The following is a 56920-nucleotide window of genomic DNA, read 5'->3' on the forward strand; positions in this document are numbered from 1 at the left end:
GGGACTAAAGTTGTTTGTTGTGTTTGTGTTTGTTGTGGTTTTATTTGTTGTTTTTGTTGTTGTTTAGGGGGGGAGAGGACTGGCCCCAGGGGAGCGGTGAGTCAGGCAGAAAGAGCTGGGGCTGCTTCGCAGCCCAGCGGGAGCAAGCTCCCTCGCCACAAGGTTTTCCAGTGTCTCAGAAGGCGTCAAATCGGCCAAAACAGGACATAAGGTACACTCCACGCCTGAAAACCCCTCCGCACTGTGCGGTTTAAAGGTTTTGACGGGAGGAAATGTGAGTAACCGAGGTGAGCAGGCACTGCTCAAACAATCGACGATTCTGATGTTCGCGGTCGCGATCGCCGGGATTGTCACGGGTGTGATATCTGGCGCCCAGTCCATTCTATTCGACGGCTTTTTCTCGCTGATCGCCACCGCCATCAAGGTGCTGATGCTGATCACGGCCAAGCTGATCGCCAAGAAAAGCAACGAGCGTTTCCAGTTCGGCTACTGGCACCTGGAACCGATGGTGCTGCTGATCGAAGGCAGCTTCCTGTTGTTGATCGCGATCTACGCGTTTCTCAACGGTGTGTTCGGCATCATCAATGGCGGGCGTGAGATTGAGTTGGGACTGGTGATCGTCTACGCGGCAGTGTTTGCCGTGGTCGAGTTTGCCTACTTCTTCTACGTGCGCTATCGCAATCGCACGCTCAAATCTTCACTGATCCAGTTCGACAACATCAGTTGGCTGGTGGACGCGATGCTGTCGGTGGGCTTGCTGATCAGCTTCCTCGCTGCGCTGTTGCTCAAGTCCCAGGGCTATGGCGAGTGGGCGGTGTATGTCGACCCATTGATCCTGATTCTGCTGGCCCTGAGCATGCTGGCGCCGGCGTTCAAGATCCTGCGCCCGGCGTTGCGTGAGGTGCTGGGAATTGCCCCGGACCACTTGGATGACAAAGTGCGCGAAGTGATGGATGCCGCCCAGGCCAAGCACGGTTTCGATGATTACGTGTCGTACGTGCAAAAGCACGGGCGGGCGCGGTTTATCGAGATTCATGTGGTGTTGCCGGCCAATTACCCGGTGGATAACGTGGCGACGCTTGATGGGCTGCGCGAGGAGATATCCACAGGGTTGGGTACGCCGGATGCGGCGCGCTGGTTGACGATCAGTTTTACCGGGGATCGCAAGTGGATTGCATGACAGTCAGGTAGACCGCTATCGCAGGCAAGCCAGCTCCCACATTTGACTGTGTTCACACATCAAAATGTGGGAGCTGGCTTGCCTGCGATGAGGCACTAAAGGTCAACCCAGATGCTGGATCAGCCCCTGGTAGCAAGTGGCCAAGTGATACGGCGTAGTCGACGGCATATCCCGCCGGCTCACTGCGCCCTTGGCATCCAGGCATTCATGCCAGCCTTTCTCATGCAAAAAGTTCTGTTGCAGCGCCAGCAATTGGCGTTGCAACACCGCCTCACTGCCCGGCCGCAAGGTCAGCGCCCGCAGGTATTCAGCCTGTGCCCAGATCCGTTGCGTGCCGTCGCGCACGCTGCCATCCAGCGCGAGCATGCCGCTGACCGCGCCACTTAACTTATCCACACCCTTAAGCTCTGCATAGGCAAATGCCCGCGTCAGCGAGGCATGCAAGGGTGTGCCGCGCAGTACCTCTGAAGAGTCGAGCAAAAAGAACCACTCGAACTGGTGTCCCGGCTCAAACCAGTTATCCACAGCGCCCAGCGGTTTTTCCAACATCACGCCGTGCTGGCGGTCGATGAAGCGCTTCTGCAGGGCGGTGGCGAGGTCCAGCAACGCATCCTGGGTGATCGCGTCTTCACGCACGGCCAGGGTGGCGAGGAAACCTTCGGCCAGGTGCATCAGTGGGTTTTGCAGTGGGCCGGACTTGAGCGATGACCAGTTGCGCTCCAATACGGCTTCGTACAGGCCGTCGCCGGTGGCGAAACGTTCGGCGACCACGGCCAGGGCCGCATCGAGTACCGACTCCACCAACGGCTCGCGTACTTTGGCCCAATAGTGGGCGCAGGCGAAGATGATGAAGGCGTGGGTGTAGAGGTCTTTGCGCTTGTCCAGCGGTTTGCCGTGGGCGTCGATGCTGTAGAACCAACCGCCGTGTTCGGCATCATGAAAATGCCGTTGCAGCGAACGAAACAGCGCCGCTGCACGCTCTTCGGCAAACGCTGCACCCGGCTCGCCGATCAGGCTGGCGAACAGGTACAACTGCCGGGCGCAGGCCATGGCGCGGTAGCGTTGCGGGGGCAATGGCTGGTGATTGGCGTCCACGGCCTCGTAGGGCAACGCCAAGTCGGCGTTCCAGCCCGGGCCTTGCCACAGCGGCACGATCAGGGTGTGGAAGTGCGTGAGCACGGCATTCAAGGAAGGTTGGGAAGCGATGGGCATCGGCTGGCGTCGTCACGGCAGAGGTGTAGGCGCGCATGGTAGCAGGCTTGAGTTCTGTGGTGTTTGTGCCACCGCCATCGCAGGCAAGCCAGCTCCCACCTTTGGATCTGTGAACACAGTCAAAGGTGGGAGCTGGCTTGCCTGCGATGGTGCCCTCAGCAGCGCCGCCAATCAGCCCGCCAGCAACCAAACCCCGGTTGCCGCCGAAGCTGCCCCGGCAACCCGTACCAGCGGCGCCGCAGCAGCCGGCAGGAAACGCACCACCGCATACCCGGCAGCATGCAGCGCCGCCGTCGCGGCCACAAAGCCGGCCGCATACGCCCACGGGCTGGACATGTCAGGCAGCTCCAGGCCGTGCGCCACACCGTGGAACAACGCAAACAACGCCGTCGCCGCCACCGCCACAAACAACGGCGGCCGCACTGCCAGCGCTACCGCCAAGCCCAGCGCCAGTACCGAGGCAGCAATCCCGCTTTCCAGCGCCGGCAGTTCCAGGCCTTCAAAGCCGAGCAGGCCGCCCACCAGCATGGTGCCGACAAACGCGCAAGGCAGTGCCCAGCGCGCCTTGCCTTGTTGCTGCGCGGCCCACAACCCGACTGCGACCATGGCCAGTAAATGATCAATACCGCCCAATGGGTGGCTGATACCGGCCACCAGGCCATTATCGCCATGCCCAGGGTGAGCGAAGGCAAGGGCCGGTGCCAGCAGCAGGGCGGCGGTTGCAAGAATTTTGTTGAGTCCCATACAGGCTCCTTTTGGGGGTGTGATCAGGCTGCAGTCAGCAAACCCTGACGTTCGATAAAGGCGACGATTTCATCCAGGCCGATGCCGGTTTTCTGGTTGCTGAACACAAAGGGCTTACCGTTGCGCATGCGTGTGGTGTCGCTGTTCATCAGTTCCAGCGAGGCGCCGACCAGGGGCGCCAGGTCGATCTTGTTGATGACCAGCAAGTCGGATTTGCAAATACCGGGCCCGCCCTTGCGCGGCAGCTTGTCACCGGCAGACACGTCGATCACGTAGATGGTCAGGTCTGACAGTTCCGGGCTGAACGTGGCCGACAAGTTGTCGCCGCCAGACTCCACCAGGATCAGGTCCAGGCCGGGGAAGCGGCGGTTGAGTTGGTCCACCGCTTCGAGGTTGATCGAGGCATCTTCACGAATCGCCGTGTGCGGGCAGCCGCCGGTTTCCACGCCGATGATGCGCTCGGGCGCCAGTGCCTGGTTGCGCACCAGAAAATCCGCGTCTTCGCGGGTGTAGATATCGTTGGTGACCACCGCCAGGTTGTAGCGGTCGCGCAGCGCCAGGCACAGCGCCAGGGTCAGGGCGGTCTTGCCGGAGCCCACTGGGCCGCCGATGCCGACACGCAAAGGTTGTGTGTTCATGTAGGTCTCCTAGGAACGGAACAGGCGGCTGTATTGGCGCTCATGGGCCATACACGCCAGGGACAGGCCGAACGCGGCGCTGCCGAAATGGGGAGGGTCGATGCGTGCCGCGTCCTGCTGGGCTTGTTGCAACAGGGGCAGCAATTGGCTGGTCAGGCGTTGGGCGGCTTGCTGGCCCAGCGGCAGGGTTTTCATCAGCACCGCCAATTGGTTTTCCAGCCAGCTCCACAGCCACGCGGCCAGGGCGTCATCGGGGTTGATGTGCCAGGCGCGGGCGGCCAAAGCCCAGCCCAGGGCCAGGTGGGGTTCATCACGTTGGGCCAGAAAGTGGCGCGCGGCGTCGTCCAGCTCCGGTAAACCGTTGAGCAGCTGTTGCAGGGAATAGCCCATCTGGCGACTTTCCTGATACAGCTCGCGGGTCTCGCGGCTGGCGCGGTGCTCTTCGCACAGCTGCGCCAAATGCGGCCAATCCTGTTCGGCGGCGGCGTGGCAATGGGCGAGCAACAGCGGCGCTTCAAAACGGGCGAGGTTGAGCAGCAACTGGTCGCTGATCCAGCGCCGGGCACTGGCTGCATCATTGACGCGGCCGTTCTCCACCGCCATCTCCAGGCCTTGGGAATAGCTGTAGCCACCAATCGGCAATTGCGGACTGGCCAGACGCAACAGCGCCCAGGCTGGGTTCATAGACGCACGCCGAACTGGTGCAGTTTGGGCGGGTAATTGAAGTCTTCATCGCCATGACGCGAATGATGATGGCCACCGCCATAGGCACCGTGTTCCGGCTGGAACGGAGCCTCGAGGGTTTGCGTGGTGGCGCCGAGCTGTTCGAGCATGGCTTTGAGTACGTAGTCATCGAGCAGGCGCAGCCAGCCGTCGCCGACTTGCAAGGCCACATGGCGGTTGCCGAGGTGATACGCCGCGCGGGTCAGTTCAAAGGCGTTGCTGCAGGTCACGTGCAGCAGCTGTTCAGGGCGGGCGACCACGCGTACCACGCGCCCGTCTTCCGCTTGCAGGCATTCGCCATCGTGCAGCGGCGGCTGGCCACGCTCCAGAAACAGGCCGACGTCTTCGCCGTCGGCACTGAAACAGCGCAGGCGGCTTTTGCTGCGGGCTTCGAAGTTCAGCAGCAGTTCGGCGGCCCAGAGGGCTTGGGGGGCGATTCGGCGGTGGATCACCAGCATCAGGAGGCTTCCAGCTATGAGCGATAAATGAGCTAGAGCAAGGGGCTTGCCAACCGTGTGTATGGGCGGGAAATCCCTGTAGGCAAGCACGGACATGCCACCGAATAGGGCGTCAGCCAATGGCTGTCGCGCTTCAAATTGGTGCGCTATTGGATTTATAGCACTGGATGGGGGCGCTTTTCGTTGAGAACCGTTGCGTGAAGGATGAAATTTCCTTCATCTGTTTCGCACTGGATTTTTCTAGGATTTGTCCTACGTGATTGAAGGATTTGCCGTTCAAAAAGTTACGCGCTGTTTCATTACGATGTGCGCCGTGTTTAATCCACTGCGACGCCGATCATGTTCAAAGTATTTTTGGTTTCACTTATTCTCAGCTTGTCCTGCTCCGTCATACCGGCCTCGGCCAATTTAAAAGCGCCTGTGGCCTTCGAACCCTCCGCCACCATCGACAACGTGATCGATCGTGCCCATGAGCTGCTCGGCACGCCGTATAAAAGCGGCGGTACCAAGGTTAACCAGGGGTTTGATTGCAGCAGCTTCCTGGTCTACCTGTTCAAGACCGAAGCCAATATCCGCCTGCCGCGCACCACCACAGAAATGCATCGATCAAGCGCTGCGACCGTTAAGCGCGAGGCCCTCAAGCCCGGCGACGCGGTATTTTTCAAAGGCAATGGGCGCGGCCAGGTCAGCCATGTCGGCCTTTATATCGGCAAGGGCAAATTCATCCACTCGCCCAGTACCGGCAAACGCGTGCGTATCGATTCATTGAGCAACAGCTACTGGAAAAAGCACTACACCACCGCCAAGCGCTTCCACACGGCGGGCTGACCGGGCTTATTCGGTGCTGCCCAGCCCTTGCCAATGCTTGAGGCCGATAAAGATAAAGCGCAGTTGCTGGGTGATTTTCGCCTGGGGCGTAAGGTGGGCAGGCAGGGCCTGGGCCGGTGGGTCGATGATGTCGGGCAGGGTGGCGAACACACTCTTGACGATCAGGTCGGCCATCACATGTAAGCCGTCGGCATCCAGGTGCTGGAGCTTGGGCATCAACGTAAGGTCGGCAGCCAAGTCGCTGGTGATGTCTTCACGCAGCGCACCGATGGCTTGGCGCACGGCCAGGCAGCCACCGTATTGCTCGCGGGCCAGGAACAGGAATTGTGAACGGTTGGCTGAAACCACGTCCAGAAAGATCCGCACGGAGGCATCAATGATGCCGCCCATCACGAACTCGTTGTGACGGACCAGGCGAATGGTGGCGCGAAAGGTCTGACCGACTTCACTGACCAGCACGAGCCCCAGCTGGTCCATATCCTCAAAGTGACGATAGAACCCGGTCGGCACAATCCCGGCGGTCTTGGCCACTTCGCGCAGGCTCAGGCTGCCGAACCCACGGCCACACTCCATCAGATGGCGGGCTGCGTCCATCAAGGCGAGGCGGGTCTGTTGCTTCTGTTCGGCGCGGGGCAGCATCGGCGGGCGGGCTTTGTCGGCAAGTACAGCGACGCACTCTAGCAAAACAGCTTCAGCTACGTCGAACTTGGCGGGATGTTGGGGTGTGATGCAGTTCAGATAAGCGTCAGATAAAAGCAAAAGCCCGATCTTCAGATCGGGCTTTTTTCTCGGCCACCACGGGGTTAGCTCTGTGCTTGATGCAGTTCTTGCAGACGGTCAGCACCGCCTTCAACAACGCCTTCGGTGTAAGCGCGTTTGTGGGCTTGCTCAGCACCGCCTTCTACCAGGCCTTTTTGTTCCAGGCGATCACGGCCACCTTCAGCAACGCCTTCGGTGTAAGCACGTTTGTTGGCTTGTTCAGCGCCACCTTCTACCAGGCCTTTCTCTTCCAGGCGGTTGCGACCGTTTTCAGCAACGGCGCCTTTGGCGTAGTCACGGTTTTCGTCTTCTTGCGAACCGCTGCGGGCCAGGGTCTGGCTCGACTGAACGGCTTGAGCTTTGTTCTGTGGGGTAGCTTGTTCAGCGGCTGGCAGGGCAAATGCGCTGGAAGCCAGGACCGACAGCAGAACAGTAGCGAGTATTTGGCGTTTCATGATGGGTTGCTCCTTGGGAGGGCGATAAAGTGGGTACAGGGCTAATGTTACTCTCGAGAAGTCGATATAAAAGTTCATAAACACAATGGTAATAATCAACAGAATTGATTGTTCCCCGCAGAGGCTCTAGAACGCGCCTCTCAAGCCCGCGCTTTTGCACCGTGATGGGTATTTTCGACACGAACCTGGGTAACAATGGTGCGCTGTCGATGATGAAAACTGTCTGGTCGATCAGGAATGTGGCTTTTTGCGACTAAATCGCTGATCGGGTTAAACCCCCCGGCGGTTTGCCAGTCGTAGCCTTATAAGCTTTAGTTTTGCTATCTGTGTTGAGGAGTCCTGTGCAATGACGCGCACTCGTAAAATCGTGGTTTGGAGCTGCGCCAGCTTCGCTGTGTTAATCGCTATCGTGGTCTTGGTGCTGGTGTTCTTTGATTGGAACCGCATCAAGCCGCCGCTCAATGCCAAGGTCTCCGAAGAATTGCATCGCCCGTTTGCCATTAATGGCAACCTCGCCGTGGTGTGGGCGCGCGAGGCCGATGAAGGCGGTTGGCGTGCCTGGGTGCCGTGGCCGCACGTGATTGCCGAAGACCTGACCCTGGGCAACCCGGACTGGTCAAAAAAACCGCAGATGGTCACGCTCAAACGCGTTGAGCTGCGCATCTCGCCCCTGGCGCTGTTGGCTCAGCGCGTGGTGATCCCGCGTATCGACCTCACCGAGCCAAGCGCCGACTTGCAGCGCCTTGCCGACGGTCGCGCCAACTGGACCTTCAAGTTCGACCCCAAAGACCCCAACGCCGAGCCTTCCAGCTGGGTGGTGGACATCGGCTCCATCGGCTTCGACAAGGGCCACGTGACCCTCGACGACCAAACCCTCAAGACCCAGTTGGATGTGATCATCGACCTGCTTGGCAAGCCGATTCCCTTCGGTGAAATCGTCGGCGACGCGGATGCCAAGAAGGCCCTGGAAAAAGGCTCGGCGCCGCAGGACTACGCATTCGGCCTCAAGGTCAAAGGCCAGTACCACGGCCAGAAACTCGATGGCACCGGCAAGATAGGCGGGCTGTTGGCCTTGCAGGACGCGGCCAAGCCGTTCCCGCTGCAAGCGCAAGTGAAAATCGCCGACACCAGCATCGCACTGGCCGGCACCCTGACCGATCCGCTGAACCTTGGCGCCCTGGACCTGCGGTTGAAACTGTCCGGTAGTAGCCTGGGCAACCTTTACCCGCTGACCGGCGTGACGCTGCCCGATTCTCCGGCCTATTCCACCGACGGCCATCTGATCGCCAAGCTGCATGAGGCCAGCGGCGCGTCATTCACCTATGAAAACTTCAACGGCAAGATCGGCAACAGTGATATCCACGGCAACCTCAGCTACGTCGCCAGCCAGCCACGCCCCAAGCTCAGCGGTACGCTGGTGTCCAACCAACTGCTGATGACCGACCTTGCACCGTTGATCGGTGCCGACTCCAACGCTAAACAGAAGGCCCGTGGTGGCGAGAGCAAGCAACCGGCGACCAAAGTGCTGCCGGTGGAAGAGTTCCGCACCGAGCGCTGGCGCGACATGGACGCCGACGTGGAATTCACCGGCAAACGTATCGTGCACAGCGCCGACTTGCCGTTCACCGACCTCTACACCCACTTGGTTCTCAACGATGGCGAGCTGAGCCTGCAACCCCTGCGCTTTGGCGTGGCGGGTGGCAAGCTGGATGCGCAGATTCGCTTGAACGGGCGCATCACGCCAATGGAAGGCCGTGCCAGGTTGACTGCACGCAACTTCAAGCTCAAACAGTTGTTCCCGACGTTCGAACCGATGAAGACCAGCTTTGGTGAGCTCAACGGCGACGCTGATATTTCCGGGCGCGGCAACTCCGTGGCGGCCTTGTTGGGCACCTCCAACGGTGACCTGAAAATGCTGATCAATGACGGCGCCATCAGCCGCGGCCTGATGGAAATTGCCGGGCTCAACGTGGGCAACTACGTGGTGGGCCGCTTGTTTGGCGACAAGGAAGTGAAGATCAACTGCGCGGCGGCAGACTTTGGCATCAAGACGGGTTTGGCGACGACGCGGCTGTTTGTGTTCGATACCGAGAACGCGATTATCTATATCGATGGCACGGCGAACATGGCGACCGAGCAGTTGGACTTGACCATCACGCCAGAGTCCAAGGGCTTTCGCTTGTTCTCCCTGCGTTCACCGTTGTACGTCAATGGCCCGTTTATCAAGCCTAATGCGGGTGTAAAGGCCGTGCCGCTGATGTTGCGGGGTGCCGGCATGGTCGCGCTGGGCGTAATCGCCGGCCCGGCGGCCGGGTTGCTGGCGTTGGTCGCTCCGAGCGGTGACGAGCCCAACCAGTGCGCACCGTTGCTGCAACAGATGAAGGAAGGCAAGGCGCCGAAAACCGTTAAGTAAGGCGTCCGCTCCTAGAGGGGATGTGACGCAGAGCGTCACTGGATGCATTCCCACGCGGAGCGTGGGAACGATCAGGACCCGGCGCAAAAAAATGTGGGAGCTGGCTTGCCTGCGATAGCGCTGTAACAGTCGATACAGGCACTGACTGTTAGATTGCTATCGCGGGCAAGCCCGCTCCCACATGGGGTTCAGCGGTGAAGCGCGTTACAGGTCCTGCAGAATATCCGCCATGTCATCGGCGTGTTCTTCTTCCTGGGCCAGGATATCTTCGAAGATTCGACGTGTAGTCGGGTCTTTATCACCGATGTACTGGATGATTTCGCGATAGCTGTCCACCGCGATCCGTTCGGCCACCAGGTCTTCGTAGACCATTTCCTTCAGGGTGTTGCCGGCCACGTATTGAGCGTGGGAGTTCTTCGACAGCAGGTCGGGGTTGAACTCCGGCTCACCGCCCAACTGCACGATGCGTTCGGCCAGTTTGTCGGCGTGTTCGGCTTCCTGGGTGGCGTGCTCCAGGAACTCATCGGCCGCGACACTGGCTTTCAGGCCGCTGGCCATGAAGTAGTGACGCTTGTAGCGCAACACGCAGACCAGTTCAGTGGCCAGCGACTCGTTGAGCAGGCGAATAATTTCCTCACGGTCGGCGTCGTAGCCTTCGGTCACGGCACCGTTCTCGACGTGCTGGCGGGCGCGGCTGCGCAGGGTTGCAACGTCGGTCAAGTTTGCTTGGGTCATCTCAATCTCCTGGTGCTAATCCGGTTTTGCGCCACGCTCTGTCGGCGTGATCACTCCAAGTTGTGAGTCCCGGGCAGCGCAAAAAGTTTTATCGGATTTCACACCGCCTGACCGGACACTTCTAAACGGCACAGTCATGGGGCAGTCATGTCGGGTGGTCTAGGATGGCGTTATCGCTTCCCCTACCAGGATGTCCGCCCTATGCCCGATTCCCTCGCCACGCGTTACCCCCTGGTGCTGGTACCCGGCATGCTGGGCTTTGTGCGCGTAGGCTTTTTCCCTTACTGGTACGGGATTGTCCCGGCGCTGCGGGCGGGTGGGGCGCAGGTATTTGCCGTTCAGGTGGCGCCGCTGGATTCCAGCGAGGTGCGTGGCGAGCAGTTGCTGGTACACATTGCGCAGATTCGTCGCGAGACCGGCGCCGACAAGGTCAACCTGATCGGCCATAGCCAGGGCGCGCTCACCGCGCGTTATGCCGCCGCCAGGCGCCCGGAGTGGGTGGCGTCAGTGACGTCGGTGGCTGGCCCCAACCATGGCTCGGAGCTGGCGGACCATATCCACGCCCATTACCCGGCTGACAGCGTGAAAGGCAGGCTGATGAGCGCGGTGTTTCACCTGGTCGCCTGGTGGATGGGCCTGCTGGAAACCGGCTATCGCGGCCCGCGCTTCAAGGCCGATCTAGAGGCTTCGCACCATTCGCTGACCAGTGCCGGTGTGGCGTTGTTTAACCGCCAGTATCCTCAAGGGCTGCCCGCTACCTGGGGCGGGCAGGGCGCCGAAGTGGTCAATGGCGTGCGTTATTACTCGTGGTCCGGCACCTTGCAGTCGGGCAAGACCGATCGTGGGCGCAACCTGCTGGACGGCACGAATCGCAGTTGCCGGTTGTTCGCCCGCAGCTTTGTGCGCGAGAAGGGCCAGTGTGACGGCATGGTCGGGCGCTACAGCTCGCACCTGGGCACGGTCATCGGCGATGACTACGCCCTGGATCACTTCGATATCGTCAACCAATCCTTGGGGTTGGTGGGCAAGGGCGCCGAGCCGATTCGGTTGTTTGTCGAGCATGCGCGGCGGCTGAAGGCGGCGGGGGTTTAACCGGGAGACCGGGTTATCGTTCATCGCAGGCAAGCCAGCTCCCACAGTTGGCCCCATTCCAAAGTTGGAACCTGGTCGAATGTGGGAGCTGGCTTGCCTGCGATAGCGATCTGTCAGGCGACGCCAACCTCACGGCGTACCGGCGTAATCCAACGCTCCGACAAAATCACCCCACCCAAGGTGAGCAAGCCGCCGACCAAGTGATACATCGCCAGTTTTTCCTTCAGCACCACCGCCGCAATCAATGCGGTAATCAACGGCAGCAAGTTGAAAAACAGTGTGGTGCGGCTTGGCCCCAGGTGTTTCACCGAGTGCATCCACGCCAGTGGCGCCAGCATCGACGCCAGCAGGCACGCGTACAGCACCAGTGGGATATTCGCCCAGCCCAAGCCGGCCTTGGCCGAGAACAGGAACAGCGGAAACAGCACCACCACCGCCACCAGTATCTGCAAATACAGCAACACCAGCGGCGGCAGGCGCAAATGCCATTTTTTCAGCAGGGTGCTGTAGACCGCGTAGGCCAGGGTGGCGAACAGCATCATGGCGTCACCCAGGTTGAGCCCGTGTTGCAGTAACGCGCCGAGGCTGCCGGCTGATACCACTACGACAACGCCTGCGAACGACAGCACTGCGCCGGTCAGCGCGCCGAAGGTGAGGCGTTGGCCGAGGCTGATGATGGCAGCGGTCAGCGACATCAACGGCATCAGCGACAGGATGATGCCCATGTTGGTGGCACTGGTCAGCGTCGCGGCGTAATAGGCCAGGCTTTGATACACCGCCATGCCCAGCACGCCGAGGATGAAGATCTTGCCCAGGTTCGGGCGGATCAGCGCCCAGTTGGCCAGCACCGGCTTGAGCATGAATGGGGTAAACAGCAATGCCGCCAGCAACCAGCGGTAAAAGCCGATTTCTGCGGGGAAGATCGAGCCCACGGCCAGTTTGTTGACCACGGTGTTGCCGGCCCAGATAAAGATGGCCAGCAGGGGGTACGCGTATTGCATCGAAAGAAACCAGGTGTGTTGATGAGCCGCGATTATCCCCCTGTCTGGATAGAAGCCTATACTGCGATCCAGACAACCGACCTTTGTATCCAGACAATATGGCCAGACACACCGTACGCCTCGCGGATTTTCGCAGCCTGCCGAGTCCGGTCTACTTCCGCTACTCCGAATTTGCGCCCGACACCGAGTGTACGCCGCACCGGCATGGCTGGGGCTCGCTGGACTATTCGGCCAATGGCGTGATGCGCATGGAGGTGGCCGGCAGCCGCTTTATGTCGCCTCCGCAGTACGCGGTGTGGATCCCACCCAATACCGAGCACAGCTCCTACAACGCCCAGGCGATTGTGTATCGCTCCGTGGGCCTGGCCCCGGCATTGTGCGCGCAACTCCCGCAGGCGCCGTGCACCTTGGCGATCAGTGACATTCTCAAGGCGATCCTCAGCGATTTTGCCCAGCGTGACGTCAATGTTCCTCAAAGTGAGGCCGATATACGCCTGGCCCAGGTGCTGGTGGACCAGCTCAAACAGGCACCGATGCATGATTGCTTTCTGCCTTACGCGCGCCACCCCGGGCTGCTCGGCGTGCTCGAAGGCATGCAGGCCGACCCTGGCGACAATCGCCCGCTGGCGCAGTGGGCGGAGCAGGTGCATGTGAGTGAGCGCACCTTGGCACGCCAATTTGTGCGCGAGCTGGGCATCAGCTTCGGCGAATGGCGCCAGCGCCTGCGCTATCTTGCCGCCATCGAAGCCCTGGACAGCGACCGCAGCGTGCAACATGTAGCCTTTGACTTGGGTTACAGCACGGCCTCGGCGTTTATCGCCATGTTCCAGCGTCACGCCGGCTGCACCCCGGAGCAGTACCGACGGTCGAATATTCGCGGACGCTGAAGATGTAACAGGTTTTGACTACACTGCTGCGTAGGCCGTGCCCCTTTGGTGCGGTAACAGGGAGAAAACTCCATGAAGATGCTGCGTATTCCGTTGTTGATGATGGGCCTGCTGCTGTGTTCCCAAGGCTTCGCTGCCACAGCCCAGCAAAATAAAATGACCACCTGCAATGCACAAGCGACCACCAAGACGCTCAAAGGTGATGACCGCAAGGCCTTTATGAAGACCTGCCTGTCGGCGCCAGCTGCCAACGATGCCAAGACCCTGACCCCACAGCAGCAGAAAATGAAAGATTGCAATGCCTCGGCGAAAACCAAGGCGTTGGCTGGCGATGCGCGTAAAACCTTTATGAGCACCTGCCTCAAAGGCAGCTAACAACATAGATCCCATGTGGGAGTCGGGCTTGCTGTGGCGAGCAAGCTTGCTTGCGCTGGGGTGCGAAGCGCCCCCAAAAAAGCGGGCTCCAGCTGCGCTGTCGAACGGGAGCCAGCTCCCTCGCCACTGCAAGCCAGCTCCCACACTGACGGTGTTCACAATTCAGACCTCTCGCTTGATTCCCTCAAGGCTGGCAGACTGCCCATCCTTTAACGCCGTTCGTTTTGAGGCTGTATGCCAACGTTTTCTCAGCGTCACGTGTTGTTGCTGGTCAGTTGCGTCATCATTTTCGGCGGGCTATTGCTGGTCCTGCCGCTCAAGCTGTTGCCGAGCTTGCTGGCCGGCCTGCTGGTTTATGAACTGGTCAACATGCTTACCCCGCAGTTGCAGCGACTGATTGAAGGCCGGCGTGCGCGTTGGCTGGCAGTAGCGTTGCTGGGCACCTTGATCGTCAGCGTGTTGACCCTGATCTTTGCCGGCGCCATCAGCTTTCTGCTCCACGAAGCGGAAAACCCCGGGGCTTCCCTGGACAAATTCATGGGCGTGGTCGACCGCGCGCGCGGGCAACTGCCGCCGTTCGTCGACGCCTACCTGCCCGCCAGTGCCGCCGAATTCCGCGTGGCCATCGGCGATTGGCTGAGCAAACACCTGAGCGAGCTGCAACTGGTCGGCAAAGACGCCGCCCACATGTTCGTCACCCTGCTGATCGGCATGGTGCTCGGCGCCATTATCGCCCTGCAGCGAGTGCCCGACCTGACCAAGCGCAAACCCCTGGCGGCCGCGCTGTTCGACCGCCTGCACCTGTTGGTCCAGGCCTTTCGCAATATCGTCTTCGCTCAAATCAAGATTGCTGCACTCAACACCGCGTTTACGGCCGTGTTCCTCGCCGTAGTACTGCCGCTCTGCGGCATTCACCTGCCTTTGACCAAAACCCTGATCGTGCTGACCTTCCTGGTCGGCCTGCTGCCGGTGATCGGCAACCTGATCTCCAACACCCTGATCACCATCGTCGCGCTGTCGCTGTCGATCTGGGTGGCGGTGGCGGCGTTGGGATATCTGATCGTGATCCACAAGGTCGAGTACTTCCTCAACGCGCGCATTGTCGGCGGGCAGATCAGTGCCAAATCGTGGGAATTGCTGTTGGCGATGCTGGTGTTTGAAGCCGCATTCGGCCTGCCGGGCGTGGTGGCGGGGCCGATTTATTATGCGTATCTGAAGAGTGAGTTGAAGCTGGCGGGGATGGTTTAACTGGCCCGTTAGCTCGTTCCCACGCTCTGCGTGGGAATGCAGCCCTGGACGCTCTGCGTCCGCTGTTGAAGTCGTGACGCGGAGCGTCACAGGATGCATTCCCACGCGGAGCGTGGGAACGATCTACTCCATTGCGCCGTAACGCTTGCTCGCCTCAATCGCCAGACCGCTGCCGATACTGCCGAAGATATTGCCTTCCACATGCCGTGCATTCGGCAGCATCGCCGAGATGCTGTGGCGCAGTGCCGGAATGCCGCTGGAGCCGCCGGTGAAGAACACCGTGTCCACCTGGGCCACGCTCACCGAGGCATCGTTAAGCAGTTGCGTGACGCTGTTGCGCACACGCTCCAGCAACGCGTCGATGGACGACTCGAACAATGCCCGGCTCAGGTCGACGCTCAGGCCTTTTTCGATGCGGTCCAGGGCCACGTGGCGGTTGTCTTCGTGGGTCAGCTGGATCTTGGTTTCTTCCACTTCCATGGCCAGCCAGTGCCCGGCACGCTGTTCGATCAGCTTGAACAAGCGGTCGATGCCGCCGGTGTCTTCGATGTCGTAGCGCATGCTGCCCAAGGCCAGCTGGGATTTTTGCGAGTACACCGAGTTGATGGTGTGCCAGGTGGCCAGGTTCATGTGGTGGCTGGTGGGCATGTAGGCGCCGCTTTTCATGCGGCTGCCATAGCCGAACAGCGGCATCATGCCTTGCAGGCTCAGCTGTTTGTCGAAGTCGGTACCGCCGATGTGCACGCCGCCGGTGGCGAGGATGTCGCTTTGGCGGTTGTCGTTGTGACGACGGTCCGGCGACAGGCGCACCAGCGAGAAGTCAGACGTACCGCCGCCGATGTCGACGATCAGCACCAGCTCTTCTTTCTCGATGGTGGACTCATAGTCAAACGCGGCCGCAATCGGCTCGTACTGGAACGAGATGTCCTTGAAGCCGATCTTGCGCGCCACATCCACCAGCGTGTTTTCGGCTTCCTGGTCGGCCATCGGGTCGTCATCGACGAAGAACACCGGGCGGCCCAGCACCACTTCTTCGAACTCGCGACCGGCGTTGGCTTCGGCGCGGCTCTTGAGCTGGCCGATGAACAGGGCCAGCAGGTCGGTGAACGGCATGGCCGTGCCGAGCACGCTGGTGTCGTGCTTGATCAGCTTGGAACCCAGCAGGCTCTTGAGCGAGCGCATCAGCCGGCCTTCGTAGTTTTCCAGGTATTCGTGCAGCGCCAGGCGACCGTACACCGGGCGGCGCTCCTCGAAGTTGAAGAACACCACCGACGGCAGGGTGATCTTGTCGTCCTCCAGCGCGATAAGCGTCTCCTCGCCGGGGCGGATCCAGCCGACGGTGGAGTTGGACGTGCCGAAGTCGATGCCGCAGGCACGGGCTGGGGATGTGTTGTTCATGTCTTCCAGGTTCCGGTTAAAAAACGGCCGCGCAGTGTATGTCACTCGCGCGCAGATGCGTAGGCCGACTATCCGCTAAATCGTGCTTGAAAGTTGGGTATTTGCCCCCACATCTGTTGCATACGGCTAGCGCCGATAACACTTTGACGCACCCCCAGGCCACACCACTCAACAGGTGCAAAGCAGCGCACGTTGTGCCCCGGGCTGTGCGATCTCGATTAAGGATGGTGAACCGCCGATGGATTTCAAAGACTATTACAAGATTCTGGGTGTCGAGCCGAGCGCCGATGACAAGGAAATCAAGGCCGCCTATCGCAAGCTCGCACGCAAGTATCACCCGGACGTGAGCAAGGAAAAGGACGCCGAAGAGAAATTCAAGGACGCGTCCGAAGCCTATGAGGCGCTCAAAAGCGCCGACAAACGCGCCGAGTACGATGAGCTGCGTAAATACGGCCAGCATGGCCAGCCGTTCCAGGGGCCACCGGGCTGGCAGAGCCGTGGTGGTTATGGCGGTGGCCAGGACACGGGCGACTTCTCGGACTTCTTCAGCTCGATCTTCGGCGCGCGCGGCGACGCCTTTGGCGGCGGCCAGCGCCGTCCTACCGGGCGCAAGGGCCAGGATGTGGAGATGCAACTGAGCGTTTCCCTTGAGGAAACGCTGTCCACCGAGTCCAAGCAGATCAGCTTCAAGGTGCCGCAATACGATGCGTCTGGCCGGCATGTCAGCAATACCGTCAAGAGCCTGAATGTGAAGATTCCGGCCGGTGTGGCCGATGGCGAGCGCATCCGCCTCAAGGGCCAGGGCGCACCGGGTGTGGGCGGTGGTGCCAATGGCGACCTGTACCTGATCATCAAGTTTGCGCCGCACGCCAAGTTCGAGGTGGATGGCGAAAACCTGATCATCAACCTGCCGCTGGCCCCGTGGGAGCTGGCGTTGGGCGCGGAAGTCGCAGTGCCGACCCTTACCGGCAAGATTAACCTCAAGGTGCCGGCCGGCAGCCAGAACGGCCAACGCATGCGCGCAAAGGGCCATGGCTTGTTGAACAAGGCCGGGCAACGCGGTTATCTGTTTATCCAGCTCAAGGCTGTGATGCCTAAGGCTGCAGACGATGAGGTCAAGGCATTGTGGCAGGCGCTGGCTGAAAAGGCCGCTTTCGACCCCCGTGAGCACTTCTGAACGAGCTGACCCGATGAGTTTTCGAGCTTGCTAAATAGTTAGCTCCAGCAAAAAAACGCACTGCATAGGATGACAATCTTTCTCACCACAAGGTTGTCATCCCATGCTCGAACTTCAGGTTATTGCTCCCTCCACGCTCCCGCCCGGTGAACAGGGACAACACTACGAATTAATCAAACAGGCGATCCCGTCCTGCCTGGTCAGCAGTTCACCTGAGCGGCGCCAGGCCCTCAAACAGACCCCCGCGAATATCCCCTCTTGGTACGGCGCCACGTCTCAATCGCAGAAGGATCAGCTCAAGACGCTGTTGGAGAGCCGTTGCCACTCCCTGAATGAGCTGGAGAAATCCCTAAGCAAAGTCCAGGCGCTGGAAGCATTCGCCCAGCCGTTATTGGAAGCGGCATTAAAGGCTGCCGGTTATGCGCTGGACGTCAATCAAACCTGGTTGCGCCTGTATGTTCCGGTTGAAGACGCCTTTGGCAAAAAAACCGGCGGTTCCAGGGTCAAGACGTTCTCCTTGCTCAAGGCTGCCCTGGGCAACTTTGAGGCGCGGGAGGCCGAGGACGGTTTTTACGATAGCGTTTCGGGATTTATCACCGAGCCGGATACTCGCGAGCACTTTGAACGCCACACCACGACCCTGAAAATTCATGAGTTCGCCCAGTTATGCCGTGATCTCGATTTGGGGAGTCAATACCAGGCTCACCTCAGGGCGCAGTTGATACCTGATGATGTACGGTCCCGTGCCGAGTTTCGGGATCGCTTCATCCGCCATCAGAAAGATGCCTTCAAGGCGGCGGCGTATCTGGCCTTGCTCAAGGGTGATATCGGTGCCACCGATTACACCTTGCTGATGCGTGTGACGGCTGGCGAAAAGCACATCGTGATCGGCAACCAGCCGGTCGGTTACTGCTGCTTGAGCCTGATGAACCTGCACCTGCATGACTGCCTGATCATCGCCCCATGCGCCAAGCAGCGTTATTCGAGCTGGGTTATCGTCTATATTCCTGACCACCTCGAGCACCCTATCAAGCGTTATGAAACGTTTAATGAGTTTCGCAACGAATTGACTGATCACCTGACCGCGAGCGTCAGCGAGGGTGCCGACCGCTCCAAGGGGGTACAAACCACGCAATACCAGCAGCTTTTTGCCCAGTTTGTAGCCTATAAGGATCGCGCTTACTACTACCGCAGGCTGACCGAACTCGTGGTGGATGCGCCACCGCAACCGTTCGGTTCACAGGCGCTGCGTTCGGAATGGGGGCGTTTACTGACGGCCCCATTCTTTTCCTCCGGCTCGTCGCTGGGGGAGCCGCAACCGACCGTACGCGTTCCGATAAAGGCCCCCGAATTCAATATTCAGGCCATCGAAATCGCTGGCCTCTGGCGGGCTGCGGACTTGTGGGTGTATCGCCATGCCAGTCTGCGCACGCGACTGTTTAACGATGCCCAACACCAGGCCGTGAGCACTGAGGCTGCTGACAAGGCATCGAGTTCAAGGCGTGCAGCCCATTACCTGAGTATCGGCATGTTCGGCCTGAACCTGGTGGGGATGGCCGTGCCACCCTTGGGCCTGGTGATGGCCGGGGTGATGGCCGGTCAGCTGCTTTACGAGGTCTTTGAGGGTGCGGTCGAACTCAGTGAAGGCGACCGCGAGGCAGGTTGGGCGCATGTTACCGACGTGGTGGAAAACCTGGCGACGCTGGCGGCGCAGGCGGTGGCGTTGCGCTTCACAGTGTCACCCTTCATTGAACGGCTCAAAGCCGTCACGTTGCCCGGCGGCAAGATCCGCCTGTGGAAGCCTGATCTTGCGCCCTACAAGGTGCCTGTCGAGCTGGCCACAGACGCCAGGCCAGACGCTTTGGGCCTTTACTCCCACGACGGCCAGTTGATTTTGCACCATGAGGGTGACCACTATCGAGTTGGGCAGGACCCCGTCACTGGGCAGTATCGCATCCAGCACCCCAGCCGCCCTGATGCGTATGAGCCGCAGTTGGAGCATAACCATGCTGGCGCCTGGAGCCATGAAATCGAGCAACCGCTGACCTGGGACAAACCGACCCTGATGAGGCGCCTGGGGCTGGAACAGCGTGGGCTTGACTCCGCGACGCTGGAACAAGCCCGTATGGCCAGCGGTGTCGAGGAAGACGTCTTGCGCCAGACCTTTGTTGAGCATGACCCGGTGCCTTTGTTGTTGGATGACACGATCCAGCACTTCAAGGCTCATCAGGCACTGACGACGTTTGTCGAGCAATTGAGAAGCAGCGACTCGGCCGTCTATGCCCAGGCGGACCTCACGCTGCTGCTGCAAATCATGCGTCGACGAGGGATGTTGCCTGATGCGCCGCTGCGGGTCATGGACAGCCACAACAGGATTTTGTGGGAGGAGACCTTCGCAGCTGCCCCCAAACGCGTAGTGGTGGTCCGTGACAATCAGTTGGCGAGCGGTGAGTGGCTCAATGAGGTGCTGTTCAGCTTGCAAGGCGTGGACCCCACGCTCCGGGACATCCCTGGCAGTGCCGAAGAGTCGCTGGCGGTGCGGGCCGGCAAGCTGCGTGAACACATCGCCAATGTCGTCGATACCTTTAAGGGCTCGCTGGTCGAAGAGCGCTATCAAGCCTTGAATGCCACGAACGATCCTGATGTGCGCCTGCTCATGGCGACTTACCCCAGGCTGCCAGCGTCGATGGCTACTGAGTTGCTCAGAAGGCTGAGCGTTGAACAGTTGCACACCTTTCGAGATACCGGGTTTCTGCCCCAGGAACGTATTGAGCAGGCGAGGTGGCTTGAGCAGGAAACCCGGGTATCGCGTGCCTATGAAGGCCTGCACCTGGACACTCTGGCAAGCATCGACAGCCAGCGCCTCGCCTTGCGCACTTTGGAAACCTTGCCTGGATGGCAGCGTGGAACGCGGGTGGAGTTGCGTCACTACTCGGCCCAAGGCACGTTGCTGGATGCTATCGGTTCCCCGGATTCAACCACCACCAAGGCCCTGGTGCTCAAGGACAATGGTTTGTTCGAGGCGCCCATGCCCAGGGACTTCTTTGGGGCAACCTGGGACCTGTTGTCCACCGCCGAACGCCAGAGCCTCGGGTTCACCGATGCACAGCAGTTGAAGACAGCGATCCAGCAATCGCCTTTGCCTCGTGAGCCGCTGCGCACGGTGTTGCTGGAGCATCCGGTGCGCAAACCGACGATTGATTCGACGCTGAGATTACTCGGTGGTGGCGGCGGGTCCAGCCGACAGGCGGCCAGTGATGTCGATAGCGATGTCGATTTAGTACACGAGCAGGTCACCGATCTGTTCCCTTTGATGGACGAGGAGGCAGTCAATGCGTTTGTCCGCACTTTGGGCGACGACGTCGAGGGTGGGTTGAAACACTGGAAGGCTGAGTTCAAAACGTTTACGAGGGAGTTGGATGCCTGGGTTTACGCCAGTGGGCCGCCGCGTGCTGATGGTTGGGATGCCGATTTTCCCGGTGCGTCCGATATCGCGCGCGAGATCAAGAGTCACTGGCGGCTTATGAGTGAAGGCCCCCTGAAGCTGATGATGAGCGGCGATCTGGAACTACCACTGCTAAGCGTCGACTTCAGCCATGTTGAGGGGCTTGAGATCTACGGTAGCGGCTGGACCGGCAAGACTGATGCTTTCCTTACATCGTTCACCCACGTCAAGCATTTGGCCTTGATCGATTGCCGGCTTACCGAGTTACCCGGTGCTATCGGTGAAATGCGCTACCTGACTTCGTTGAACCTGACCGGTAATAATCTTGAGTTGACTCCACCAACCAGCCGTATGCTGAGCAACCTCAGCGCCCTTGTCACGCTTGATCTGCGCAGCAACCCGCTGGGTGCTGCCCCCGATGTCAGCGGTATGCCAAATCTGGTGGAGTTGAACCTCAGTAACACGCAGATTGAGCAGTGGCCCTCGGGATTAACCGCACTGACTGGATTGAGACGTGTCGATTTGTCCGAAAACCGCCTGCAGGAGGTTCCACCACAGCATTTGACACCACCGCCTGAGCAGCTTGAAGCGATCGTTCGGACAAACAACGTCGTCATGCTTGAGCACAATAAGTTTCCTGCCGACTATTGGCAGCAGTTCGATCGCTACTGGGAGACCTTGACGCGCACGCGACCCGAACTTTTGCAAGGCGCCCTTGATGGCGCCTTTGACAGTGGTAATCCAAGGCTCAGGGTCATGCAGGAACTCTATCCCGACAACAGCGTGCAAACTTCTCGGAAGATGATTTGGGCGCTGGGCGAGCGCGCCGATGCAGAGTTGGCCCAGCGTGAGCAGGAATTCAAAGCGTTCAAGCGTCAGTTAAAAGCCTGGAACCTCTCCAACGAGCGTCAGAGTAACGAGCGCGTCGGGCGAAATGAGCGTCTGCTGGAATTCAACGATCGTGATCGCGCCAGGCAACGCATCATGAGCTGCTGGAGGGCGGGTAATCCCCTCGTTTTGACCAACGACGCCACACTCATCGACGTCGAACTGGACCTCAGTGGGTTGCGCCTGTCGAGCCTGCCCGACCTTGGCGCGAATTTCATTCGCCCGACGTCACTGAAACTGAACAGCCTGAACCTGCGCACGTCACCAGAAAGTTTCCTGGCGCACTGCCGAGGTGTGCGCTCACTGGATATGTCGGATAACCACTTGTTCGAATTGCCGCCAGCCGTGGGGAATATGAACGAATTGACCCGTTTGTCCCTGCAAAACAATCGAATCCGCTTGACTGCCGAGTCGGTGGCTCTCCTGTCCTCGCGAGCGACACTCAGTGACGTGATGCTCAACAATAACCCCCTCGGCCTGACGCCGGATTTTAGCCAGATGACGGGTTTGAATACCTTGCAGATGAGAAATACGGGGATTGATACCTGGCCTGCGGGGCTGGTTGAGCGAACGAACCTGCAATGGGTAGATCTGAGCCTGAACGAAATTACCACTATCCCGGACTCAGTCATTGCGCCGTCGGATGAGCAGTTGGCGCAGACGGAGCGCGTGACTCGTGTGACGGATATCGGCGAGAACCCTTTGACCGAGCAAACCCGGCAACAAGTCCGCGAACACAGCCGGCGCCTTGAGGAGGCTGGGCTGATGTCTGAGGTTCTTCCGAACATGCTCCGGTTGACGGCTGATATTGCCCCTAACCGTGTGGCACCCACAGCTGGCGCGCAGGATCCATTTCTGCGTTGGGCCCAAGGCATGTCCACGCAAGAGGCGAGTAGCAAACGGCCCCTATGGGTGGCGTTGGAGCGCGCTCCGAGGGCTGCCCCGTTTTTCGACATCCTTGAGCGTCTGGAACCGGCGGGTGCCGGCCACGCCGACTTGCAGCGCCGCGTCTGGGAAGTGATCGAAAGTATCACCCAGGACACCGCCGAATCGGAAACCCTGCGCAAGGAACTCCTCGACCTGGCCGGTGAGCCAGGATGTTGCGACCTTGCGGCTTTCTCCTTCAGCAACCTGGAAGTGCGCACAATGGCCTACAAGGCTCGTTTGCAGGCCACGGATCAGACCCAGGGCGTGCAACTGGCAAGGTTATCCAGAGGTTTGTTCCGCCTGCACGAAGTGGACAAGATCGCGTCGGCGGATATCCAGCGCAGCGAAGCCATCGTCAATGACCCCCGCGTGTCGGTAGCCAATAAGGTGCCCCATACCCAGCGCCTGGCCGAAGAGGTTGAGATCCGACTGGCGTATCGTTACGGCCTCAAGGATCGGCTCCAGCTACCGGGGCAGCCGCAGCAGGTCAGGTATATCAACTTGGGCGGCGTGACCGCATCGATGCTCGATACTGCCTTTGATACGATCAAAGCCCTGGATAACTCCGCGCAAGAGCTTCAGGCGCTGCTGTCCAGGGGCTTTTGGCAGGATTACCTGACCGGTAAATACGCCGTGCAATTTGACGCTCTGCGCCATCCCTTGCACGATCAGTTGGCGGACTTGCGGAGCAGGTTTGAATCCAACGCGATCACCGAGGCACTTTATAAGCATCGGTCCGGCGAACTTCAGTTGCAATTGCAGATTAAAGACGCCGCGCTGATCGAGACGCTGACCCGTCAGGAGTTGCTCGATCATCCGCTGGACATGGCTGAGGGTGTCGTCTCCCGTGCGACCTAAAACAAAAAGTAGCGCTGGGCCATGGGCAATACATCAGCCGGTTCGCACCACAACAACTGGCCGTCGGCCTTGACCTGATAAGTCTGCGGGTCAACCTCGATATCCGGCAGGTAATCGTTGTGGATCAGGTCGGTTTTCTGCACATCGCGGCAGCCCTTGACCACGGCAATCTGCTTCTTTAACCCCAGGGCCTCGGGCAACCCGGCGTCCTGGGCGGCCTGGCTGATGAAGGTCAGGCTGGTGGCGTGCAACGAGCTGCCGAAGCTGGCGAACATCGGGCGATAGTGCACCGGTTGCGGCGTGGGGATCGAGGCGTTGGCGTCACCCATCAGGCTTGAGGCAATCGCGCTGCCCTTGAGGATCAAGGTCGGCTTGATGCCGAAAAACGCCGGGCGCCACAGCACCAGGTCGGCCCACTTACCCACTTCGATCGAGCCGACGATATGGCTGACGCCGTGGGTGATCGCCGGGTTGATGGTGTACTTGGCGATATAGCGCTTGGCGCGGAAGTTGTCATTGCCCGGGCCGTCGCCGGGCAAAGGGCCGCGCTGCTTTTTCATTTTGTCAGCGGTCTGCCAGGTGCGCGTGATCACTTCGCCGACACGGCCCATGGCCTGGCTGTCGGAGCTGATCATCGAGAACGCGCCCAAATCGTGCAGGATATCTTCGGCGGCAATGGTCTCGCGGCGGATGCGGCTTTCGGCGAAGGCCACATCTTCGGCGATGCTCGGGTCCAGGTGATGGCAGACCATCAACATGTCCAGGTGCTCATCGATGGTGTTGCGCGTGAACGGCCGCGTCGGGTTGGTGGAACTGGGCAGCACGTTGGCGAAGCCGCAGGCCTTGATGATGTCCGGCGCGTGGCCGCCACCGGCACCTTCGGTGTGGTAGGTGTGGATGGTGCGACCCTTGAGCGCGGCCAGGGTGGTTTCGACGAAGCCGGATTCGTTAAGGGTGTCGCTGTGAATCGCGACCTGCACGTCGTATTCGTCCGCAACGCTCAGGCAGTTGTCGATGCTGGCGGGCGTGGTGCCCCAGTCTTCGTGCAGCTTCAAACCGATGGCCCCGGCCTTGACCTGCTCGATCAAGGGTTCCGGCAAGCTGGCATTGCCTTTGCCGGTAAAACCGATGTTCATCGGGAACGAATCGCTGGCTTGCAGCATGCGCGCCAGGTGCCACGGGCCGGAGGTGCAGGTGGTGGCGTTGGTGCCGGTCGCAGGGCCGGTGCCGCCGCCGATCATGGTGGTGACGCCGCTGGTCAGCGCTTCTTCGATCTGCTGCGGGCAAATGAAGTGCACGTGGCTGTCGATGCCGCCGGCGGTGAGGATCATGCCTTCACCGGCAATCACCTCGGTGCTGGCGCCGATGGCCATGGTCACGCCGGGCTGGATATCCGGGTTGCCGGCCTTGCCGATCGCATGAATGCGGCCGTTTTTCAGGCCGACGTCGGCCTTGACGATGCCCCAGTGGTCGATGATCAGCGCATTGGTGATCAAGGTATCGACCACTTCATGGGCGAGCAGTTGGCTCTGGCCCTGGCCGTCGCGGATAACTTTGCCGCCGCCGAATTTGACTTCTTCACCGTAGACGGTGAAGTCTTGTTCGACTTCGACGAACAGGTCGGTGTCGGCCAGGCGGACCTTGTCACCGACGGTGGGGCCGTACATGTCGGCGTAGGCTTGGCGGCTGATCTTCATGTGTGTATGCCCTGAAAAATAGGTGTTGAATGTGATATCGCTATCGCAGGCAAGCCAGCTCCCACAGGGGAACGCATTCCAACTGTGGGAGCTGGCTTGCCTGCGATGAGGCCCTAAAGGTCGCCCATGATCCGTCCGGCAAACCCGAACACCCGCCGCCCCCCGCTCAAATCCACCAACTCGATCTCGCGACTTTGCCCTGGCTCAAACCGCACTGCCGTGCCCGCCGGAATATTCAAACGCATGCCACGGCTGGCGGCGCGATCAAAGGTCAGCGCATCGTTGGTCTCGAAAAAATGGTAGTGCGAGCCCACCTGAATCGGCCGGTCGCCGCTGTTGGCCACGCTGAGGGTGACGGTGCGCCGGCCGACGTTGAGTTCGATGTCACCAGGCTGGATCTGATATTCACCAGGAATCATGCAGGTTGCCCCAGTGTCTTGAAATAGATGGCGGTCGGGGTGTAGCGCCCGTCCGGGCTTTGGCAGTAGTCGGGCAATTCACCTATCTTGGTGTAGCGCAGCGACTGGTAAAAGGCTTCGGCGCCGGAGCCGGCCTCGGTGTCCAGGTACAGCAGGCCGCGCTTGTGCTGGCGCGCGGCGAGTTCCAGGCTGTTCATCAGCTGTTGGCCCAGGCCATGGCGGCGGGCGCTGCTGTGTACCAGCAACTTTTGCACTTCGGCGCGGTTCAGGCCGTTGGCTTTCAGGCACAACGCCAGTTGCACGCTGGCGATCACTTGCTCATCGCGTACCACCACCCACAGCAGCAGGCTGCCCTCTTCGATACTTGCCTGCACGCCGCTCAAATAGGTGCGGGCCTGGGCGTCATCGAAGTCAGCCATAAAGCCGATTGAAGCGCCGTGCTTTACCGCGTCCAGCAACAGCTCAATCAAACCCAGGCGGTAATGGGCAAAACTTTCAGCATTGACTCGACGCAGTTGCGTAGCGCTCATCGATCTCACTCCTTGGGCGGTTCGGCGCCCGGATTCAATGTCAGTTGCATAAAGGTCAGGTCCAGCCAGCGGCCGAACTTGATGCCCACTTGCGGCATTTGCCCGGTGGTGATGAAACCCAGGCGCTCATGCAGGCGAATAGACGCCTGGTTGCCGCTTTCGATAGCCGCGACCATCACGTGCTTGCCGCAGGTTGCGGCGCGCTCGATCAGCGCTTGCATCAGCCGCGGGCCGAGGCCTTTGCCGCGTTGGTCATTGCGCACGTACACCGAGTGCTCAACGCTGTAGCGAAAACCTTCGAACGGGCGCCAATCGCCGAATGAGGCGTAGCCGGTGACTTCATCGTTTTCCACCGCCACCAGAATCGGATAGCCCTGGGTTTGACGCGCAGCGAACCAGGCCTGACGGTTGGCCAGGTCCACCGGTTGCTCGTTCCAGATGGCCGTGGTGTTGAGCACCGCATCGTTGTAGATGTCGCGGATCGCCGGCAGGTCTTGCTCGGTAGCATCACGAATCATGGCCGGGCCTCACGCGATTGGCTGGTGGACGGTCACCAGCTTGGTGCCATCGGGGAAGGTGGCTTCCACCTGGATATCCGGGATCATTTCCGGGATGCCTTCCATCACTTGCTCGCGGCTGAGCAGGGTGGTGCCGTAGTGCATCAACTCGGCCACGGTGCGGCCATCGCGGGCACCTTCCATCAGCGCGGCCGAGATATAGGCGATGGTTTCCGGGTAGTTGAGCTTCACACCCCGCGCCAAGCGGCGCTCGGCCACCAGGCCAGCAGTGAAGATCAGCAGTTTGTCTTTTTCCCGTGGGGTCAAATCCATGGTTCAAGGTCCTTCAAACAGCATTCATAAAAACACCGCAGATCCCCTGTGGAAACAGGCTTGTGTGGGAGCTGGCTTGCCTGCGATAGCGGTGTATCAGGCACACCGCCATCGCAGGCAAGCCAGCTCCCACATAAACTCAGTTCCACAGGTTGATCTTCATGTGCTCCAGATTCTGGGTGGAACCGCTTCTCGCCCAAGCACACTCGGACGTAACAATTTCCATAAATCAATCAGCCAACCCCGCGCCAGCAGCGCCTCACTGGCCAGGCAGCGGGCGACCAGCAAGCCGGGCAGTTGGGTCAGGTCGCCGCGAATCGCATGGGGCAGGGCGCGGCAGGTTTCCAATAATTGAGGGTCTATATCTCCGGTCAGCAACAGCGTGGCAAACACCGGTTGCCCGTCCAGTCCGATGGGCGAGTCGAGCAAACCGTCGGCGCCTACAATGCGCTGGCGCTCATGCCAGAGCAACTGGCCGTCGCGGCGAATATCCAGCTGCGATTGAAAGTGGCCCAGGTCAAAACGTTCACCACTGGCCGGGCGGCCAAGAGCGATCACGTCCCAGTAGAACAGCCGGGCATCGCCTTGCAGGTCGATGCGCGTGCTGAGTTCGGCCTGGGCAGCGCTGAACACGATGGTTTCCTGGGGCAGCCACTCCAGGGTCGCGCCAGCTTCCACGCTGAGGTCGAGTGTTTGATAGGCCGGGCCGCTGGCGCGATACCACTTGGCCGCACCGGGGCTGGTCAGTTGCGCCCATGCGCCTGCACCCACGTGTGCACTGATGTCCAGGCGGTCCCCGCCGGCTATCCCGCCGGGCGGGTGGACGATGATGTGCTGGCACACCTCGGGGCCTTCGGCGTACAAGTGCTTTTGCACCCGCAGCGGGCCGAGGTGGCGGCGCATTACCGGGCGCGTGGTGTCGCCGAAGCGCGCGTAGCCGAGTTCCAGCTCGGCATGCCAGCTGGGGGTGAACAGGGCAGGGGTAACGGGCAGGTTCATGTTTTTTACTTATCGTCAGGACACAACAGATTAAATCGTAACCAGCCCGCGCACACCCTCGCTTTCCATATTTTCACCTCGGCCCTGCTGCACGATTTCACCACGAGACATCACCAGGTACTGGTCGGCCAGTTCGGCGGCAAAGTCGTAGAACTGCTCCACCAAAAGGATCGCCATATCACCGCGCGCCGCGAGCTTTTTGATCACTGCACCGATCTCCTTGATGACTGACGGCTGGATGCCCTCGGTAGGCTCGTCGAGAATCAACAGGCGCGGGCGGCTGGCCAATGCGCGGCCAATTGCCAACTGCTGCTGTTGACCGCCGGACAGGTCGCCACCGCGCCGATGTTTCATCTGCAGCAATACGGGGAACAGTTCATAGATAAACGCCGGGACTTCCTTGGCTTCAGAGCCTGGGAAGCGCGAGAGCCCCATCAACAGGTTTTCTTCTACCGTCAGCCGTCCGAAAATCTCCCGGCCCTGGGGCACGTAGGCGATGCCCGCGTGTACGCGCTGGTGCGGTTTGAACCCGGTGATGGCCTTGCCTTCCCAATTCACCGCGCCGTCTTTGGCCGGCAGCAAACCCATCAGGCATTTAAGCAAGGTGGTCTTGCCCACGCCGTTACGGCCGAGCAGGCAGGTGACTTCGCCGATCTTCACGTCAAATGAGAGCCCGCGCAGGATGTGGCTACCACCGTAGTACTGGTGCAGCTTGTCGACTTGCAGCATGTTCAAAACCTCCTCAATTCCCCACTGAGGGAACTGGATCAAATGTGGGAGCTGGCTTGCCTGCGATGGCGGTGTATCAGGCTCACCGCTATCGCAGGCAAGCCAGCTCCCACATAAAGCGGTGCGCGTCAGCGACCGAGGTAAACCTCGATAACGCGCTCGTTTTCCTGCACCTGTGCAAGCGACCCTTCGGCCAGCACGCTGCCCTGGTGCAACACGGTCACGTGGTCGGCAATCGAACCGACAAACCCCATGTCGTGTTCCACCACCATCAGCGAATGCTTGCCCGCCAGGCGCTTGAACAGCTCGGCGGTGAACTCGGTTTCGGCGTCGGTCATGCCCGCCACCGGTTCATCCAGCAGCAACAGTTGCGGGTCTTGCATCAGCAGCATGCCGATTTCCAGGAACTGCTTCTGCCCGTGGGACAGCAACCCCGCCGGGCGCTGTGCCGAGGCGGTCAGGCGGATGGTATCGAGCACTTCCTCGATACGGTCTTTCTGCTCGCCGCTCAGGCGTGCGCGCAGGCTGGCCCATACCGACTTGTCAGTCTTTTGCGCCAGCTCCAGGTTTTCGAACACGCTCAGGGCTTCGAACACCGTGGGTTTCTGGAACTTGCGGCCAATGCCGGCCTGGGCGATCTGCACTTCGCTCATGCTGGTCAAGTCGAGAGTTTCGCCAAACCAGGCCTTGCCGTGGCTGGGGCGGGTCTTGCCGGTGATCACGTCCATCAGTGTGGTCTTGCCCGCGCCGTTGGGGCCGATGATGCAGCGCAGCTCGCCGACGCCGATATACAGGTTCAAGTCATTGAGCGCCTTGAAGCCATCGAAGCTGACGCTGATGTCTTCCAGGGTCAGGATGGTGCCGTGGCGTGTGTTCAGCCCCTTGCCGGCAGCCTGGCCGATACCGATGGCATCGCGGCCGCTGCCTGCATCGAAAATAGGTTCAAGCATGACGTTCCTCATTTCTTCAGCAGGCCGATGATGCCCTTGGGCAGGTACAGCGTGACGATGATGAACAGCGCCCCAAGGAAGAACAGCCAGTATTCCGGGAAAGCCACGGTGAACCAGCTCTTCATGCCATTGACCACACCGGCGCCCAGCAACGGCCCGATCAAGGTGCCGCGCCCGCCCAGGGCTACCCATACGGCGGCTTCGATAGAGTTGGTCGGCGACATTTCGCTGGGGTTGATAATGCCCACTTGCGGTACATACAACGCGCCTGCCAAACCACACAGCACCGCACTCAACACCCACACAAACAGCTTGAAGCCACGTGGGTCGTAGCCGCAGAACATCAGGCGGTTCTCGGCGTCACGCAATGCCGTCAGCACGCGGCCGAACTTGCTCTGCGCCAGGCGCCAGCCGGTGTACAAACTGGCGACCAGCAACAGTACGGTGGCCACAAACAGCACCGCCCGGGTGCCCGGCTCGGTGATGCCAAAGCCCAGAATGCTGCGAAAGTTTGTGAAGCCGTTATTGCCGCCAAACCCGGTTTCGTTGCGGAAAAACAGCAGCATTCCGGCAAAGGTCAACGCCTGGGTCATGATCGAGAAATACACGCCCTTGATCCGCGAACGAAAGGCGAAGAACCCGAATACCAACGCCAATAAACCGGGTGCCAATACCACCAGGCACATGGCCCAGAGGAAGTGCTCGGTGCCGACCCAATACCACGGCAATTCGGTCCACGACAAAAAGGTCATGAACGCCGGCAACTCATCGCCGGACGCCTGGCGCATCAGGTACATGCCCATCGCATAACCGCCGAGGGCAAAGAACAAACCGTGGCCGAGGGACAACATCCCCGCATAGCCCCACACCAGATCCAGCGCGAGGGCGACGATGGCGTAGCAGAGGATCTTGCCCACCAGCGTCAGGGTGTAGGCCGAGACGTAAAACGGATTTGCCGGCGACAGCAGCGAGCACAAAGGCAGCGCCAGCAGCAGGACCAAAATCACCGTACCCACCGCTATCGTGATCTTGGGGCCGGCCTTTTGCGCGGCGGTAAGCATCAATGGCTGGTTCATCAGTCGATCACCCGTCCTTTCAGTGCAAAGAGTCCTTGCGGGCGTTTCTGGATAAACAGAATGATCAGCGCGAGGATCAGGATCTTGCCGAGCACGGCGCCGATCTGCGGTTCAAGAATCTTGTTGGCGATGCCCAGCCCGAAGGCGGCCATCACGCTACCGGCCAACTGGCCGACGCCGCCGAGCACCACCACCAGGAACGAGTCGATGATGTAGCTCTGGCCCAGGTCCGGGCCGACGTTGCCGATCTGGCTCAGCGCCACACCACCCAGGCCCGCGATACCGGAGCCAAGGCCAAAGGCGAGCATGTCCACACGCCCGGTGGGCACGCCGCAGCAGGCGGCCATGTTGCGGTTCTGGGTGACGGCGCGCACGTTGAGGCCCAGGCGCGTCTTGTTCAGCAGCAGCCAGGTCAGCACTACCACGCACAGGGCAAAGGCGATGATCACGATGCGGTTGTACGGCAGCACCAGGTTGGGCAGCACTTGAATGCCGCCGGACAACCATTCGGGGTTGGCGACTTCGACGTTCTGCGCACCGAACACCAGGCGCACCAGCTGGATCAGCATCAGGCTGATGCCCCAGGTGGCCAGCAGGGTTTCCAGCGGCCGCCCGTAGAGGTGGCGAATCACCGTGCGCTCCAGCGCCATGCCAATCGCGGCAGTCACAAAGAAAGCCACCGGCAGCGCAATCAGCGGGTAGAACTCGATGGCCGACGGTACGTAGCGCTGCATCATCAACTGCACCACATACGTGGAGTAAGCGCCGAGCATCAGCATCTCGCCGTGGGCCATGTTGATCACGCCAAGCAGGCCGAAGGTGATCGCCAGGCCCAAGGCCGCGAGCAGCAGGATCGAACCCAAAGACATGCCACTGAAAGCCTGGCCGAGGATCTCGCCGAACATCAATTTGCGTTTGACCTGAGCCAGGCTGGTCTCGGCGGCGGTGTGCACGGCGGCATCGGTTTCGACACCGGGAGCCAGCAGCGCCTCAAGGCGTGTGCGCGCCAGCGGGTCACCGGTACTGCCTAGCAGGCGCACGGCGGCGAGGCGAATGACCGGGTCGGGGTCGACCAGTTGCAGGTTGGCCAGGGCCAGGCTCAACGCGGTGTGCACGGCCTCGTTGGTCTCGGCGGCCACTTGCTGGTCGAGGAATTTGAGCTGCGCAGGTTGTGCGCTTTTTTGCAGGGTTTGCGCAGCAGCGAGGCGCACCTTCGGGTCGGCGGCGAGCAGTTGCTGGCTGGCTTGCACGTTGTCGATCAAGCCGCGCAGGCGGTTGTTCAGGCGCACGGTTTTGGTTTCGCCGTTGACGTTAAGTTGGCCTTGTTGCAGCGCGTCCACCAGCTCGATGCGCGCCGGGTCGGGCTGGGCGGCCCAGTCCTGGAGCAGCTTGGCTTGTTGCATCGGGTTGGCGTTGATGAAGTCTTCGGCGTCGCTGGCGTGTGCGGCAAAGGGCAGCAACAGCAGGGCGGCGAGGATGAGGCGGTAAAGGGCAGTGGGCATAGTCTTGGGCCTTGCTCGAACAAATGTGGGAGCTGGCTTGCCTGCGATGGCGGTGTATCAGATACACCGAGTTGTCTGCATCGCAGGCAAGCCAGTTCCCACAGGGTGTGTGTCAGCCTTAAGGGCCGACACCCCTCGGATCAGTTGCTCTTCACGGCATAGTCCGGCTTTTTGTCATTACCCGGAATGTACGGGCTCCACGGTTGGGCGCGGATCGGCTTCTCGGTCTGCCATACCACCGAGAACTGCCCGTCGGCCTGGATTTCACCGATCATCACCGGCTTGTGCAGGTGGTGGTTGGTCTTGTCCATGGTCAGGGTGAAGCCCGACGGCGCGGCGAAGGTCTGGCCGGCCATGGCTTCACGGACTTTGTCGACATCGGTGGATTTGGCTTTCTCAACCGCCTGTGCCCACATATGGATGCCTACGTAGGTGGCTTCCATCGGGTCGTTGGTCACGGCTTTGTCCGCGCCTGGCAGGTTGTGGGCTTTGGCGTAGGCCTTCCAGTCCGCAACGAATTTCTTGTTCACCGGGTTCTCCACCGACTGGAAGTAGTTCCAGGCCGCGAGGTTGCCCACCAGTGGCTTGGTGTCGATGCCGCGCAGCTCTTCTTCACCCACCGAGAACGCCACCACCGGTACATCGGTAGCTTTCAAACCCTGGTTGGCCAGCTCCTTGTAGAACGGCACGTTGGAGTCGCCATTCACGGTGGAGATCACTGCGGTCTTGCCGCCGGCCGAGAACTTCTTGATGTTGGCGACGATGGTCTGGTAATCGCTATGGCCGAACGGGGTGTAGACCTCTTCAATATCTTTATCCGCTACGCCTTTGGAATGCAGGAACGAACGCAGGATCTTGTTGGTGGTGCGTGGGTACACATAATCGGTACCGAGCAGGAAGAAGCGCTTGGCGCCGCCACCTTCTTCGCTCATCAGGTATTCCACGGCCGGGATCGCCTGCTGGTTAGGCGCTGCACCGGTATAGAACACGTTCGGCGACATCTCTTCACCTTCGTATTGCACCGGATAGAACAGCAGGCCGTTGAGTTCTTCGAACACCGGCAATACCGATTTACGTGACACCGAGGTCCAGCAGCCAAACACCACGGCAACCTTGTCCTGGGTCAGCAACTGCCGGCCTTTTTCGGCAAACAGCGGCCAGTTCGACGCCGGGTCCACCACCACTGGCTCCAACATCTTGCCGTTCACACCGCCCTTGGCGTTGATCTCGTCGATGGTCATCAAGGCCATGTCTTTAAGCGAAGTTTCGGAGATTGCCATGGTGCCGGACAGCGAGTGCAGGATGCCGACCTTGATGGTCTCTGCGGCCTGGACGGTCCAGGTCAAACCCATGGCGGCAATGGATGCCGACAAAGTGAAAGCCTTGATCAAGCTACGACGCTTCATGGTGCGATCTCCGTAAACCGATAGTGTTGTGGGGCAGATACACAGGGCTTTGCAAAGGCTGTGCCTGCGCCGTGCAGTACCGGTTTCAGGGCGCTATGGCGCCAGTCGCTGTCGCATGGCGCACCAGTGTGGCGCCGCTAAAGCGGCCCCGTGCAGGGCAAGCCTCAAAACGGGGCATCGCGTGAGGGCGGACTTGTTGGGGTGCCTATTTGGCACCCCAGGTCGCCTGCCATTGCCGAAGATGGGCTTTATGGCCGCCAATCCTGGCGCCATGAAGCCTGTCATAGGAAGGTGATGCGATGGCACGAGTCAAACGTGGCTGGTTTGGGGCAGACCCCAAGCCAGAGGTGGAGTTGCCCCCGGTTGGGCCGGGGTTTGTCAGCATGGATGATGCGGCCCGGTATGCCCATCACCAGATGGGTGGCACGCAGGACACGGAGTATGGCGGGGTCATTATGCAAAGCCTGGCCGACGATCTGTTTTACGCGACCGACCCCATTGAGGGCGGCGAGAATTTTTTTGATGTGGGCACGGTTCTCAACGAGGACAGTAATAAGCGGCTCCTGCATCCCGAAGGCTATCGGTGCGTGGCGGAGTATCACTCGCACCCGGACTTTTTCACCCAGTACAAAAGCAACAACCCTGAGCTTTCAGATCGTCAGATCAAGGCGCTGAACAGCTTTTATTCCGAGCCTGACTTGATCGGCAATATTCTGGATCCGGTATTTTTCAGCGCCTTCTATGTGTCCGGCCCTGATGGTTCGTTGTTCAAGCACGTCCCCACCCGTTCGGAGGCCGAGCGGCGTTTTGCCGTGTGGCTGCGGGACAAGGAACCGTTCGGCAGGCCCGAAGGCTATGACGGTGTGGTGGAGAATCTATTCAAGAAAGTCGCCAGCGTCAGCCAGCTGTCGATTGTCGTGTCCAACGCCGTGTGGGGCGGCTCTACGGGAGAGGTGCCCCACACATGGACGCCCTACCGGGCCTTCAAAACCAAAACCCAGGAGCTGCCGCCCTGTGGCCCCGTGCAGGCGAGCCTCACCGATGCGCTCAGCCACGCTCGGGCGCGTCTTGCCGCTATGCCAGGGGCGGCCCAGTATGTGTTCCTGCTCAAGCATGATACCCAGGACTTGTATGGGGTGACCGAGCCTTCTGGCACGGTCGACCGCCAGCCCTCGGTGCAAGAGGTTTTTCCCAAGGACATGGATGGCAAACATCGCCTGCCTGCGCATTTTCACTTGATCGGTATTTGCCTGGGCAAGGCGGGCTATGCGGCATTGGCCCAGACCCGGCAACCATGGCTGTACCGCAATTTCTTTTCACCCCCGGAACTGGTCCGGCACCTTTACCAGGGGCGATTGGTGCCTGAACTGCTCAAGCAGTCCGGGCTGTCGATATTTCTGAACACCGAAGATGGCGCGGTGTTGCGCTACACCTGTTCATTCTCTGCTATCGAAGCGCAGCTTTATCGTGTTGAGCCTGATGGCGCGATTGTGGATAACCAAATCGATTCGACCTTGATCGCCGGCAGCCTCAAACCGAGTGAGTTCGTGCAGCGCCTGGCGGCGGCGGGACAATTGACGGTGCTCAAGGCCAGCGCTCCCGGCAAGGGCAGCCAACTCTGGGACAAAACCGGCACGGTCGAGGCGAACTGGCGACCCTTTTCTGGCATTCCCTTACCGGTGTTCAGTCCGGCCTTTATCACCGCCGATGATGCGGCGCGTTGGGCGCATGCGGTGATCGGCCAGCGTCGTGACATTGAGTATGGTGGTGTGATCTTCAAGCGCGGCAATCGCTTCTACGCCACAGATCCCATCGCAGGAGAGCGCGTTCAATTTGATCACGGGCGCATGTTGGCCCGTGACAGTGAGGGCAAGTTCATCGCCCCTGATGATTACCAGGCCGAGGCCTTTTACCACTCTCATCCCGCCGATGCTGAGGGCATCAAGCGCGCACTTCCACACTTCACGGCGGACCAGGTGCAGGTGTTCAACAACTTCTATTCCGGTGCCGATCAACTCTTCAGCTTTGAAAAAAGAACGTTCGCCAAAGTCCACTATTTGTCCGGGCCAGATGATGTGCTGCTCAAGTATGTCAGCAGTGGCTCGATCGCTGAAAAAACGCTGGACCTGCAACTGCGCGGCGGGCCGGGTGAAACCAGCAGTGATTTCGAGCATCCCATCCGGTTGCTGGCTGCGGCGGGTGAGTTGTGGACAGTGATTGCCAACCCGGTATGGGGAGGCGTTCGCGGGCGTATAAGCAACACATGGCGGATCAGAACGCCGGCGACCCCTGCACCGCAACAACCGTTTTTTACTCAGGTGTTTTCACGGCCTGAGCTTGCGGTGTTGCGTGCACTTTCGCTGGCGGGGAGCGAGGGCGGCCGGTGTGGCTTTGTACTCAAGCACTCCCGTGATGACGCGTATGTTGCGACGTTGGCACTGCCCAAGGGTGATCCACTGTTTTCGCCAAACCTGGTGTTTCCAAAACGCCCAGACGGCAAGCTGCGCTTGCCTTCGCAATTTCGGCTGGAAGCCATTTACTTCAGCAGTTGGTATGAGACCGGCGAAATTGCCGCCCGGGAAACCTGGCTGGCCAGTACGTTTTTCACCCCGGCGCAGGTGGTGGCCGCCACCCGTCAAGCGCGCGCAAGCCAGGACATCCAGAACCCGGCCCGTGGGTTGTCGCTGTACATGCTGGCCTCGGATTCATCGCTGTTGAGCTTCAGGGTGCCCGCAGCCACGAACACCACCGATCTGGTGCGGGAAACCGACACGGGCGAGCTAAACGATAACGGTGCTCAGGCGGCCATGCTCACCGGTACGTTGAGCCCTCGGGCTTACGTGCGCAGGGTTATTGCGGCGACGGACCTTTCGGTGGTGCAGGCCGGAGGATTGTGGCGCAAGGTCGGGAGGGTAGATAACCGCTCGAACCTGATAGAGTCGTTTTACAAGGCAACCCTTAGCCGTTCGTTTCTCTCGGCGCGCGATGCCGCGGTGTATGCCCATGAGCAAATCAACAACTGGCGTGGCGGCTACTACGGCGGTTATATACTCAAGGGCGAAGACGGCCGTTTTGTTATCACTGAGCCAGTGTCCAGTGCGGCCAACCCATTTGCCTTCACTCTGTTTTTTCCACGCGACGGTAACGGGCCGTTGATCCCGCCGGAGCCTTATGTGTTGCATGCTCGCTACGGTTCCCATACCGCTCTGTCGATGGTGAGCCCGTCCTGGGTTGCGCGGCGCGGCTGGACGCATGAGGAGGCGCAGATCAACCTGCAAGTGTTCTCCGATGATGAAATGTACTCGATCATTCCGGCCGGTCGCGTGGCGTACCTGTCGGGAGCCAGTGATTGCCTGTTGGAGTACACCCCAAATCATTCGGCGCAGGAACAGTTGCTGCTGGCCAATATCGGCCCGCAGGCTGGCGACAACAGCCTCGGCAAGCGCCTCGACAGCGGGCAGATCCGGCCGGCCGATTGGGTCCGTCGGCTGGCCGAGGCGGGGGACTTCAAGATCATCCTGGGCAACCCGTTATGGGGCCAGCGTTCGGTGGTCTACAACGACTGGACGCCTAACTATTCCTACGCACCAAGATCGGGCCCACCTGACTACACCACCTACGGTGCCGTATTTGCCAGTGCCGATGAGGCGGCCCGTAACCTGCACGGACGCGTGCATGCGCGCAACTTCGCGCAGGCGGCCTGTTTTGCTTTCATCCTCAAGCATAGGGACAAGGAGCAGTACATTGCCAGCGAGGTAGTGGGCGTTGTCAGTGAGAGCGAACTGTTCAATCTCAACAGCCTGTTTGAACTTAAGCCCGAGGGGGGTTACCAGCTACCCGATGGTTTTATATTGCACGGGCTGTTTCGCTCGCAGCAATGGTCACGTGCCGGGCAAAATACGTCGAACGCCTGGTTGACGCTGTTTTTTGTCACGCCAACAGTATTGTTCTCTGCTCTTTTTGCCGCTATTCGGAGTGGCCCGAGCAACCTGTCGGTGTACTTTTCCACCCTTGATGGCGCGCTGTTGCGGTATGAGCCCCCGCGGCTTGACGTCAAAAGTGGCGGCCCGGCAGATACATTGCTGACGCAGGCGCAGCAAGCATTGGACTCCGGCGAGAAGACACCCCAGAGCTTCCTCAGTGAGTGGGCGCTGAAGGGAATGCTGCATGTGGTACGTACCAGCCAGTTCTGGGATAAAAAAGGTCAGGTCGCCCCTAGCTGGAGCAGTTACGCAACCCTGACACCGCGGCGTTTAAGCCCCTGCTTCGCGAGTGCCGACGATGCAGCCCGCTATGCAGCTGCCAGGGTGAACAACGGATACTATCGGCGTTTTGCCGGGGTGATACTCAGGCTGGGAAATGGTCTGTTTGTCTCGACTGAACCACTGGCGCTTCCACCTCAAGGGTTGGCATTACACTGGATATACCCGGATCGGGCTGCTGATTTAGCGCTTTACCCTCAGAACAGTACGATTGTTGCGCGCTATCGTTCTTTGATAGATCAAGAGGGGCCGTTGTTGTTATCCGTCGCCCAAAAAGCCATCTATAAAACCATGATACCGACTGCGGTATTGTCAAACCTGTTGCGTCGTGAGGCCCACCTTAACCGTGAATATGTGTTTGGCCCCAGTGGCTCGATCCTCAGTTACCACCTGTCGGGCTCTGCCGAGGAGGAGCGACTCAAGGATCGTCTCGCGCCACTTAACAAGGTCAAGGGTGATTACGGTGACAACAGTATTGAGCAGCAACTTCGCAGTGGCACGCTCTCGCCGCAGGACTTCATCACCGAGGTGGTGAAAGCCGGCAATCTGAGCGTGATAGAAGGCGATGGGGTATGGGGTCCGCCCAGAAAGTTGGCGGGGGATTTTGTGGCGAATATACCGCCAACCCATCCTGGGGATATTCGCGCTGTGTTCATGGACGCGCCCTGCAGCCCGATTTTCACCCGGGCGGTCGATGCCGTTCGTTACGCTCAACGCCTATGGAAGCCTCAAACCGAAGTGGCCTTCGGTTACGTACTCAAGTCGGCTAACAAACCGTTCTATAAGGCAACCCTGGCGCTTGTCAGAGACGACTTTGCTGATTTTAAACAGGTCTTTATCGACGGCCAATTGCCACAGGGCTATGTGTTTGATGGTTTGTATCTCTGTGCTTCGACCGTGGCCATCGCCGGTAGCAATGATGAAATGGCGCGCAGTTTTTTCCCGCCCCAGTACATCGCCAAGGCACTCAACGTTGTCACCTATGCACGTAACGGCAGTGCTCCGACGCTGTATCTGTTGTGCAGCGACGGTGCGCTGCTCACGTATGAGTTTCCCAAAACGGCGCCGTTGTACCCATGGACGAGCAAGGCACATATCGAACGCACACAATTGCTCGATGCCTCCCTTACGGTACGTGATTATGTGCGCCGCCTTGCGGGCGCGGGGAAGTTGTACATTCGGGTGACCAGTGAGGTCTGGGGTAAGAAAGAGAGGGTCACTGAGCATTGGGAGCCGAATAAAGCGCCTCATGCTTTCGCCGACGATCCGCATTTTCATTCGTTCTGCGGCCCGCTGTTTACTTACACCGATGATGCGGCCCGCTATGCACAAGGCTTGGTTGCACCGTTCAAGGGCAAGCAGTACCTGGGCGCTGTGCTGGTGCCGGGGCAAACGCCGGGGTACGTCGCGCTCGACCCGGTGGAAGATCAGGGTACGGGAAGTACAAGTACCCTGGAATTGTTGTTCTGGGCTGATCATGCCGGATTTGATGTACCGCCTGAAAATACACTGAGTACCTACAAAATCGCCGCTGTGCAGGCGTTCTATAAAGCCATTGCGTCGACGTCCAGCTTTGAAGCGATAGATAAAGAACTCTTGGGTAACTTCGTTGCCAAGGACGATCTTCACGACTACGTGTCGGTAGCCAGGGCGAATGCCCCTGACGCCGAGAGTTGTTATCTGTCCTGCCGCAATGGTGCGCTGCTCAAGTACGTACCGGCGTTTACGGCATCTGAAGACCGATTGCTTGCCCCGGGTATGGCACCAGTGCCCCGTGTGTTCGTCGCGCGATTGCGAACCTTGGGCAAATTGTCAGTGCTGGTCACCGATGCCTTCTGGAGAGTTGCAGGGCCATTGGGTGAGGAGTGGAGCGAGGCAGAGCCGGAACCCGAAGAGTTCTGGTATGAACGGAATCGGGACGAACTCTGAGTTCAGCGCTTACGCATCAACCCGATAAAGAAAAGCCCGCCAATCGCCGCCGTCGCCACGCCAATGGGCAAGTCTTCGGGGGCGATCAGGGTGCGGGCGGCGACATCAACCCACACCAGGAACAGGCTGCCCAGCAGCGCGCACACCGGCAATAAACGCCGGTGCTCAGCGCCCACAAGACGCCGCGCAATATGCGGCACCATCAGCCCGACAAAGCCGATGGAGCCGCTGATGGACACCAGCACACCGGTCATCAACGACGCCACCAGGAACACCTTCAAACGCACAGAACGTGCGTTCATGCCCAGGGTCACGGCGGTCTGTTCGCCGGCCATCAATGCGTTCAGTGGCCGCGCCATGCCCACCAGTATCAACAGCCCCAGCAGCACAGTCGCAGTGGGGATCGCCAACAGTTCCCAGCGCGCCAGGCCCAGGCCGCCGAGCATCCAGAACATCACCGCCGAGGCGGCGCGATGGTCGCCCATGAACAGCAGCAGGTTGGCCACCGCCATCATCACGAATGACACGGCTACGCCGCACAACAGCAGGCGATCACTCTCCAGGCGGCCGTTACGACTGGCCACGGCCAGCACCACCAGCATGCTCAGCAGCGCACCGATGAAGGCGGCGATAGGTAAGGTCAGCAAGCCGACGACTTCCCCTACGTGCAACACCACGATCACCGCGCCGAGAGTGGCGCCGGAGGTCACGCCGAGCAGGTGCGGGTCGGCCAGCGGGTTGCGCGTCACCGCCTGCAACACGGCGCCGATCAACGCCAGCCCGGCGCCGACCAGTGCGCCGAGCAACATGCGCGGCACGCGGATCAACCAGACGATATGTTCCTGGCCGGTGCTCCAGTTGACGTCACCGAGGCCGAAGGCCTTGTTGAGCAGAATCCGCCACACCACGTCCGCCGGCACCCGCGCCGAGCCAAACCCCAGCGAGATCACGCAAGAGACCAGCAACAACGCGCCAAGCGCACTCAGCAGCAGAGCATAGCGGCGGCTGATCATTCGCCGTGGAATCCTTTGGCCAGGGTTTCCACCGCCAGCACGTTGTCGATGCCTGGCGTTGCCTGCACATACGGGATCACGATAAAGCGCTGATTCTTGATGGCGTCCACCGATTGCAACGCCGGGTTATCCAGCAGGAATTGTTCTTTTTGCGCGGCGGTGATTTCGCTGTAGTCGACAATCACGATCACCTGCGGGTTGCGCTCCACCACGGTTTCCCAATTGACGCGGGTCCAGCTGGCGTCGATGTCATCGAGGATATTGCGCCCGCCTGCGGCGGTGATCAGCGCTTGCGGCATGCCCAGGCGGCCGGAGGTCATGGCGCGGTCTTCGCCGCTGTCATAGAGGAACACCCTAGGCTTGTCGGCGGGCAGATGCTGTTGCACCTCGGCCACTTGCGCCTGCATCTGCGCGATCAAGGCCGTGGCGCGGTCCTGCACGTTGAAGATCTTGCCCAGGTTGCGCAGGTCGTTATAGGTGTCGTCCAGGGTCGCGGCCGGGCGCTTCATTACGAAGGCGCAGGACTCGGTCAGCTCGTAGACGTTGATGCCCAGTGGCTGCAAGGTTTGCGGCGTGAGATCGCCGCCCACGAGCATGCCGTAATCCCAGCCGGCGAAGAAGAAATCCACGTTGGCGTTGAGCAGGGTTTCCACCGACGGGTACTTGCTCGCCAGCTCCGGCAGGCCGACGAGAGTGTCGGCCATTTGCGGCGTCACCGACTTCCAGCCGGTGACGCCGCTGTAGCCGGCCATGTGATCCTTGAGCCCCAGGGCGAGCATCATTTGGGTCATGTTGATGTCGTGGCTGACCGCGTATTTCGGCGCTTCCTGAAAGGTCACGTCGCGGTTGCAGCTTTTGACGGTCACCGGGTAATGGGTGGCTTCGGCAAACGCTTGGGCAGTGCCGAATAGCAACGCGAGAGACAACAGGGAGCGCAGGATCATGGTTGGGTTATCCAGGTGATTCGGGGGTAGCCGGCCAAAGGGTGAGCGTCGATCAAGGCTTCGACGCCGAAGACATCACGCAGCAACTCGGCGGTCAGCACTTGGTGAGGCGTGCCGCTGGCGACAATGCGCCCATGGTTGATCACGTATAAACGGTCACAGAAAGCCGCGGCCAGGTTCAGGTCATGAATGCTTGCAAGGGTGCCGATGTTCAAGCGCTTGACCAGCCGCAGCAGCTCCAACTGGTAGCGTGGGTCGAGGTGGTTGGTCGGCTCGTCGAGGATCAACAATTGCGGCTGCTGCGCCAAGGCGCGGGCGAGGATCACGCGCTGTTTTTCACCGCCCGAGAGCGTGGCGAACGCGTGGTCTTCAAAGCCGTGCATACCGACCGATTCCAGCGCCTGCCGGATGAGATGCTGGTCGTGCAGTGTGTCGCCATCGAACAAACCTTTGTGGGGCGTGCGGCCCATGCCGACCACTTCGTCGACGCGCAAGCCGAAGGTGTCCGGGAACTCCTGCAGCACCACCGCGATGCGTTGTGCGCACCATTTGGCGCTTTGTTTCCACACATTCTGGTGTTCGAGCAGCACGTCACCGCGTTCGGGTTTGCTGAAGCGATAAGCGCAGCGCAACAGGCTGGTCTTGCCGCTGCCGTTAGGGCCGATCAGCCCGACAAACTCCCCCGCACCGACCTGCAGGCTGGCATCTCGCAGCTGGAAGCGATGATTGCAGTGGTCGTGGCCCGGTGGGGTCCAACCAAGGTCGGTGAGGGTGAGTGAGGCCATCAATATTCTCAAGTTCAACACAGTAAATTGTGGGAGCTGGCTTGCCTGCGATAGCCATAGGTATCTACACAACTTTTAAAAGCAGCCTATTTCTCCTGTGGCGAGCAGGCTTGTACTGCGTTGGGCTGCGAAGCAGCCCCAAAAACAGACGCTGAGTACTTTCAGCAAAATTGCCGTGCCTGTACGGGGGCCGCTTCGCAGCCCAACGCAGGACAAGCCTGCTCGCCACAAAAGCCCACCTGCCACAGACTTCGTGTTAACCGGTTGTGTAGATACCTATGCTCATCGCAGGCAAGCCAGCTCCCACAGGGAGCGTGTGTATCAGTTAGAAGGTGTAGTCCGCCGTGACGAAGAACGAGCGCGGCTCACCCAGTATCCACTGTTGGCCATTGTTGTACTGGCTGACGGCGTAGGTGCGGTTGAACAGGTTGTTCAGCTCAAGGCCCAGGGTGGTATTGCGCATGGCCCTCCACGATACGCTGGCGTCGGCCACGGTGTAGCTCGGCACTTCGCTGCTGTTGGCGGTGTCGGCATAACGGGCGCTGACGTAACGCACACCGGCACCGGCGCGAATGTCATCGGTCACCGTCTTGCTCAACCACAGGTTGGCGGTGCGGTTGGGCACGTCCACCGGGCGGTTGCCGTCGCGGGAAACAGCCTGGCCGTTGACCACTTCGGAAAAGTCGTCGTACTGCGCCCGCACAATGGCCGCATTGGCTTGCAGCTGCCAGGCGTTGGGCAGTTGCAGGTCTAGGCTGGCTTCCAGGCCGTTGGAGGATTGCTGGCCGACTTGCTCCTTGAGGGTGGTGCCGGGGATGCTCACCAGCAGTTTCTTTTTGACGATGTGATAGGCCGCCAGGGTCCATTCACCACGCGCGTCCCAGAACGCCTGCTTGAAGCCGATTTCGGCCTGTTTGGCAGTGGACAAACCAAACTGCTGCTGGCTCGGGCTCAGGCTGATCAGGCTGCCGACACCGTCGGTGCTGGTGGCGTACTGGCCGTAGACCGAAGTGCTCGGTGTGATCGCGTAGACCAGGCCGGCTTTCCAGTTGTTGCCGGTCAGGGTCTTGTCGGAATCTGTGTTCGCAGCCGTCAGATCATTGCTATCGATGTGCAGGTAGTCGCGGCGCGCGCCAGTGATCAGCGAGAGTTTGTCGGTCAATTGCAGGCGGTTTTCGGCGAAGGCTGCGAGTTGTTTGGTGGTGGTGACCGCTTGGGGGATGAATGGGCTGCTGCTTTCAAACGGCTGCGGCACCGGGTACTGAATATCCACCGGCTGGCCGCCGCCTGGCACGTCGTTAAACGGTGCGTTACTGGCCAGGCGGAAGCGAATGCGGTTGTATTCAACGCCCGTCACCGTCTGGCTGTCGAGGCCCAACAGCGTGTGTTTAAACGTGAACGTCTGGCGGTCACCGAGCTGTTCCTGGTTGTGCTTGATGCCCAGGTAGTCCTGGCGCACCAAACCGCCATTCACAAAGTTGTAGCTCTCGGCGTTCTGCCAGCGGCGCTGGTTTTTCAGGTACGACAGCTCGTTGGTGGCGGTGACGTTGTCGTTGATCTGCCACTCGCTGGTCAGGCGCGTCCACTGGTCGTTGTAGTGCTGTTTGTCGTCGCTGACGTTGTAGTTCTTGTCGCGCAGGCCTTTGTGCAACTGGCCGTTGATCAGTGGCGTGCCGTAGTAGTTCTGCGGGCTCTGGTCGCCATAGTCGTGGGCCAGGGTGAAGCTCAGGGTGTCGGCCGGCTGCCAGCGCAGCGCGCCGCTGACGAAATCGCTGGCGGAGTCGCCGCGTGCGATGAAGCCGTTGCTGCGCAGGCGGTTGACGTTCAGGCGGTAGCTCAGTGTGTCAGTCAGTGAGCCGCCGCTGTCCAGCGCTTGCTGTTGGCGGTCATAGGAACCGTAGCCCAGGCGCACATGGTTTTCGATTTCGCCGGTGAACGGCTTCTTCGCAATCGTATTGATCACCGCGCCGGTGGCGCCCTGGCCGTACATCACCGAGGCCGGGCCGCGCAGCACATCCACGCGCTCAACCGACCAGGTGTCCACCGGGAAGGTGGAAGTGCCTGCGCCGTCGAACATGCGCTGCCCGTCGTACAGCTGCAGCACCGAACTCTGCCCGGTAAAACCACGGGCCTGCAACGACGTGCCGCCGTCGCCCGGCGAGCCGGTGCGGCTGATGCCGGTGGCGCGGGAGATGGCGTCCTGCACACTGGCGTCGCCGCGCTCGCGGATTTTTTCGCCGGTCTGGCTCTCGACACTGCCCGGGGTTTGCAAGGCCGTGAGGTTCAAGCGCGAACCGGCGGTGGTCGGCGTGTTCAGGTCAACGCGCTCGTCATCCACGGCGGGCGCGGTCACGGGGCTGGCGGGCAGAGTCAGGGCCTGGGCGCTGTTATGCAGGGCGAGCAGGCACAGGCCGGACGCGAGGTACTTGTTCATCGGTCGATCAATCGCTTCTTGAGAGGGGTGCTCACCGCAGGGCGCGGCGAGCAACGATAACGCAGAAAGTGTTATAAGTTAACACTTATTGGCTGCGCGACAAAAGTCGCGCAAGGCTACAGAAAGCCTCTGGCGTGGGCATCTCGCTTGCTTCATGCAGAACCTGAGGCAGATTCACGTTGGTTGAAAAGGCGCGCCAGCACCAGGCGATCCAGCGCCCACACCACGATCAGCGATGCACCCACCAACGGGAAAATGATCGCCAGCGCGAACATGATCACCATCGCGGTTTTCCACTTCGGCAGGTCATGGCGCAACGGCGGCACTCCCAACCCACCGTGTGGCCGACGCTTCCACCAGATCACCACGCCACTCACCGCGCTGAGCAAAATCATCAGGCAAATCACCAGCACGATCAGCTGATTGACCCAGCCGAACATCTTGCCTTCATGCAGCATTACACCGGTTTCGGTGGCGCGTGCGACGAGGTTGTAGTGTTCCCAACGTACATCGGCCAGCACTTTGCCGGTGTACTGATCCACATGCAGGGTCGCGTCATTGCGTGGGTCGTTGGCGAACACCGCGACGGTGAACACGCCTTCGGCGGTGGTGGGGAACGTGATGCTGTAGCCGGGTTCGACCTTGCGTGCGTTGGCCAGGTCGACCACTTGTTGCAGGCGTACCGTCGGCGCGGCGGGACCTGAATGCATCGCACCGTGGTTCATATGTTCGGCGTGGTCGCCGGACATGGGCATTGGCGTGTTCTCCATTGCCCATGGCACAGTCTGCTGGCTGGCCGTATTGAGACTGCGCGCTTGCTGGTCGGACTGCGGCACGTTGTTCCACATCGCGGCGGGAAACTTATTCCACAGCTCGGCGTATTGTTTGCCCCAGAAGCCGGTCCAGGTCATGCCGCTGAGCAGCATCACCAGCAAAAATGCCGCGCCCCAGAAACCGGCGACCGCATGCATATCGCGCCAGAACACTCGGCCACGGCTGTTGAGCCGTGGCCACAACACGCCCGCCGAAGACTTGCCGCGTGGCCACCACAGGTACACGCCGGATACCACCAGCATCACGCCCCAACCGGCGGCGAGTTCCACCAAACGGTCGCCGACGGTGCCGATCATCAGCTCGCCATGCAGTGCGCGGGCGATGGCTTGCAGGTTGTATTGGGCATCCTGTTCACCGAGGACGGTGCCGCGATACGGGTCGACGAATACCGTCACTTCGCGGCCATCGTTGTGCATCACGAATTGCGCGCTGCTGGTGGCGTCGGCGGGTGGCAGGTATTTGCTGATTTTGCCCTGGGGAAAAGCTGCCTGGGCGCGTTGCAGTTGTTCGTCGGCGCTCAGGGCGTGCTCGGCGCTTTGCACGTTGAGCAGGTTGCCGTACATCAGCGGGTCGAGCTGGGGTTTGAACAGGTAGATGATGCCGGTGAGGGCCAGCAGCACCATGAACGGGGCGACGAAGAGGCCGGCGTAGAAGTGCCAGCGCCAGGCCAGGTTGTAGAAGGAAATTTTTGGGGTGGTCATCATTAGGCTCCGCAAGGCTTTAGATATTTTTTGTCTGTCAGGCCGCTATCGCAGGCAAGCCAGCTCCCACATTTGGAATGCATTTCCCTGTGGGAGCGGGCTTGCCCGCGATGCTTTTAGAAGCTCATGTCGACTTTGGTCCAGAGCGTACGCCCCGGCTCCTTGATGGCTTGCGGGTCGTTGGCCGGGTAGCCGAAGCCTGCGTTACCGGCCAGGTTCAAATGCTCGGCATAGGCTTTGCCGAACAGGTTGTCGACGCCGGTGCTGACCTTGAAGTTTTTATTGATGCGGTACGCCGCGTTCAGCGAGAACACGCCAAAACCGCTGCTTTTGTCGAAGTCCTTGCCGACCACGTTGCCCTTGTTCTGGTCGATGCGGTTTTGCGCCGCGACCACACGCCACAAGGCGCCGGCGCTCCAGTCGTCCTGGCTGTAGGTGAGGCCCAAACGCGCGTCCAGCGGTGGCATCTGCGGCAGCGCCTTGCCGTCGCTGGTGTTCTTGCCCCAGGCGTAGGCGAGGCTGGCGTCGGCTTTCCAGTGCTGGGTCAGTTTGTACGCTGCGCCCAGTTCACCGCCCATGATGCGCGCGTCGACATTGCGGGCCTGGGACGTGGTGCCCATCATGCCGGGCTTGTAGTCGAACAGGATAAAGTCCTGCACCCGGCCGATATAGCCCGAGGCCCAGGCTTCAAGGTCGGCGGTTTTGTACTGCGCACCGAAGTCGAGTTGGGTGGTTTTCTCCGGCTTCACGCCGTCGAAGGCATTTACCGAACCGACCGCGCCGGTGTTGGGCGAAAACAGCTCCCAGTAATCCGGGAAACGCTCCGAATGGCCGAGCCCTGCGTAGACGGTTGTGGGTGTGTCGGCCAGGTCGTGCTCATAACGCACAAAGCCCGATGGCAAGGTTTCAGCGCGAGTGTTGTCGGCGGTCGGGTTGGGGCGCGCCATCATTCCCGAACCGGTGGTTTGGCGGAAATCCTTGGCCGAGGCGCGGTCCAGGCGGGCGCCGGTGATCAGCCGATCGCGGTCGGCGGCGTACCAGGTCAGCTCGCTGAACACGCCGTAGTTGTGGAAATTGGCATCCTTGACCCGTGGCAGTTCCTTGTAGGTGTCGATGCCCATGCTGCTGCGCTGGCGATGCTCGTTGGTCTGCGCATCCAGGCCGCTGATCAGTTGCACATCGGCCCAGCGCCAGGTCGCCTTGATGCGTGCACCGAGGGTGCGGCGGTCGACGTTGGAAGCCATCGGCCCGGCCATCATACCGGTGCCCGACGGCGTACGCAGGCTGTAGTTGTCCATCACATGGTCGGCGTAGTTGTAGTAGACCTGCGCTTCGACCTTATCCAGTACCTCACCGATATTGGACTTTTCAAACCGCAGCCCCAGGCTTTCGCGCAGAAACTGCGAGCCATCCATGCCGCGCCCGGCGTAGCGCGCTTCGCCATCGCCACGGCCGGCAGTGAGCTCCAGCAGGGTGTCGGCATCGGGGGTGAAACCGACGGCCACGTCGCCATTCCACTTGTCGTAGCGCGAGGCGACGGAGTTGTTATTGCCGTCCTTGTAGTCATCGGCGTGGGCCTGATTGCCGATCACCCTCACATAGCCCAAAGGCCCACCGGCAGCGGCATCGACCACCTTGTCGAAGCGCCCGTTGGAGCCGGCCAGCACACTGGTATTGACCCGTGTGCCCAGCTCGCCGAATTGCTCGGGCTCGCGGTCGAACAGGATGGTGCCGGCTGACGCGCCAGGCCCCCAGAGCACGGTTTGCGGGCCTTTGATCACGGTGAGCTTGTCGTAGGTTTCCGGCGAAATATACGAGGTGGGCGCGTCCATCCGCCCTGGGCAGGCGCCGAGCATCATGCCGCCATTGGTGAGGATATTCAGGCGTGAACCGAACATACCGCGCAGCACCGGGTCGCCATTGGTGCCACCGTTGCGCACCAGCGCGAAGCCGGGGATGGTCTTGAGGTAGTCGCCGCCATCGCTGGCGGGCACCGGTTGGCGGGGGTCTTTGGGGTTGGTGACAACGGTCAGCGGTGAGCTGGGGGCGATTGCGGTGATCACCGTGGGGCTCAACTCATGATCTTCAGCCTGCGAGTGTGGTGCCAACAGCGCGCCACACAGAACGGCGAGAACGGGGGTACATCCCAATCGGGAGTCAGCAGAAAACCTGGACATGACAAATTCCATCAATCAATCGTAAACAACACGGCCAGCAGCCTGCGGCTGTCTGTCTAAAGTCGGCCGGTGTGAAGTGATGCTGTGAAGTGCTTACGAAGCGATAGGTGGGGCGCGGCTGCGGGCGCCAGGGAAGATGCTCTGCCGGGCGTGGCCCAGGCGGGTGGCGGGCGTCAGGGCATTCGCCGGTGGCGGGGTGCCGAGGCTGACATGGGACACGCTGCCGGGCAGGGCAGGGCAACTGAAGAGCAGGTCGCAATAACCGCATTTTGCCCAGAGGGCGTGGTGTTCGCTGGGAGCTGGCGTGTGCTCGCCATGGCTGGTCGACGGCATGTCCATGGACATTTGCATCGACATACCGGCGTGATGATCCATCGGCATCGCTTGGGAAATCAGCGGACCGATAAAGATCATCAGCATGGCGAACAGGCTGATCCAACTGCCGCGCGCCAGGCTCATGGGCCTGCGGCGGTGTGGCGACAACCTGGCGCGAGGGGCGCCCATTTACGTTGGCCTATTGGGCGTGCATATGCTCGTGGCCGGCCATCGGCGGCGCTTTTTGTACCGAGACCTCAACCTGCACCGGGCCGGCTTTTTCGAAGTTCAGGGTGAGTGGGAAGTGTTGGCCGTCGCGCAGTTGGCTGCGGTCTTTCAGGTCCAGCAGCATCACGTGGTAGGCCATCGGTGCGAAGGTCAGATCACCTTTGGCCGGTACGGCAACGGTTTCCACCTTTTGCATCTTCATCAAATCGCCCTGCATCACATGCTCATGCAGCTCGGCTTTGGCCGCCACAGGCGTGTCGACGCTAAGCAAACGATCAGCGCTTTCGCCCTGGTTATGAATCACAAAATAGGCAGCGACAGTCGGCGCATTCGGCGGCAATTCCTGGGACCAGGGATCGCTGACCAGCAGGCTGCCGGCCTTGTAGTCATCGGCATTGGCAGCACTGAACACCGGCAGCAACAATGCAGCCAGCAGCAGGGAAGATTTAAGCATGGCAGTTCTCCAGAACGGTTCTAAACGCAGTTCACTTGCGAAGAAATCAGACCGTTGGAGAGGCGCGGGGGTTAAGACTCGGCCATTGCTGGCGCGGGGTAGGGGCTTGCAGTGCGGGCGGCGACAGGCCCGGCACGGCATCAAAACGTGTGACATACAGCTGCGGCACATGCCCCGGCAACGCCACTAATGGCGGTGAGCCCGAGCAACACCAGCAATGCTGCATGGCGGAATGATCTTCCTGGGGCGGCGTCGGGATGTCCAACTTGCCCAAGGCAATGGTCTTGAGGCTGGCGCCATTGGAGGAACAGAAACTGCCCCACAGCAATTGCTGCACGGGGTCTTGCGACTGTTGCATCGCGCTGGTCAGCGGCATGGCAAAGGCGTTGAACAGCACTGCAAAGCAGGCGATCCACACAGTTGCAAAGCGTTGACGGGCCATGGCGGACAATCCGTAGGGTTAAGCGATCAGGTGGGTATTTAGCCTGATCGGGGGGCATAAGTAAAAAGTGGCGGTGTGGTTTGGTGTCGCACCAGGTCAGACCGCCGTGGCGTGAAGCTTAAGGCCCAGCGCTTTCATGACTTTCATGATAGTCGCGAACTCAGGATTGCCAGCACTGGAAAGGGCTTTGTACAAACTTTCTCTTCCAAGACCGGCGTCGCGGGCTACCTGGGTCATGCCTTGGGCGCGTGCGATGTTGTTGAGGGCTGAACGAATCAGTAAGCCGTCACCAGAGTCTTCTTCGAAAGACGCTTCAAGGTACTCGGCCATGTCTTCCGGGGTTTTGAGGTGCTCAGCTACGTCGAAATCTCTAAATTCAGTCATGATTCACTCCTTTTGCCAAATTCATCTGCAATCTGTTTAGCGCGTTGTATGTCGCGCTTTTGCGTTGATTTATCGCCTCCGATCAACAGCAGGTAAACCACCTCACCGATGCGCGTAAAGTAAACCCGATACCCAGGGCCATAGTGGATGCGCATTTCCGATACGCCATTTCCTACGGTCTCGCAGTCTCCGAAGTTGCCCATACGTGCGTTGTCCAATCTTGTCAGCACGCGCCCACGAGCGGGTTTTGCGCGTGACGAATCAAGCCACTCCTGAAAATCGTCGGATCTCTTGAAATGAATCATCTTGGATCGTATTCCTTGGGATACAGGATGGCAAGTTGCGACGCGCTGCAAAAGCAGTGCATCCCCATCGCGCATGCTGATGCAAAACCGCGAGAGGGGAGGTTAGGGCGAGGGCTTTTGGCTGTGCCAGCCAGACGGTTCGGAAGTATTTGTAGGTAGATTCGACTTTGGGCGGAGAAGCTAAATAGTTGGCCGTCCGGCTGGTTATTCGCGCAAACAGAAACGTCTTACAGGTCTTTGAGGTTGTCCCTAGGAAGGTGGAACTCTAGTCTGTGTACGCCGCTGCAAACTCAGCGGTCGGGCGTCGCGGCCCGGATTTCTCCAGACGCAAAAGCGTCATCGTCTCCTTTCAGTTGGCGCTTTTTTATCGTCTACTGTGCGGCGCTATGGCGGCTGTGCGCGGGATACCTTCGGGTATGCCGGTTGTTCTGGAGAATCGGTCCGCGAACCTGCGTACAGCTGCCACCCCCATCGCGTCGCGGCGATCAGTGGCAGCTCCTTTTTACTTCTCCGGAGCTTCACAATGATTAAACCCACCCCCAATCCCCCCATTTGCCTATTCACCGTAGCCGATGGAATCAGCACCGAAGACCTGCTGGTCAACCTCAGCGAAACACTGGCCTCGGCCAATGCGCTGAGTTGCGACCTTGCGTTTGACCTGGATGGCCCGAAGCGAGAGGAGTTGCTGGGCGTTGCGCAGTTGATTGAGCTGGCGCAGTTGCTGGCTGACCGGGTGCAGGAAGGTGCAAGGCGGCCGACAGTCGCGAGTAGTTAACAGTCCTATGACCGATCGTTCCTGCGCTCGTGCGTGGGAGTGATCGTCTATTGGTTTAGAACTCCAAACTGGCTTCCCGTATATGGTTGAAATTCACAACATCGACGCAATGTTGGTGAGCAAAGCCGGCGACTCTAAGGTCATCAGTCAAAACTAGATAGTTATCTTTAGCGAGTGCGATAATTCCGACATCAGTAAGGCCGTAGGGCGACAGCTCATAATCGCGACTTATGTCCAAGGCTGGGGAGTGAATTTCAATAATTGTTGAAAGTGAGTTTTTTAATGTCGCGTAAAAATCGTGCAACTTGCTCCCGTACAATCCATTTGTCAGGTTGCTGACTTCTGCAAGAATGTGAGGCGTGGAAACAAGTCTTTCGAACTGATCAATCATTGTGAGCAAAAGGCGGTAGTCTTCATTGGTATAGCCCCGAGTTCTCTTGAACTCTACAACGCTGGGCGTTCCACCTATCAGCGCCAGGAGTAGCAAGTTGGTGTCGACTATAATTCCCTTTCTACGGTACTGCTTGATATAGGCATCTATCATACTTCGCGGATCTTCATGGAGCGGAACTCACCTGTCTCCGCGTCGATGATGAATGTTTTGTATTTCCTGGTCTGCATTCGTCCGGCTAAGGACGCGCCTAACCTTTCATATTTATCAGGGGTTGGAACATTAAAGCCCAACGTGATTACCCATGTTTTACCGCTTGAATTTAGCTCGACTTCCTCAAGCATGAGGTCTTGCAATTCCGTTTCTTGCCCGAGGAAGTCGTTTGCTGCCGCCTTGGCGACTTGTACGGCCTCTTTAACTTCTATCATGTCAGCTCCTGAATATAATTGAGTCTGGCTTGAATTATTCTTGGAGTGTAGCACTTCGTATTGTTGGTTCATCGCCGTCCCTTGAGGTAACAAATAGAATTGCCAGAGGCTGCGAACGATCCTGATCTATCGAAGAAAATCTGCCAATGAATCGATTGTTTCTGCGGGCGACAAAAGCTCTCGATCCACCCCGGCCAACACCGGCCGCTTCAACACCAACACCGGCACCCCGAGCTCGCGTGCCACTTCCAGCTTCGGCTCGGTCGCCGCACTGCCGCTGTTCTTGCTGATCAACACATCAATTCCACGCCGTTCAAACAACGCGCGCTCGTCCTCAATCAGAAACGGCCCACGCGCGCCGATGACTTCACAGCGCTCATTGCCCGGGTACACATCCAGTGCGCGCAGCGTCCAGAATTGATCGGCGGGGATTTCGTCAAGGTGCTGCAACGGCTCACGCCCCAAGGTGAACAACGGACGTTTGAAGGGTTTCAAGGCTTCGATCAGCTCAGCCCAATCCCCCATCTCGCGCCAGTCATCACCCGCCTGCGGCTGCCACGCCGGGCGCCGCAACGCCCAGCAGGGAATGCCGCACATTTTTGCCGCCGTGGCAGCGTTCTGGCTGATCTGCGCCGCGTACGGGTGGGTGGCATCGAGGATCAGGCTGATCTGCTCATCGCGCACAAATTGCGCCAAGCCTGCATGCCCACCGTAGCCGCCGACGCGCACTTGGCAGGTGAGGTCAGTGGGCACGCGCCCAACCCCAGCCAGGCTATAGATATGCTCCGGCCCCAGCGTGCGGGCGATGGCCAGCGCTTCGGTGACGCCGCCCAACAACAGGATGCGTTTCATAGCGGCTTGACCACGTCCAGCAAGGTGATCGGCAGCGCCTGGCGCCAGGTGTCGAACTCACCCAGCGGCTGGGCCTGGGCCACATGGATGCGCGTCAGCTCGCCGCCATGTTGCGCGCGCCACGCCATCAAGGCCATTTCGCTTTGCAGGGTCACCGCATTGGCGACCAAACGCCCACCAGGGCGCAGGTGCTGCCAGCAGGTGTCGAGCACACCGTCGCGGGTGACGCCGCCGCCGATAAAGATCGCGTCCGGTGCTTCCAGGCCGAGTAACGCGTCCGGCGCCTTGCCCCGAACCAGTTGCAGGCCGGGCACGCCGAGGGCGTCGCGGTTATGTTCGATCAGCCCTTGGCGACCTGCGTCGGCTTCAATCGCCAGTGCGCGACAACTCGGGTGCGCGCGCATCCACTCGATGCCGATGGAGCCGCTGCCCGCGCCCACGTCCCAGAGCAATTCACCGGGCATTGGCGCGAGGCGGGCGAGGGTCATGGCGCGTACATCGCGCTTGGTCAGTTGGCCGTCATGTTTGAAGGCCGAATCCGGCAGCCCGGCGAGGCGTGACAGGCGCGGGGTGTGGGCGTCGGCCAGGCAGTCGATGGCGACGAGATTCAGATCCGCAACCGAAGCGTGTTGCCAATCAGCAGCCGGCCCGTCGATGCGCTGTTCATCTACGCCGCCCAAGTGTTCAAACACGCTCAACCGGCTGAGCCCGAAACCGGACTCGGCTAACAGCGCGGCAATCGCGGCAGGGCTGCGCCCATCATTACTCAGCACCAGCAACCGCACGCCAGTGGCCAGGTGCGCATTAATCGCCGCCAATGGCCGCGCCACCACGGATAAGGTCACCACCTCCTGCAACGGCCAGCCCAAACGCGCTGCGGCCAACGACACGGAGGACGGCGCCGGTAAAATCAGCAATTCCTCAGCGGCCACCTGTCGCGCCAGGCTGGCGCCTACGCCATAGAACATCGGGTCGCCGCTGGCCAGTACGCAGACCGGCTCGCCACGACTGGCCAGCACCGGCTCCAGGGAAAACGGGCTTGGCCATAGCTGGCGCTCGCCACGAATACACACCGGCAGCAGGTCCAACTGGCGCTGGCCGCCTATAATCCGGGTGGCGCGCAACAGGGCATGCCGGGCGTTTCTGCCCAGCCCCTTGAAGCCGTCTTCACCGATGCCTACAACCGTCAGCCAGGGCGACATAAGAATTCCTTGAACGACATCCGACGGGCAGGCTTTTCATGCCGCCGGACAAAGCAGGCATAATACCGCGCCTTTACCCGTCAACCGGTAGCCCCGTGAACCCAACGCCCGTTCTGAATACCTTGCGCCCCTCGGCTTGTCCGGGGTTGCTGCGTATCGTCCAGGCGCTGGATGGCGGGATATGCCGGATCAAATTGGCCGGTGGTTCTATCACTGCCGCCCAGGCAGTTGCTGTGGCGGACGCGGCGCAGGCCTATGCGGGTGGGGTGATTGAGGCGACCAACCGCGCCAATTTGCAGATTCGCGGGATCGGTGCCGAGCAAGAGGCGTTGATCGCCGCGCTGCTGGCCGCGGGCCTTGGCCCAAACAACGCCGCTGGCGATGACGTGCGCAACCTGATGCTCAGCCCCAGCGCAGGTATCGACACCCAGATGCTGTTCGACACTCGCCCGCTGGCCGATCAGATCCTTGCCACCTTGCAAAACCATCCACGTTTCCATGAGCTGTCGGCCAAGTTCGCCGTTCAGTTGGATGGCGGTGAAGCCCTGGCGATGCTCGAACATCACCATGACTTGTGGCTGTCGGCGTTCGAGCGCGATGGCGAAACACTATTGGCCTTCGGCCTGGCCGGTTGTCCGGGGCTGGATGCACCCTTGGGCGCTGTGCCGCTCGAGCAAGGCTATGCCTTGGTCGTGGCCGTGCTGGAAGCGTTTCTCGACCTGGCGACACCGACGCAAACCCGCATGCGTCATCTGGCTGTGGATAACTTATTGGCCCGCCTGAACCTGCCGTTACTGTCGGTGGATGGGTTAAAACGCCAGCCCAGTGGGGACTTGTTGCACTTGGGCACTTATCCACAGCGACAAAAAGATCTGTTTTACGTTGCCGCCGTTGCGCCGCTGGGTCGTCTGGACTCAAGCATGCTCAAAGGCGCCGCACAGTTGGCTAGTGAGTTCGGCGACGGTACGTTGCGTTTTACGCCGTGGCAGGGCGTACTGCTGCCCAACCTTAAAAACCACGGCGCCGTGACTGAAGGCTTGGAGCAATTGGGCTTCCTTGGCTCAGTCGACCAACCCCTGGCACGCATGATCGCCTGCACCGGCTCAAGCGGCTGCGCCAAAGGCCTGGCCGACACCAAGGCCGATGCCCTGCAACTGGCCGCGCTGCAACCTGGCGCCGAGGTGCACCTGTCCGGCTGCCCACGCTCTTGCGCTGCCGCACACACCGCGCCGGTCACCTTGCTGGCGGTAAGCCCCGGCCACTACGACGTCTATTTTCGCGAGGCAGCCCACCCCGGTTTCGGCCGGCTGCACGCACGCACTCTTTCCATTGAAGCGGCGGGCGCCCTGTTACGCGGCCGCACACGGAGCAACACCGATGATTGATTACATCCGCGACGGTCAGGAGATCTATCGCAACTCCTTCGCCATTATTCGCGCGGAAGCCAAGTTGGAGCGCATCCCTGCCGACCTGGAAAAACTCGCGGTGCGGGTGATTCATGCCTGCGGCATGGTCGATGCCATCGACGGCCTGCAGTTCTCCGAAGGCGCAGGCAAGGCCGGGCGCGATGCGCTGGCCGCTGGCGCGCCGATTTTGTGTGATGCGCGCATGGTCTCCGAAGGCGTGACCCGCGCGCGCCTGCCGGCCAATAACCAGGTGATCTGCACCTTGCGCGACGACAGCGTGCCGGAGTTGGCGCGGGAGCTTGGCAACACCCGTTCAGCTGCCGCGCTGGAACTGTGGCGCCCGCACCTGGAAGGCAGCGTGGTGGTGATCGGCAACGCGCCGACGGCGCTGTTCTACCTGCTGGAAATGCTCGACGCCGGCGCGCCGAAACCGGCGTTGATCCTCGGCTTCCCGGTGGGCTTTGTTGGTGCCGCCGAATCCAAGGCGATGCTGGCGGCCGACAGCCGTGGCGTGCCGTTTGTGATCATGCAAGGCCGCCTGGGCGGCAGTGCGATGGCTGCCGCGGCGGTCAACGCCTTGGCCACGGAGGTCGAGTAATGCAGGCACGCGGACGTTTGATTGGCCTGGGCGTTGGCCCCGGTGACCCCGAACTGATCACCCTCAAGGCGCTGCGCCTGCTGCGCGAGTCGCCGGTGGTCGCGTATTTCGTAGCCAAAGGCAAAAAGGGCAACGCTTTTGGCATCATCGAAGACCATTTGGTCGCGCAGCAAACGCTGATGCCGCTGGTGTACCCAGTGACCACCGAAGTGCTGCCGGCACCGATGTCTTACGAGCAGATCATCAGCGACTTTTACGACAACGCCAGCCTCGACGTGGCCGCGCACCTGGACGCTGGCCGCGATGTGGCGGTGATCTGCGAAGGCGATCCGTTCTTCTACGGCTCCTATATGTACCTGCACGACCGTTTGGCCGAGCGTTATGAAGCCCAGGTTATCCCCGGCGTCTGCTCAATGCTCGGCGGCGCTTCGGTGCTTGGCGCGCCGTTGGTGTACCGCAACCAGAGCCTGTCGGTGCTCTCC

At 60.3% G+C, this 56920-nt stretch carries 50 protein-coding genes (1 of these 50 cut by a window edge); 14 read left to right on the forward strand and 36 right to left on the reverse strand.

What is annotated here, in order from left to right; genetic code table 11:
- The first annotated feature begins 274 nt into the window (after positions 1-274).
- Entirely contained in the window at positions 275-1180 is a 906-nt protein-coding gene (locus GIW48_RS15530; protein ID WP_236460600.1) for a cation diffusion facilitator family transporter, read from the forward strand.
- A gap of 102 nt (positions 1181-1282) precedes the next feature.
- Here GIW48_RS15530 and GIW48_RS15535 read toward each other — a convergent pair whose 3' ends face one another.
- The 5 genes from GIW48_RS15535 to ureE form a co-directional block, all read right to left on the reverse strand.
- Positions 1283-2392 (reverse strand): AGE family epimerase/isomerase, encoded by a 1110-nt coding sequence (locus GIW48_RS15535; protein ID WP_236460601.1) that lies wholly within the window; start codon positions 2390-2392, stop codon positions 1283-1285.
- 171 nt (positions 2393-2563) lie between these two features.
- Entirely contained in the window at positions 2564-3136 is a 573-nt protein-coding gene (locus GIW48_RS15540) for a HupE/UreJ family protein (RefSeq protein WP_017136797.1), read from the reverse strand.
- A gap of 23 nt (positions 3137-3159) precedes the next feature.
- On the reverse strand, positions 3160-3774 hold the full coding sequence (gene ureG / locus GIW48_RS15545) for an urease accessory protein UreG (protein ID WP_017136796.1): 615 nt from the start codon (positions 3772-3774) through the stop codon (positions 3160-3162).
- Positions 3775-3783: 9 nt separating this feature from the next.
- Positions 3784-4458, reverse strand: coding sequence for an urease accessory protein UreF (locus tag GIW48_RS15550; protein WP_169986509.1), 675 nt, complete (start codon positions 4456-4458; stop codon positions 3784-3786).
- A complete protein-coding gene (gene ureE, locus GIW48_RS15555) occupies positions 4455-4955 on the reverse strand; it encodes an urease accessory protein UreE (protein ID WP_017136794.1) in 501 nt (166 codons plus the stop codon). The genes GIW48_RS15550 and ureE overlap by 4 nt, the downstream gene beginning before the upstream one ends.
- A 339-nt stretch (positions 4956-5294) precedes the next feature.
- On the opposite strand from ureE, the gene GIW48_RS15560 reads away from it, so the two are divergent.
- Complete coding sequence (locus GIW48_RS15560; RefSeq protein ID WP_170040314.1) at positions 5295-5783, forward strand: C40 family peptidase; 489 nt, start codon at positions 5295-5297, stop codon at positions 5781-5783.
- 6 nt (positions 5784-5789) lie between these two features.
- Here GIW48_RS15560 and GIW48_RS15565 read toward each other — a convergent pair whose 3' ends face one another.
- Together GIW48_RS15565 and GIW48_RS15570 are read right to left on the reverse strand one after the other, a co-directional pair.
- A complete protein-coding gene (locus GIW48_RS15565; RefSeq protein ID WP_017136792.1) occupies positions 5790-6422 on the reverse strand; it encodes a TetR family transcriptional regulator in 633 nt (210 codons plus the stop codon).
- Positions 6423-6586: 164 nt separating this feature from the next.
- Positions 6587-6997 carry a hypothetical protein gene (locus GIW48_RS15570; protein WP_099548110.1) on the reverse strand — a complete coding sequence of 137 codons (411 nt, stop codon included), beginning with the start codon at positions 6995-6997 and terminating at the stop codon, positions 6587-6589.
- A gap of 346 nt (positions 6998-7343) precedes the next feature.
- Between GIW48_RS15570 and GIW48_RS15575 the strand changes: the two genes are divergently transcribed.
- Positions 7344-9410 carry an AsmA family protein gene (locus tag GIW48_RS15575; protein WP_170040316.1) on the forward strand — a complete coding sequence of 689 codons (2067 nt, stop codon included), beginning with the start codon at positions 7344-7346 and terminating at the stop codon, positions 9408-9410.
- Between the two features lie 204 nt (positions 9411-9614).
- Here GIW48_RS15575 and GIW48_RS15580 read toward each other — a convergent pair whose 3' ends face one another.
- Positions 9615-10145: a ferritin-like domain-containing protein gene (locus tag GIW48_RS15580; RefSeq protein ID WP_017136789.1), complete on the reverse strand. Its 531-nt coding sequence runs from the start codon at positions 10143-10145 to the stop codon at positions 9615-9617.
- A gap of 201 nt (positions 10146-10346) precedes the next feature.
- Between GIW48_RS15580 and GIW48_RS15585 the strand changes: the two genes are divergently transcribed.
- On the forward strand, positions 10347-11237 hold the full coding sequence (locus tag GIW48_RS15585) for an esterase/lipase family protein (protein WP_236460602.1): 891 nt from the start codon (positions 10347-10349) through the stop codon (positions 11235-11237).
- A gap of 113 nt (positions 11238-11350) precedes the next feature.
- Here the strand turns inward: GIW48_RS15585 and GIW48_RS15590 are convergent, their stop codons facing one another.
- The gene (locus GIW48_RS15590; protein WP_138449247.1) at positions 11351-12238 is read right to left on the reverse strand and encodes a DMT family transporter; all 888 of its coding nucleotides are present in this window, start codon (positions 12236-12238) and stop codon (positions 11351-11353) included.
- Positions 12239-12336: 98 nt separating this feature from the next.
- Here GIW48_RS15590 and GIW48_RS15595 point away from each other — a divergent pair, with 98 nt between their 5' ends.
- The 3 genes from GIW48_RS15595 (at position 12337) to GIW48_RS15605 (ending at position 14748) form a co-directional block, all read left to right on the forward strand.
- A complete protein-coding gene (locus GIW48_RS15595) occupies positions 12337-13125 on the forward strand; it encodes an AraC family transcriptional regulator (RefSeq protein ID WP_017136786.1) in 789 nt (262 codons plus the stop codon).
- A 72-nt stretch (positions 13126-13197) separates the two neighbouring features.
- Positions 13198-13500, forward strand: a complete 303-nt coding sequence (locus tag GIW48_RS15600; RefSeq protein WP_017136785.1) for a PsiF family protein — start codon at positions 13198-13200, stop codon at positions 13498-13500.
- A 234-nt stretch (positions 13501-13734) separates the two neighbouring features.
- Complete coding sequence (locus tag GIW48_RS15605) at positions 13735-14748, forward strand: AI-2E family transporter (RefSeq protein ID WP_138449249.1); 1014 nt, start codon at positions 13735-13737, stop codon at positions 14746-14748.
- Between the two features lie 123 nt (positions 14749-14871).
- Here the strand turns inward: GIW48_RS15605 and GIW48_RS15610 are convergent, their stop codons facing one another.
- Positions 14872-16146: an Hsp70 family protein gene (locus tag GIW48_RS15610; protein ID WP_017136783.1), complete on the reverse strand. Its 1275-nt coding sequence runs from the start codon at positions 16144-16146 to the stop codon at positions 14872-14874.
- A gap of 238 nt (positions 16147-16384) precedes the next feature.
- On the opposite strand from GIW48_RS15610, the gene GIW48_RS15615 reads away from it, so the two are divergent.
- Both GIW48_RS15615 and GIW48_RS15620 read left to right on the forward strand, forming a co-directional pair.
- Entirely contained in the window at positions 16385-17323 is a 939-nt protein-coding gene (locus GIW48_RS15615) for a DnaJ C-terminal domain-containing protein (RefSeq protein ID WP_236460604.1), read from the forward strand.
- A gap of 103 nt (positions 17324-17426) precedes the next feature.
- On the forward strand, positions 17427-23441 hold the full coding sequence (locus GIW48_RS15620; RefSeq protein WP_236460606.1) for an NEL-type E3 ubiquitin ligase domain-containing protein: 6015 nt from the start codon (positions 17427-17429) through the stop codon (positions 23439-23441).
- On the opposite strand, the gene ureC is transcribed toward GIW48_RS15620, so the two are convergent.
- From ureC to urtA, 11 genes are all read right to left on the reverse strand, one after another.
- Positions 23438-25138: an urease subunit alpha gene (ureC, locus tag GIW48_RS15625; protein ID WP_236460608.1), complete on the reverse strand. Its 1701-nt coding sequence runs from the start codon at positions 25136-25138 to the stop codon at positions 23438-23440. The genes GIW48_RS15620 and ureC overlap by 4 nt on opposite strands.
- 113 nt (positions 25139-25251) lie before the next feature.
- Positions 25252-25557 carry an urease subunit beta gene (locus tag GIW48_RS15630; RefSeq protein WP_012721964.1) on the reverse strand — a complete coding sequence of 102 codons (306 nt, stop codon included), beginning with the start codon at positions 25555-25557 and terminating at the stop codon, positions 25252-25254.
- A complete protein-coding gene (locus GIW48_RS15635; protein WP_099548118.1) occupies positions 25554-26087 on the reverse strand; it encodes a GNAT family N-acetyltransferase in 534 nt (177 codons plus the stop codon). The genes GIW48_RS15630 and GIW48_RS15635 overlap by 4 nt, the downstream gene beginning before the upstream one ends.
- A 5-nt stretch (positions 26088-26092) precedes the next feature.
- Positions 26093-26605, reverse strand: coding sequence for a GNAT family N-acetyltransferase (locus GIW48_RS15640; protein WP_017136778.1), 513 nt, complete (start codon positions 26603-26605; stop codon positions 26093-26095).
- A 9-nt stretch (positions 26606-26614) separates the two neighbouring features.
- Positions 26615-26917 (reverse strand): urease subunit gamma, encoded by a 303-nt coding sequence (gene ureA, locus GIW48_RS15645; protein WP_017136777.1) that lies wholly within the window; start codon positions 26915-26917, stop codon positions 26615-26617.
- Between the two features lie 159 nt (positions 26918-27076).
- The gene (locus GIW48_RS15650) at positions 27077-27916 is read right to left on the reverse strand and encodes an urease accessory protein UreD (RefSeq protein ID WP_186617998.1); all 840 of its coding nucleotides are present in this window, start codon (positions 27914-27916) and stop codon (positions 27077-27079) included.
- 30 nt (positions 27917-27946) lie between these two features.
- A complete protein-coding gene (gene urtE, locus GIW48_RS15655) occupies positions 27947-28645 on the reverse strand; it encodes an urea ABC transporter ATP-binding subunit UrtE (protein WP_065930636.1) in 699 nt (232 codons plus the stop codon).
- Between the two features lie 128 nt (positions 28646-28773).
- Positions 28774-29607, reverse strand: coding sequence for an urea ABC transporter ATP-binding protein UrtD (gene urtD / locus GIW48_RS15660; RefSeq protein WP_170040326.1), 834 nt, complete (start codon positions 29605-29607; stop codon positions 28774-28776).
- The gene (urtC, locus tag GIW48_RS15665; protein ID WP_138450633.1) at positions 29604-30671 is read right to left on the reverse strand and encodes an urea ABC transporter permease subunit UrtC; all 1068 of its coding nucleotides are present in this window, start codon (positions 30669-30671) and stop codon (positions 29604-29606) included. The genes urtD and urtC overlap by 4 nt, the downstream gene beginning before the upstream one ends.
- Complete coding sequence (gene urtB, locus GIW48_RS15670; RefSeq protein WP_099548121.1) at positions 30671-32173, reverse strand: urea ABC transporter permease subunit UrtB; 1503 nt, start codon at positions 32171-32173, stop codon at positions 30671-30673. The genes urtC and urtB overlap by 1 nt, the downstream gene beginning before the upstream one ends.
- Positions 32174-32313: 140 nt before the next feature.
- A complete protein-coding gene (gene urtA, locus GIW48_RS15675) occupies positions 32314-33579 on the reverse strand; it encodes an urea ABC transporter substrate-binding protein (protein WP_017136771.1) in 1266 nt (421 codons plus the stop codon).
- A 299-nt stretch (positions 33580-33878) separates the two neighbouring features.
- Here urtA and GIW48_RS15680 point away from each other — a divergent pair, with 299 nt between their 5' ends.
- Entirely contained in the window at positions 33879-39770 is a 5892-nt protein-coding gene (locus GIW48_RS15680) for a DUF4329 domain-containing protein (protein WP_236460610.1), read from the forward strand.
- A 2-nt stretch (positions 39771-39772) separates the two neighbouring features.
- Here GIW48_RS15680 and GIW48_RS15685 read toward each other — a convergent pair whose 3' ends face one another.
- The 11 genes from GIW48_RS15685 to GIW48_RS15735 all read right to left on the reverse strand — a co-directional run bounded on the left by GIW48_RS15685 (position 39773) and on the right by GIW48_RS15735 (position 50786).
- Positions 39773-40783, reverse strand: coding sequence for a FecCD family ABC transporter permease (locus GIW48_RS15685; RefSeq protein WP_017136769.1), 1011 nt, complete (start codon positions 40781-40783; stop codon positions 39773-39775).
- The gene (locus tag GIW48_RS15690; protein ID WP_236460611.1) at positions 40780-41727 is read right to left on the reverse strand and encodes an ABC transporter substrate-binding protein; all 948 of its coding nucleotides are present in this window, start codon (positions 41725-41727) and stop codon (positions 40780-40782) included. Before GIW48_RS15690 ends, GIW48_RS15685 begins: the two co-directional genes overlap by 4 nt.
- Positions 41724-42512 (reverse strand): ABC transporter ATP-binding protein, encoded by a 789-nt coding sequence (locus GIW48_RS15695; RefSeq protein ID WP_099548123.1) that lies wholly within the window; start codon positions 42510-42512, stop codon positions 41724-41726. Before GIW48_RS15695 ends, GIW48_RS15690 begins: the two co-directional genes overlap by 4 nt.
- Positions 42513-42837: 325 nt before the next feature.
- On the reverse strand, positions 42838-44946 hold the full coding sequence (locus GIW48_RS15700; RefSeq protein WP_236460612.1) for a TonB-dependent receptor: 2109 nt from the start codon (positions 44944-44946) through the stop codon (positions 42838-42840).
- A 152-nt stretch (positions 44947-45098) separates the two neighbouring features.
- Positions 45099-46481, reverse strand: a complete 1383-nt coding sequence (locus GIW48_RS15705) for a PepSY-associated TM helix domain-containing protein (protein ID WP_170040336.1) — start codon at positions 46479-46481, stop codon at positions 45099-45101.
- A gap of 116 nt (positions 46482-46597) precedes the next feature.
- Positions 46598-48658 carry a TonB-dependent copper receptor gene (locus GIW48_RS15710; RefSeq protein WP_236460613.1) on the reverse strand — a complete coding sequence of 687 codons (2061 nt, stop codon included), beginning with the start codon at positions 48656-48658 and terminating at the stop codon, positions 46598-46600.
- Positions 48659-48751: 93 nt separating this feature from the next.
- Complete coding sequence (locus tag GIW48_RS15715) at positions 48752-49162, reverse strand: DUF2946 domain-containing protein (protein WP_017136763.1); 411 nt, start codon at positions 49160-49162, stop codon at positions 48752-48754.
- 10 nt (positions 49163-49172) lie between these two features.
- Positions 49173-49655 carry a copper chaperone PCu(A)C gene (locus GIW48_RS15720; RefSeq protein ID WP_186618009.1) on the reverse strand — a complete coding sequence of 161 codons (483 nt, stop codon included), beginning with the start codon at positions 49653-49655 and terminating at the stop codon, positions 49173-49175.
- A gap of 46 nt (positions 49656-49701) precedes the next feature.
- Entirely contained in the window at positions 49702-50097 is a 396-nt protein-coding gene (locus tag GIW48_RS15725; RefSeq protein WP_186618011.1) for a DUF2946 domain-containing protein, read from the reverse strand.
- Positions 50098-50193: 96 nt separating this feature from the next.
- On the reverse strand, positions 50194-50481 hold the full coding sequence (locus tag GIW48_RS15730) for an addiction module antidote protein (protein WP_069786879.1): 288 nt from the start codon (positions 50479-50481) through the stop codon (positions 50194-50196).
- Positions 50478-50786, reverse strand: a complete 309-nt coding sequence (locus GIW48_RS15735) for a type II toxin-antitoxin system RelE/ParE family toxin (RefSeq protein ID WP_236460614.1) — start codon at positions 50784-50786, stop codon at positions 50478-50480. Before GIW48_RS15735 ends, GIW48_RS15730 begins: the two co-directional genes overlap by 4 nt.
- 523 nt (positions 50787-51309) lie before the next feature.
- Here GIW48_RS15735 and GIW48_RS15740 point away from each other — a divergent pair.
- Positions 51310-51561 (forward strand): DUF6124 family protein, encoded by a 252-nt coding sequence (locus GIW48_RS15740; protein ID WP_065930625.1) that lies wholly within the window; start codon positions 51310-51312, stop codon positions 51559-51561.
- A gap of 55 nt (positions 51562-51616) precedes the next feature.
- Here GIW48_RS15740 and GIW48_RS15745 read toward each other — a convergent pair whose 3' ends face one another.
- The 4 genes from GIW48_RS15745 to cbiE all read right to left on the reverse strand — a co-directional run bounded on the left by GIW48_RS15745 (position 51617) and on the right by cbiE (position 54434).
- Entirely contained in the window at positions 51617-52105 is a 489-nt protein-coding gene (locus GIW48_RS15745) for a PIN domain-containing protein (protein WP_236460615.1), read from the reverse strand.
- Positions 52102-52380: a hypothetical protein gene (locus tag GIW48_RS15750; RefSeq protein ID WP_065930623.1), complete on the reverse strand. Its 279-nt coding sequence runs from the start codon at positions 52378-52380 to the stop codon at positions 52102-52104. The genes GIW48_RS15745 and GIW48_RS15750 overlap by 4 nt, the downstream gene beginning before the upstream one ends.
- Positions 52381-52506: 126 nt before the next feature.
- Complete coding sequence (locus GIW48_RS15755) at positions 52507-53232, reverse strand: cobalt-precorrin-6A reductase (RefSeq protein ID WP_236460616.1); 726 nt, start codon at positions 53230-53232, stop codon at positions 52507-52509.
- The gene (cbiE, locus tag GIW48_RS15760; RefSeq protein WP_236460617.1) at positions 53229-54434 is read right to left on the reverse strand and encodes a precorrin-6y C5,15-methyltransferase (decarboxylating) subunit CbiE; all 1206 of its coding nucleotides are present in this window, start codon (positions 54432-54434) and stop codon (positions 53229-53231) included. The genes GIW48_RS15755 and cbiE overlap by 4 nt, the downstream gene beginning before the upstream one ends.
- Positions 54435-54472: 38 nt before the next feature.
- Between cbiE and cobG the strand changes: the two genes are divergently transcribed.
- The 3 genes in view from cobG to GIW48_RS15775 are tightly spaced (each overlapping or abutting the next) and all read left to right on the forward strand, a layout consistent with a single transcriptional unit that may run on beyond the window.
- Entirely contained in the window at positions 54473-55819 is a 1347-nt protein-coding gene (gene cobG, locus GIW48_RS15765) for a precorrin-3B synthase (RefSeq protein WP_236460618.1), read from the forward strand.
- Positions 55812-56438, forward strand: coding sequence for a precorrin-8X methylmutase (locus GIW48_RS15770; protein WP_017136756.1), 627 nt, complete (start codon positions 55812-55814; stop codon positions 56436-56438). The genes cobG and GIW48_RS15770 overlap by 8 nt, the downstream gene beginning before the upstream one ends.
- Positions 56438-56920 carry the 5' portion of a precorrin-2 C(20)-methyltransferase gene (locus GIW48_RS15775; protein WP_017136755.1) on the forward strand. Its footprint extends 249 nt past the window's final position, so the window shows 483 of its 732 coding nt (coding positions 1-483); the start codon lies at positions 56438-56440; the stop codon falls past the right edge of the window. Before GIW48_RS15770 ends, GIW48_RS15775 begins: the two co-directional genes overlap by 1 nt.

Source organism: Pseudomonas sp. PA-6-3C, from assembly GCF_021605825.1.
In the GTDB taxonomy this organism is placed as follows: Bacteria; Pseudomonadota; Gammaproteobacteria; order Pseudomonadales; family Pseudomonadaceae; genus Aquipseudomonas; species Aquipseudomonas edaphica.

Coding starts and splice junctions, on each gene's coding strand:
- GIW48_RS15595 (WP_017136786.1), top strand. CDS start 12,337: ATGGCCAGACACACCGTACGCCTCGCGGATTTTCGCAGCCTGCCGAGT.
- cobG (WP_236460618.1), top strand. CDS start 54,473: ATGCCGCCGGACAAAGCAGGCATAATACCGCGCCTTTACCCGTCAACC.
- GIW48_RS15560 (WP_170040314.1), top strand. CDS start 5,295: ATGTTCAAAGTATTTTTGGTTTCACTTATTCTCAGCTTGTCCTGCTCC.
- GIW48_RS15535 (WP_236460601.1), bottom strand. CDS start 2,392: ATGCCCATCGCTTCCCAACCTTCCTTGAATGCCGTGCTCACGCACTTC.
- GIW48_RS15730 (WP_069786879.1), bottom strand. CDS start 50,481: ATGACTGAATTTAGAGATTTCGACGTAGCTGAGCACCTCAAAACCCCG.
- GIW48_RS15630 (WP_012721964.1), bottom strand. CDS start 25,557: ATGATTCCTGGTGAATATCAGATCCAGCCTGGTGACATCGAACTCAAC.
- GIW48_RS15565 (WP_017136792.1), bottom strand. CDS start 6,422: ATGCTGCCCCGCGCCGAACAGAAGCAACAGACCCGCCTCGCCTTGATG.
- GIW48_RS15585 (WP_236460602.1), top strand. CDS start 10,347: ATGCCCGATTCCCTCGCCACGCGTTACCCCCTGGTGCTGGTACCCGGC.
- GIW48_RS15575 (WP_170040316.1), top strand. CDS start 7,344: ATGACGCGCACTCGTAAAATCGTGGTTTGGAGCTGCGCCAGCTTCGCT.
- GIW48_RS15635 (WP_099548118.1), bottom strand. CDS start 26,087: ATGAGCGCTACGCAACTGCGTCGAGTCAATGCTGAAAGTTTTGCCCAT.
- GIW48_RS15735 (WP_236460614.1), bottom strand. CDS start 50,786: ATGATTCATTTCAAGAGATCCGACGATTTTCAGGAGTGGCTTGATTCG.
- urtD (WP_170040326.1), bottom strand. CDS start 29,607: ATGAGGAACGTCATGCTTGAACCTATTTTCGATGCAGGCAGCGGCCGC.
- GIW48_RS15705 (WP_170040336.1), bottom strand. CDS start 46,481: ATGACCACCCCAAAAATTTCCTTCTACAACCTGGCCTGGCGCTGGCAC.
- GIW48_RS15710 (WP_236460613.1), bottom strand. CDS start 48,658: ATGTCCAGGTTTTCTGCTGACTCCCGATTGGGATGTACCCCCGTTCTC.
- ureA (WP_017136777.1), bottom strand. CDS start 26,917: ATGGATTTGACCCCACGGGAAAAAGACAAACTGCTGATCTTCACTGCT.
- GIW48_RS15600 (WP_017136785.1), top strand. CDS start 13,198: ATGAAGATGCTGCGTATTCCGTTGTTGATGATGGGCCTGCTGCTGTGT.
- ureC (WP_236460608.1), bottom strand. CDS start 25,138: ATGAAGATCAGCCGCCAAGCCTACGCCGACATGTACGGCCCCACCGTC.
- GIW48_RS15700 (WP_236460612.1), bottom strand. CDS start 44,946: ATGAACAAGTACCTCGCGTCCGGCCTGTGCCTGCTCGCCCTGCATAAC.
- ureE (WP_017136794.1), bottom strand. CDS start 4,955: ATGCTGGTGATCCACCGCCGAATCGCCCCCCAAGCCCTCTGGGCCGCC.
- urtC (WP_138450633.1), bottom strand. CDS start 30,671: ATGAACCAGCCATTGATGCTTACCGCCGCGCAAAAGGCCGGCCCCAAG.
- GIW48_RS15580 (WP_017136789.1), bottom strand. CDS start 10,145: ATGACCCAAGCAAACTTGACCGACGTTGCAACCCTGCGCAGCCGCGCC.
- GIW48_RS15770 (WP_017136756.1), top strand. CDS start 55,812: ATGATTGATTACATCCGCGACGGTCAGGAGATCTATCGCAACTCCTTC.
- GIW48_RS15550 (WP_169986509.1), bottom strand. CDS start 4,458: ATGAACCCAGCCTGGGCGCTGTTGCGTCTGGCCAGTCCGCAATTGCCG.
- GIW48_RS15605 (WP_138449249.1), top strand. CDS start 13,735: ATGCCAACGTTTTCTCAGCGTCACGTGTTGTTGCTGGTCAGTTGCGTC.
- GIW48_RS15570 (WP_099548110.1), bottom strand. CDS start 6,997: ATGAAACGCCAAATACTCGCTACTGTTCTGCTGTCGGTCCTGGCTTCC.
- GIW48_RS15690 (WP_236460611.1), bottom strand. CDS start 41,727: ATGATCCTGCGCTCCCTGTTGTCTCTCGCGTTGCTATTCGGCACTGCC.
- GIW48_RS15640 (WP_017136778.1), bottom strand. CDS start 26,605: ATGATTCGTGATGCTACCGAGCAAGACCTGCCGGCGATCCGCGACATC.
- GIW48_RS15755 (WP_236460616.1), bottom strand. CDS start 53,232: ATGAAACGCATCCTGTTGTTGGGCGGCGTCACCGAAGCGCTGGCCATC.
- GIW48_RS15685 (WP_017136769.1), bottom strand. CDS start 40,783: ATGATCAGCCGCCGCTATGCTCTGCTGCTGAGTGCGCTTGGCGCGTTG.
- ureG (WP_017136796.1), bottom strand. CDS start 3,774: ATGAACACACAACCTTTGCGTGTCGGCATCGGCGGCCCAGTGGGCTCC.
- GIW48_RS15650 (WP_186617998.1), bottom strand. CDS start 27,916: ATGAACCTGCCCGTTACCCCTGCCCTGTTCACCCCCAGCTGGCATGCC.
- GIW48_RS15590 (WP_138449247.1), bottom strand. CDS start 12,238: ATGCAATACGCGTACCCCCTGCTGGCCATCTTTATCTGGGCCGGCAAC.
- GIW48_RS15740 (WP_065930625.1), top strand. CDS start 51,310: ATGATTAAACCCACCCCCAATCCCCCCATTTGCCTATTCACCGTAGCC.
- urtA (WP_017136771.1), bottom strand. CDS start 33,579: ATGAAGCGTCGTAGCTTGATCAAGGCTTTCACTTTGTCGGCATCCATT.
- GIW48_RS15540 (WP_017136797.1), bottom strand. CDS start 3,136: ATGGGACTCAACAAAATTCTTGCAACCGCCGCCCTGCTGCTGGCACCG.
- GIW48_RS15620 (WP_236460606.1), top strand. CDS start 17,427: ATGCTCGAACTTCAGGTTATTGCTCCCTCCACGCTCCCGCCCGGTGAA.
- GIW48_RS15720 (WP_186618009.1), bottom strand. CDS start 49,655: ATGCTTAAATCTTCCCTGCTGCTGGCTGCATTGTTGCTGCCGGTGTTC.
- GIW48_RS15615 (WP_236460604.1), top strand. CDS start 16,385: ATGGATTTCAAAGACTATTACAAGATTCTGGGTGTCGAGCCGAGCGCC.
- GIW48_RS15680 (WP_236460610.1), top strand. CDS start 33,879: ATGGCACGAGTCAAACGTGGCTGGTTTGGGGCAGACCCCAAGCCAGAG.
- GIW48_RS15610 (WP_017136783.1), bottom strand. CDS start 16,146: ATGAACAACACATCCCCAGCCCGTGCCTGCGGCATCGACTTCGGCACG.
- GIW48_RS15695 (WP_099548123.1), bottom strand. CDS start 42,512: ATGGCCTCACTCACCCTCACCGACCTTGGTTGGACCCCACCGGGCCAC.
- GIW48_RS15715 (WP_017136763.1), bottom strand. CDS start 49,162: ATGGGCGCCCCTCGCGCCAGGTTGTCGCCACACCGCCGCAGGCCCATG.
- urtB (WP_099548121.1), bottom strand. CDS start 32,173: ATGCCCACTGCCCTTTACCGCCTCATCCTCGCCGCCCTGCTGTTGCTG.
- GIW48_RS15725 (WP_186618011.1), bottom strand. CDS start 50,097: ATGGCCCGTCAACGCTTTGCAACTGTGTGGATCGCCTGCTTTGCAGTG.
- urtE (WP_065930636.1), bottom strand. CDS start 28,645: ATGCTGCAAGTCGACAAGCTGCACCAGTACTACGGTGGTAGCCACATC.
- GIW48_RS15750 (WP_065930623.1), bottom strand. CDS start 52,380: ATGATAGAAGTTAAAGAGGCCGTACAAGTCGCCAAGGCGGCAGCAAAC.
- GIW48_RS15745 (WP_236460615.1), bottom strand. CDS start 52,105: ATGATAGATGCCTATATCAAGCAGTACCGTAGAAAGGGAATTATAGTC.
- cbiE (WP_236460617.1), bottom strand. CDS start 54,434: ATGTCGCCCTGGCTGACGGTTGTAGGCATCGGTGAAGACGGCTTCAAG.